This window comes from Mesorhizobium sp. M7A.F.Ca.MR.176.00.0.0 (assembly GCF_004023165.1).
Classification (GTDB): domain Bacteria; phylum Pseudomonadota; class Alphaproteobacteria; order Rhizobiales; family Rhizobiaceae; genus Mesorhizobium.
Genome location: NZ_RZTC01000052.1, coordinates 1 through 41,874 on the forward strand (window position 1 = coordinate 1; position 41,874 = coordinate 41,874).

Sequence of the window (41,874 nt, forward strand, 5' to 3'; positions counted from 1 at the left end):
ACGTCGACCAGTTCGAGACTGCCGCCGCCCAGATCGCCGGCGATGCCATCGGCCGGATGGAAGCCGGAAATGACGCCGAGCGCCGAATAATACGCTTCCTGACGGCCGCTGATGACACGGATCTCAGTCTTCAGCACCTCCTCGGCGCGGTGAATGAAATCAGGGCCATTGACCGCCTCGCGGGCCGCGGCGGTGGCCAGCACATACATCTGCTCGGCGCCGGCCTGGTCGGAAAGCGCGCGAAAGCGACGGAACTCTTCCATCGAGCGCGTCACCGCCTCGGGGTCGAGCTTGCCGGTCGAAACGATGCCCCGGCCGAGACCGGCCAGCATCTTTTCGTTGAACAGCATGGTCGGCGAGCGCGCCAGCCCCTCATAGACGACGAGGCGGATCGAGTTCGATCCGATGTCGATGATGGACAGCGGTCGGCGGTCCTGCAGCCGGCCTTGGGAATCAGACAGCATCAGCCGGACGCTGCGGCGTTCTTCTTGCGGCGCTTGAACTGCGCAATGCGCTTGGGCGCATGCGACTTCAGCGCGTCACCCCGTCCCGACAGGCTCGGATTGGTCATGAAATATTCCTGCGCGTTGAACGGTTCCTCGCCCTCCTCCAGCACGACGCGCCGGGAGGTTCCATCAGCCAATACGTCGAAACTTTGCTGATTGTCCATGATGTTGCCCAGCATGATCTGGCCAAGGATCTGTTCGTGCACAGTTGGATTCGTGATCGGCACCATGGTTTCGACGCGGCGGTCGAGATTGCGCGGCATCAGATCGGCCGAGGAGATGTAGACGATTGCTTCGTCCGACGGCAGGCCGTGACCGTTGCCGAAACAATAGATGCGGCTGTGCTCGAGAAAACGGCCGACGATTGATTTTACGCGGATGTTTTCCGACAGGCCGGGAACCTGCGGCCGCAGGCAGCAGATGCCGCGCACGACAAGGTCGATCTCGACGCCGGCGCGGCTGGCATCGTAGAGCGCGTCGATGATGATCGGATCGACGAGTGCGTTCATCTTCATCCAGATGCGCGCCGGTTTCCCCTGCACCGCGTAGGCAATCTCGTCGGCAATGTGCTTGAGGATGCGGCTTCTCAGCGTGAACGGCGAGATCGCCAGCCGCATTTCGTCCGTCGGCTCGGCATAGCCGGTAATGAAATTGAAGAGCTGGGCGACATCGCGGGCAATCGTCGGATCGGTGGTGAAGAAGGACAGGTCGGTGTAGATGCGCGCCGTTACCGGATGGTAGTTGCCGGTGCCGAGGTGCACGTAGTTGCGCAGCTTGCCGTCCTCGCGCCGAACCACCAGCGACATTTTCGAATGGGTTTTCAGCTCGAGAAAGCCGAACACGACCTGCACGCCGGCACGCTCCAGATCGCGCGCCCAGCGAATGTTGGCTTCTTCGTCGAAACGCGCCTTGAGCTCGACCAGCGCGGTGACCGACTTGCCGGCCTCGGCCGCGTCGACCAGCGCACGCACGATCGGGCTGTCATTGGAGGTGCGGTAAAGCGTCTGCTTGATCGCCACCACTTCCGGATCGGCCATCGCCTGGCGCAGGAACTGCACCACGACGTCAAACGATTCGTAAGGGTGATGGACGACGATGTCCTTCTCGCGGATGGCGGCGATTGTTTCGCCGCCATGCTCGCGGATACGCTCGGGAAAACGCGGATTGTAGGGCATGAATTTCAGGTCGTCGCGAGGGACGGCGACGATCTCGGAAATCTGGCTGAGCGCCAGCGGCCCGGTGAGCACGCTGATGCGGCTCGACGACACGCCAAGCTCGCCTGCCACGAAGTCGCGCAATTCGCCAGGCATCAGCCTGTCGAATTCGATGCGGATCACCGAACCGCGCCGCCGCCGCTTCAGCGCCGTTTCGAACAGGCGCACGAGGTCCTCGGACTCCTCCTCGACCTCGATATCGCTGTCGCGAATGATGCGAAACGTGCCGGAGCCCTTGACCTCATAGCCGGGGAAGAGCTTGCCGATATAGAGGCCGACCGCCTCTTCCAGCGGGATGAAGCGGACATGATGCTTGCGGTCCGGCAGGCGGATGAAGCGCTTCAGCGCCACCGGCAGGCGCAGCAGCGCGCGCATCTCCTCACCATTCTTGCGATGGCGCAATTGCAGCGCCATCGAGAAGCCGAGATTGGGAATGAACGGGAACGGGTGCGCCGGATCGATCGACAGCGGGGTGAGCACCGGGAAAACCTGTTCCTGGAAATGGTCTTCCAGCCAGATTTTCTCGTCCTTGGTCAGCGCATCGCGGGTGATGCTCTCGATGCCTTCCTTGTTGAGCAGCACGGTAAGCGCCGAAAGGCTCTTCTGCTGGTCTTCCTGCAGCCGCTCGACCTCACGCAGCAGCTGTTCGAGCTGCTGTTCGGGGGTGCGGCCGTCAGGGCTCTTCAGCGTAATGCCTTCTCGTACCTGGCCGGCAAGACCGGCAACACGGACCATGAAGAACTCGTCGAGATTGGCGGCCGAGATCGACAGGAAGCGGACGCGCTCCAGCAGCGGATGATTGAGGTTCAGCGACTCCTCGAGGACGCGCCGGTTGAACTGCAGCCAGGAAAACTCGCGGTTGACAAACCGGTCCGGATTGCCGCCCTCCGGGCGAGCCACCTCGACATCCACGAATTCGTTCTGCACCGGCTTCAGTTCGTTCATGATTCCCGCTCTTCCACACCGTCAGCCAGCTAAAGCGCCGCACGTCATTCAGGAGGCGCAAAGGACGCTCTGCCACTCCAAGGCGACGCATGGTCCTTGCCGAAAACCGGTGTCGGTCTTCGGGGCCATGCGTTAACCGGCTTAACTTATCCTCTGACAGGCTTTTGCGACAGTTTCATTTCATCGAACTTGCAAAGAGCCCTGATATGATCCAGATGCAGACGAGACTGCGTTAAGGAGACGACGATGGCAGGCGGTTCCATTCCCCATTTTCAGAACGATGCGGGCTATCAGGCAATCGACATCGGCGTGAAGGAATTCATGTGCACGGGCGCCAATCCGCCTTTCGACCACCCGCATGTGTTTCTGGACATGGGCGACGACAACGAAAAAGTCTGCCCCTATTGCTCGACGCTCTACCGCTATTCTCCGAAGCTGAAGGCAACGGAAACGCTGCCGGCCGGCTGCATCTACATAGAACAGGCCGCCTGAGTCTTTCGCGGCCAGCCCGATGAACGACACGCGCTCCCGGCAAGTCGTCATCGCCGGGGCGGGAGTCGCCGGGCTAACCGCAGCGCTGGCTTTCGCCGAACGCGGCTACCCTGTGAAAGTGTTCGAACAGGTGCAGCGCCTGGAAGCGGCAGGCGCCGGCATCCAGCTTTCTCCCAACGCGACACGCATCCTTCGCCAGCTTGGTGTGCTCGACAAGCTGCTGCCGGCAACGGTGCGGCCGGAAGCGGTGGTCCTGAAGGACGCCGCGACGTTGCGCGAACTGGCGCGGGTGCCGTTGGGGCAAGCCGCCGAAACGCGCTGGCAGGCGCCCTATCTCGTCGCTCACAGGGCTGATCTGCAGAGCGCGCTGATGGCACGGGTTTCCGAGATACCGGATATCCATCTTACCACCGGCGCCCGCGTCAGCAGCGCTGCCACCGGCCCCCATGGCATCACCGCGACGGCCGAGATCGACGGCAAAACCATCAAGGCTGAGGGCTTCCTGCTGATCGGAGCCGATGGTGTCTGGTCGTCGGTGCGCGCACTTGTCGATTCGGCCAAAAAGGCGGCCTTGCCGACAAGCCATTTTTCCGGCGAGCTGGCCTGGCGCGCGACCATTGCCGCCGAAAGCGCTGCCGGACAAGCCTTTGCCGCGATCGGTGTAACCAATTGCGTCACCACCTTCCTGCATCCCGGCTTCCATATGGTGGCCTATCCCGTCAGCAAGGGTGCGGCCTTCAATCTCGCGGCCTTCACCAGGGGCGACCGCATTGCCGAGGGCTGGTCCGGCAACGCCGACGCCGGGATCCTGACCCGAGCCCTGCGCGGCACCGCGGCAGAACTTGCCCGTCTGGTCGAGCAGGCCGGCCCGTGGACCGCATGGCCGATCCACACTGTTGACCCGCAACAGCCCTGGACAACACCGAACGGCATTGCGCTGATCGGCGACGCCGCGCATGCGATGACCCCATTCGCTGCGCAAGGTGCGGCGATGGCGATCGAGGATGCGGCGACGCTTGCCGACATCATCGCCGACTTCCCTGCCGACCCCCTGGCCGCACTTGCCGTCTGGGAGCAGTCTCGGCGGCCGCGTGTCGCGCAGGTCGCCCGACGCGGCGCTGTCAACCGGCTGGCCTGGCATGCCTCGGGTCCAGTGGCGATTGCGCGCAATGTGTTCCTGAAGGTGCGCTCGTCGGAAAAACTCGCGGCGGATCTGGACTGGCTCTACGGCTGGCGGGCTCATTAGAATGCTTACATCGATAGAATGCTTACATCGGTCGACCTTGACGTAATGGCAATTTGTAGTTACATTTTTGTAGTCAACGAGGCGCAAATTGCGATTTGAATGGGACGCCGAAAAGGCGAAATCCAATTTCCGCAAGCATGGCGTAAGCTTCGACACCGCCGTTCGTGTTTTCGCCGATCCTTTCGCGCTATTGGAGCATGATCGAATTGAAGGGGGCGAATATCGTTGGCAGACAACCGGCTTGGTTGACACCGCATTGATATTGCTGGTTGCACACGCAGATCGAGAGGAAGACGGGATCGAGGTGATCCGCATCATTTCAGCGCGGCGAGCTACGTCCAAAGAGAAAAGGCATTATGCGCAAAATCGTTCGATATGAATTCGACCCGGCCAATCCGCCTCCTCTGACAGAAGCACAGAAAGCGGAGATCGCGGCTTTGAAGGCGCGACCAGAGGATGATGTCGACACGAGCGACATTCCCGAATTGACCGAGGAATTCTGGCAGAACGCCGTCCGAAATCCTTATTTCAAGCCGGTCAAGCAACAACTGACCCTGCGTCTCGATTCTGACCTCGTCGCCTGGTTCAAAAGGCGCGCACCGGATGGTCGCGGCTACCAGGGTGCAATCAACAGAGCGCTTCGAGAATATGTGTCCAAACAGGATCGCAAGGCCGGCTGATCACCGGAATGGCCTTCAATTATACAGCCGCATCGACAGGCCAAGCGATACAGGCAGCGGGTTCCACCAGCCGGTGCGCAGGCCGGCGATGCGCAAGGCCGCCGCCGTCCAGGTGTTGCAGCCGACCAGTGCGTTGAAATGGCCATTGGCTTCGTAGAAGCCGTCGAACCTGGAATAGGCTGCGTCCGGAACGAGGGTCGGGCCTTTCGGTCCCCGCTGGAAACTTGCATCGATGAAATCGAGCAACGCCGTGAACCGATCCTCGGTGATGTCGAATCCCGCGATATCGGGGCGCGGTTCGAGGATGTCACCGGCGACATCGACATGCATGACCGACGCGTCGAGTGTCAGTGCCTTCATCACCGGCACCGCCTTCAGCTCGGACCATGTCGGCGTCTCCAGGTAGAAGGCGCGGCCGCCCCAGCCGAAGACGATGTAGCGGACCTCCGGCCTGTCGGCCGGTATGCCCGCGTCGACCAGGAAATGGAAACGCCGGCGCACGGCGTCATCGACCGGGATGGCGATATCGGTGTGGATCGGATTGTTCAGCACCAGGATGTGACGCGTCGCGGCTGGCACGGCGGCGGCGGCCGGCCACAGCGGCCGTGGCACGAAGGTGCCCGTCGTCAGGGCGAGTGCGACGAGAACCAACAGAAGACCCAGAAAACGTCCCAGTCTTTTCATGAAAGGCGGCCCTGCAAACGCGCTCCGGCGCGACACGAACGCCCGCCTGTTATCCATACGCAAAAGAGCCCGGCAGTGTTTCAGCCGGGCTCTTCGTGGCCGTCGAGGCCTAGTGCAGGATCTGCGACAGGAACAGCTTCGTGCGCTCGTGGCGCGGGTGGTCGAAGAACTCGGCCGGCGTGTTCTGCTCGACGATCTGGCCCTGGTCCATGAAGATTACACGGTTGGCGACCTTGCGGGCGAAGCCCATCTCGTGGGTGACACACAGCATGGTCATGCCTTCCTCGGCAAGGCCAACCATGGTCTCCAGCACTTCCTTGATCATCTCCGGATCGAGCGCCGAGGTCGGCTCGTCGAACAGCATGATGCGCGGGTTCATGCACAGCGAACGGGCAATCGCCACACGCTGCTGCTGGCCGCCGGACAATTGGCCGGGATATTTGTGGGCCTGTTCCGGAATCTTGACGCGCTTGAGGAAATGCATGGCGATTTCCTCGGCCTGTTTCTTCGGCGTCTTGCGCACCCAGATCGGCGCCAGCGTGCAGTTCTCCAGGATGGTCAGATGCGGGAACAGGTTGAAGTGCTGGAACACCATGCCGACCTCGCGGCGCACCTCGTCGATCTTCTTGAGATCGTTGGTCAGTTCCTTGCCATCGACGATGATCTTGCCCTTCTGGTGCTCCTCCAGACGGTTGATGCAGCGGATCATGGTCGATTTGCCGGAGCCGGAGGGGCCGCAGATGACGATACGCTCGCCGCGCATCACTTTCAGGTTGATGTCCTTCAGCACATGGAACTCGCCGTACCATTTGTGCATGGCGATGATGTCGATGGCGACATCGGTCGTCGAAATCTGCATCTTGGCGGCGTTGACCTTGATCTCTTCGGCGCTGACGGCATTTTCGGTGGCCATGACAGGGATCCCCTTGTTCTTTTGTCGTTGGTAGTGATGCATGTCGTTATCCCAAAACCGCTATACACTTTTGGGCGACATGCATTCAGCGTTTGTGGCCGGTGTCGAGCCGGCGTTCGGTGTACATTGAATAGCGCGACATGCCGAAGCAGAACAGCCAGAAGACGAAGGCCGCGAAGATCAGGCCTGACCTCGCCGTCTGCGCGGTTGCCCAGTTTGCATCGGAGAAATTCTGTTTGACGATGCCGAGCAGGTCGAACATCGAGATGATGATGACCAGGCTGGTGTCCTTGAACATGCCGATGAAGGTGTTGACGATGCCTGGAATAACCAGTTTCAGCGCCTGCGGCATGACGATGAAATACATTTTCTGCCAATAGCCGAGACCGAGCGAATCGGCACCTTCATACTGGCCCTTGGGGATCGCCTGCAGGCCGCCGCGCACCACTTCGGCCATATAGGCCGCGGCAAACAGCGACACCCCGATCAGCGCGCGCAGGAACTTGTCGAACGACACACCCTCCGGCAGGAACAGCGGCAGCATGACGCTGGCGAAGAACAGCACGGTGATCAGCGGGATGCCGCGCACCGTCTCGATGAAGACAACGCACAGCGTCTTGATGATCGGCATCTTGGAACGGCGGCCGAGCGCCAGCACGATGCCGAGCGGCAGCGACACGGCAATGCCGACGAAAGACAGGCTGAGCGTCACCAAGAGCCCACCCCAAAGCGAGGTCTCGACATGCGGCAGGCCGAACATGCCGCCGACCAGCAGGACGAAGGCGACGATCGGCAGCACGAAGAACAGCAGAACCGCATTCAGCCCTTTGCGCGGCACCTTCGGGATCAGCATCGGCACCAGCAGCGCCACGAACAGGATAGCGACCAGGATCGGCCGCCAGCGCTCCTCGATGGGATAGCGCCCGAGCATGAACTGGCCGAATTTGGCATTGACGAAAGCCCAGCAGGCGCCGGTCCAGCCATCCGGCTGGATGCCGCCTTGCGCCACCGTGGCGCATACGGTTCGGTCCGGTCCCGTCCACACGGCGTTGATGAACGCCCAATTGATGATTTGCGGCAGGATCATCGCCACCAGGGCGATGCCGACGATCGTCAAGATGGTGTCGCCGGCAGAAGCGATCAGGTTCTTGCGCACCCAAGCGCCGAGGCCGGTGACGCTGGCGGGCGCCGGCTGCGCCAGCACCATTTCGGTGCGCACCCAGGACATATCATGTTCTTGCATGTCCTTACCTCACCTCTCCACCAGCGCCATCTTGGCGTTGAACCAGTTCATCACAAGCGAGGTCAGGAGGCTGATGGCGAGGTAGATCACCATCATGATCACCACGCCTTCGACGGCCTGGCCGGTCTGGTTCAGCACCGTCCCGGCGGTCGCCGTCAGGTCCGGATAGCCGATGGCGATGGCCAGCGACGAGTTCTTGGTCAGGTTGAGATACTGGCTGGTCAGCGGCGGAATGACGATGCGCATGGCCTGCGGCACGACGACCAGCCGCAGGATCGATCCGGACCGCAAGCCCAACGCACCGGCAGCTTCCGTCTGGCCCGCGCTGACACCCCTGATGCCGGCGCGCACGATCTCGGCGATGAAGGCGGCGGTATAGCAGGACAGCGCCAGATAAAGCGACAGGAACTCCGGCCGGACCTGGAAGCCGCCGGTCAGGTTGAAAGTCGACTGCTTCGGGTAGTCGAAGCTCAGGGGAAAGCCGCTCAGCGCATAGGCGAGCAGCGGCAGCCCGACGATCAGCGCCGCGGACGTCCAAAACACTGGAAATTGCTGGCCGGTCGCCATCTGCCGTTGCCGCGCCTTGCGCGCGACGAACCACGCCATGGCGATGCCGACAAGCAGGGCGACGAAGATCAGCCATGAGCCGTCGCCCCACACGGCGCGTGGAAAATAGAAACCGCGCTGGTTGAGGAAGGAGCCGAACGGCAGGTTGTAGCTGTCGCGTGGTGCCGGCAGCACGGCCAGCACGCCGGAATACCAGAAGAAGATGACCAGCAGCGGCGGGATGTTGCGGAAGACCTCGACATAGACGGTGCAGATCTTCCGGATCAGCCAGTTCTGCGAGAGCCGGCCGATGCCGATGACGAAGCCGATGATTGTCGCGGTGATGATGCCGACGATGGCGACGATGAGCGTGTTGAGGAGGCCGACCAGAATGGCGCGGCCATAGGTCGAATCCGACGAATAGGCGATCGCGCTCTCGCTGATGTCGAAGCCGGCGCGGCCCTTGAGGAAGCCGAAGCCTGAAGCGATGCGCAGCCGCGTCAGGTTGTCGATGACGTTGTGGGCAATCCACCAGACGCCCGCCACCAGCAGCACGACGACCAGCACCTGGAAGAATATGCCCCGGATTTTCGGATCGTTGATGAAGGAGCCGCGGCTGGGCTCCTCGCGAAGTACGTCCTGCGATGCCATTCGACCGTCCCCTGGAAAGAGAAACCGGGAGGCAGATGATCTGCCTCCCGGATCACATTTCGATCAGCGGATCGGCGGCGCGTATTGCAGGCCGCCCTTGGTCCACAGCGCGTTGATGCCGCGCGCGATCTTCAGCGGGCTGCCCGAGCCGACATTGCGCTCGAACATTTCGCCATAATTGCCGACGGCCTTGACGATGTTGACCACCCAGTCATTGGAGACGCCGAGATCGGTGCCGATCTTGGTATCGGCTTCCTGGCCGAGCACGCGCTTGATCTCGGGGCTTGCCGAGTTCTTCATCTCCTCGACATTGGCCTTGGTGATGCCGAGCTCTTCAGCCTGCAGCAGCGCGAAATAGGTCCACTTGACGATGTGATACCACTGGTCGTCGCCCTGGCGAACGGCCGGTCCGAGCGGCTCCTTGGAGATGATCTCGGGCAGCACGACGTGGTCGGCCGGCGCTCCCAGCGTCAGGCGGATGCCGTAGAGGCCCGACTGATCGGTGGTGTAGACGTCGCAGCGGCCGGCATCATAGGCGGCGTTGACCTCTTCCAGCTTCTCGAAGACGACGGGATTGTACTCCATCTTGTTGGCCTTGAAGTAGTCGGCGAGGTTCAGCTCGGTGGTGGTGCCGCTCTGCACGCAGACGGCTGCGCCCGAAAGCTGCAGGGCCGAATTGACGCCCGGCAGCTTCTTGGCGTTGATCATGAAACCCTGGCCGTCATAGTAGGTGACGCCGATGAAGTTCAGGCCAAGCGCCGTATCGCGGTTGATGGTCCAGGTGGTGTTGCGCGACAGGATGTCGATCTCGCCCGACTGCAGCGCGGTGAACCGCTCCTTGGCGCTGAGCGGCGTGAACTTGACCTTGGAGCCGTCACCAAAGACGGCGGCCGCGACAGCGCGGCAGAAATCCGCATCGATGCCTTGCCAGTCACCCTTGTCGTCCGGCGCCGAAAAGCCGGCAAGGCCGGTGGAGACGCCGCACTGGATGAAGCCCTTCGCCTTGACGGTGTCGAGCGTGGCCGCCGACGCGGCGGACGCCATCAATCCAAGCGTGGCGGCGCCTAGAATGCCGATAGCAATGTGTTTCATGACCCACAGACCCTTTTCTCTGTTTTCAGGAGTAAATCCTGATTTTTTTCTCCCGTGTGAACGCGGCTTCATCCCGGCCCATTCCCGAAACCCCGCATCGTAACCGACGCGCCGCCTCCCATTCACAAATGTCATCGAAGGCGATAATTCCTGTGAGGTCAAGGGAAATGACCGAAACCCAAAGAGTTTGAAAACCGATTGCCGCAAATGCCCGATTTACAGACAAACACGCCCGCGATTTAGCCAGCAGGGCTAATAAAGGCGGCAAATCTCATGCAACGCCAACGCGGGGCCAATACGGGCCGCGGCAGCGAAATCCATCCCGGGCAATAGCTCGTCGTTGTTGACCTCCGCGTGCGACGAACTACCAGGTCCCAAGATTGTCATCTGACAATTTACTGACGGCTGCATACCAATACAGACCGCCGACGAAGACTGTTCTCAAAGGGCTTGAAAGACGATCCAGATCCCGATGGCGGCCATCAACGCGCCTGAAACGCGCGGAATCAGCTGCCCGGTCGGCACCGTCTTCTCCAGCAGAACAAGGATGGCGATGCCGGCGATCCACAGCACGTTCATGACGCCACCGACGAACAACAGAGCCATCAGCGCCCAGCAGCACCCCAGGCAATAAGCGCCGTGATCGATGCCGAGCCGAAGCGCGCCGAGCGGAGCGGAGCGGAATCCGCCACGGCCGGCCAGGAACGCGATCGGCGCCTGACATTCGCGCAGGCAGACGCCCTTCATCGGCGTCCATTGATAGAGACCGGCGGCGATCAGAACGAGGCCGCCGAGGATCGCGCTGCCGGTTGCCATCGAGGGATCGAGCAAGGCAAGACGGGCGAGAAGCCATTGCGCACCGGTCGCCAGGAGGCTGAAGACGACCCAGACGGCGAGATAGCCGGCAAAAAACCATCCCGTCGAAGCGATGGGCCGGCCATCCGCCCGCGCCTTGCGGCCGACACCGGCATAGAGCAGCAACATCGGCGCGACCGACGGCGTCATCATGCCGACCATCATCACCGCCCACATCGTGAAGGTGAAGGCGAAATCGCCCAATGCCCAGGGCCGGAAGCCGGGCGCCATGGCGGCGCCCATATCCATGCCGGCCATATCCATGCCGGCCATGTCGCCGCCTCCGCCGTCCGGCAAGGGGAAGCCGGGCATGACCATGGTGGCGGCGAGCCACAGCACATAGGCCCAGGCGAGCACGGCAATCACCACGAGCGCGGCCATCACGACCGCGCGATCGCGCCTCAGCACCGCCTCGAGGGCCGTATCGCCCATTGGATCAGGTCAATGCACGATGCCGCTCTGCGTAAGATGCAGATTGGCGAAATGGCTGTGCGTATCGGCCAGTTCGAACTTGATCGGGCCCGTCGCCTTGGTCCAGCCGCGCCCGACCTCGGCGATCGCGTATTCGAAGCCGTGCGGCAAGTCGATGCGCGCCTGGTGCGCGGCGCCGGTGACCGGATTCCGGATCGGCTCGCCGCGACCGTCGGTTATACCCTCGACATGCAGCTGACTGGTTCGCGCGTCGACGTCGATCTTGAATTCGATCGGCGCGAAGATCGGATCGTGGAATTTCTCCAGCGTGGTCGAAAAGACCTGAAATATCGTTGCACCTGGCTCGGTGTCCAGACCGCCCAATATGCGAAGCAGCGCGCCACGTTGGGCTTCCGTCGCCCTCTCGTCGATGACCACCGCGGCTTCACCCCCGCCCTGGTGTATGGCGCCGGGCCATCTGAAAATCCCGACGAACCGCAACCCGTCGAGCTTGGTGTCGCCGTGATGGCCGCTCTCGATTTCCATGCCGGCGACCGCCTGGCAGAATCCGTATGTCGGCATGGCGTTGAACTGGCACGGGCAGCCATAGGCGCAGTTGCAGTTGATGAATTCGCTCGCCTTCATGGCCCATTTGACGTCCGGCATGTCATTCCTCCCTTGCCGCACTCACGCTTCATGAGCGCGATCCGGATCGTGGAGGACCAGAAGTCAACCGGCAGCAACCATCCGGCAGCATCTGATCGAAGCAATCCGGCGATTAATATTAGCAGGAAATCATATACCTTCCGCAGCCGCCCACAATAGGCCGATCGGCTGAGATTAGGGCTCCGAACGCAGGTCAATAAAAGGCCGCCTTTCGCGATAGGAATTTTTTCTTGACACCCTGCCCTCAGCTATGGTACATATTCGTCCATGGTGCTGATTTGCGCCGATAACCCGCCGCACAGGCGGGTTTTTCGTTTAATACCCTGCCCCAGCATCGCTGTTTTTGCCGCGACGAACTGGCATATCGAAGTCCGCCTCCTGGCGGGCGGTGGCTGTTGCACGGTCCATAGCGCCGCACTATGGCTAGCGGCTTGTCAAACGAGGCGACGCAGAATGGCGAAAGACGGCGAGCACTTTAGCGGCGGGATGGGCGTCAACACGCGGCTTGCCCATTCGGGCAACAATCCGCACGACTATTTCGGCTTCGTCAATCCGCCGGTGGTGCATGCTTCGACCGTGCTGTTTCGCGACGCGGCTTCGATGGCGGCACGCACCCAGAAATACACTTACGGCACGCGCGGCACACCGACGACCGATGCGCTTGCCCATGCCATAGACGCGCTGGAAGGCTCGACAGGCACGATCGTAGTGCCGTCGGGCCTTGCGGCGGTGACGGTACCGCTGCTCGCCTTCGTCTCGGCCGGCGACCATCTGCTGATCGTCGATACCGTCTATCATCCGACCCGCAATTTCGCCGACACGATGCTGAAGCGGCTGGGCGTCGAGGTCGAGTATTACGCCCCCGATGTCGGCGCCGGCATCGCGGCGTTGATCAAGCCCAACACCAAGGTGGTGTTCACGGAATCGCCGGCCTCCAACACGTTCGAGGTGCAGGACATCCCGGCTATCGCCAAGGCGGCGCACGCCGCGGGCGCCATCGTCATGATGGACAATACGTGGGCGACGCCACTCTATTTCCGTCCGCTCGACCACGGTGTCGACATCTCGATCCATGCGGCGACCAAATACCCGGCCGGCCATTCCGACGTGCTGCTCGGCACGGTGTCGGCCAATGAGAGCTGCTGGACGCATCTTTACGAGAGCTTCTGCACGCTTGGCTGTTGCGCCGGGCCCGACGACGTCTACCAGGTGCTGCGTGGCCTGCGCAGCATGGGCGTGCGCCTCGAACACCATCAGCGCAGTACGCTTGCCATCGCCTCCTGGCTCGAGGGCCAGAAGGGCGTGGCGCGCGTGCTCCACCCGGCCCTGCCCAGCCATCCGGACCACGCTCTGTGGAAGCGGGATTTCTCCGGCTCCAGCGGCATCTTTTCCATCGTTCTTGCCGGTGGCGGCCAGAAGCAGCAGCACGCCTTTCTCGACGCGCTGCGGATCTTCGGCCTCGGCTATTCCTGGGGCGGCTATGAGAGCCTTGCCGTACCGGTCTGGCTCGGCGACCGCGTCGTTGCAAAAGCGCCCTATGAGGGTCCGTTGATCCGCCTGCAGATCGGCCTCGAGGACGTCGAAGACCTGAAGGCCGACATCTCGCGCGGCCTGACCGCCGCGGCGGCTGCGTAGCGGAATTCTATTCCCTAAAATTGCGGTTTGCCGGATCAGTTTGGCTTTCAAATTCAACGATGCCGCGTCATTGCGGTGCGATCAGCACATTTTCGACTTCCCCTGGAATACCGGCAGAGTTTTCGACCCATGGCTTTCCGCCTTTTTGTTCCCATTCTTGCCGGCGCGACGCTGCGCGAGCGTCTCGTCGCCTGTATCGGCGCGACGATCGGCATTGCGCTCACTGGTGTGATCGCCAGCCTTGTACTCGGCAACGGCCCGCATGTGCCGCTGCTGGTGGCGCCGATGGGGGCGTCGGCGGTGCTGCTGTTCGCCGTGCCCGCCAGTCCGCTGGCACAGCCATGGTCGATCATCGGCGGCAACACGATATCGGCGCTGGTCGGCGTGATCGTGGCGCATTTCATCCACGAAACCGCCCTTGCCAGCGGCATCGCGGTAGCACTGGCCATCGCCGCCATGTCGTTCACGCGCTGCCTGCATCCGCCGGGAGGAGCGGCCGCGCTGACCGCGGTGCTGGGAGGGCCTGCCGTCATCAGCGCCGGGTTCCTGTTTCCATTCGTGCCGGTGGCGCTGAACTCGATCCTGCTGGTGGCGCTCGGCTACGGCTTCCACAGGCTGGCCCGGCGCAATTATCCGCATGTGCCGGTTGCAGTGCCGGCGAACAGCCACGGCACCGGCGATCCGCCGGCGCAACTGCGCGTCGGCTTCCGCTCCGAAGACATCGATGCCGCGCTTGGCGCACTCGACGAGACGTTCGATATCGATCGCAACGATCTCGACCGGCTGCTGCGGCAGGTCGAATTGCAGGCGATGGTGCGCGCGCACAAGACCCTTCTGTGCGAGGACATCATGTCGCGCGATGTCATATCGGTCGATGCTCACACCTCGACCGAGGCGGCGCGCCAATTGCTGCTTGACCACAACATCCGTACCTTGCCGGTCGTCAATGCGGAGGCCAGGTTGGCAGGCACCGTGGGGTTGCGCGAACTCACCCAGGCCTCCGGGACGGTCGGATCCGTTATATCGCCCGCGGCAACAGCCGCCGCCGGCTTCGCCGCCATGGGTCTGCTGCCCGTGCTCACCGACGGCCGCAGCCACGCGGTCATCATCGTCGACGACGACAAGCGGATTCTCGGGCTGATCACCCAGACCGATCTGTTGGCGGCCACAGCGCGCCTGCAGGCTGCCTGACAAGCCTTCACTCGCACTGTAGGGTAGCGGCCGCCGGGCCCGGCAGAAAATCTTCGGGAACCTTTTGCCGGCGACAGCGTCCAATCTCCCGATCGAGATCTTGGTTCGGAGATTGGGTTGAGGAAACTGGCCATGCCTGCTGTGTTGACGGCCGTGCTTTCCGCTGCGCCAGGCGAGATGCAGCTTGTGCACCGCGCGCTGGCGCGCGACGGCGATGCCTTCCGCACCATCATCAAGACACACAATCAGCGGCTCTACCGGATCGCGCGCGGCGTCGTGCGCAATGACAGCGAGGCCGAGGACATCGTCCAGGAGGCCTACCTCAAGGCTTTCGCCCATCTCGATGCGTTTCGCGGCGACTCCTCGCTCGCCACATGGCTGTCGCGCATCGTCATCAACGAGGCGCTCGGCCGCCTGCGCAAAAGGCGCAGAACGGTGGCAATGCCGGAAAATCCGCAAGCCGAGATCATCCGGTTCCCCCTCCACCCCAGCGACGATCCGGAACGGACGATGGCGCAAAGGCAGATCCTCCAACTGGTCGAACAGGCCACAGACAGCCTTCCCGACGTCTACCGGACGGTGTTCGTGGCGCGGGTGATCGAGGGGCTGAGCATCGAGGAGACCGCCGATCTCCTCGGCGTGCGGCCGCAAACCGTCAAGACAAGGCTGCACCGCGCCCGCGCCCTCGTGCGCAAGGCGCTGGACGATCAGATCGGGCCGGTGCTGCTCGATGCCTTCCCCTTCGCCGGCCGGCCTTGCGAACGACTGACCAGCGCGGTCATGCGGCGGCTCGGGCTGGAAAGCTGAGCCTCACCGGATTCAATTGATTTTGGCGGGAACGTTTGCCGCTGGCCAGCATCCAATGACCGTCAACCGAAAACACAGTCCGGCGAGATTTTCAGCGTCCGGCGAAGGAGATGCCATGTCCATCCGACACACTGCCGCGCTCGCCGCCCTGCTGCTGCTCGGCACCGCCCCGTTCGCACAAGCCGCCGACAAGCCAACCGATCCGCAGATCGCCCACATCGCCTATACGGCCGGGGTCATCGACGTTGAAGCGGCCAAGCTGGCCATCGAAAAATCGAAGACCAAGGAGGTCGTGGATTTCGCCAACGACATGGTGCGCGACCACGAAGCCGTGAACGTGCAGGCGCTCGATCTGGTGAAGAAGCTCAAGGTCACGCCGGAAGACAACGCCACCAGCCAGGCGCTGACCAAAGCTGCGGGGGAGGAGCGGGCCAAGCTCGCCAAACTCGACGGCGCTGCCTTCGACAAGGCCTATGTCGATAACGAGGTCGCCTACCACAAGCAGGTCAACGGCGCGCTCGAAACCCTTTTGATCCCGTCGGCGCAGAATGCCGACCTGAAGAGCCTGCTGGAAACCGGCCTGAAGATTTTCCAGGGCCATGAGCAGCACGCCGAGCACGTCGCCGGCATGCTCAAGTAAGGACCGGGAGCATGCCGAAACGCCATCTGTGGATTGCGTTGACGCTGGCCGTCGGTACCGTTCCGGCGCGAGCAGAAACCATCCAGGTCATCATCGACAGGCTGGTGTTCTCGCCAGCCAGCGTCGAGGCCAAGGTCGGCGACACGATCGAGTGGGTGAACAAGGATGTGTTCGCCCACACGGCCACCGTGAAAGGCGGCTGGGAAGTGATGATCCCGCCGAAGAAATCCGCAAGCCTGACATTGAAGGCCGCGGGACCGGTCGACTATTTCTGCCGCTTTCACCCCAACATGAAAGGCCGTTTGGTGGTGGCGCCCTGATCCAACGCCAACGAGGCTCGCCTGGCCTCGTCGGGACGCGCGATATGCGTCCACGAGCCGTCATAGCCCGGCTCGCGGCGTGCCATCCAGGCATTCAGCCCTTCGCGCAGATCAGCGGTCGGGGCCATGCGGGCGAACTGCTCGGCCTCGACCAGCAAACCTTCGGCGATGCTCTGGTTGAGGCCGCGGGCCACTGCCGTGAGGATGCCGGCAATCGCCAGATCGGAGTGTCGCAGGATACGCCTGGCCAGGCCGATCGCGGCCGGCATCAATTCGGCATGCGGCACAACCTCGTTGACGAGACCCAACTCAAGCGCCCGCGGCGGCGCAAACCAGTCACCGGTCAACAGCAACTCCAGCGCCCGCTTGCGCCCGGCGATCCTTGGCAGGCGTTGGGTTCCACCGAAGGTCGGCGGCATTGCGAGGTTGATTTCCGGCTTGGCGAACAAAGCGCGGTCACTGGCGATGGCGAGCGGCACCGCCTCGGTGATTTCGCAACCGCCACCAAAGGCAATGCCGTTGACGGCAGCGATGACGGGTTTGCGAAACGCTTCCAGCCTCGCCGTCAGCCGTTGCCCGCGCATGACGAAATCACGCATCGCGACATCCACGCCGAGCGCCACGCTGGCCGAGAACTCATGAATGTCGCCGCCGGCCGAAAACGCCCGCTCCCCTGCACCGGTCAGAATGACCGCACGAACGCTGTCATCGACTTCAATGTCGTCAAGGATCGCAAGCAGGCGATCGATCAGGGCATAGTTCAAGGCGTTGAGCTTCTCCGGCCGATTGAGGGTGAGGATGGCAATCCCATCCCGGGGTTCCTTGAGGACAAGATCGGTCATTGGCTCTTCCTTCTTCATCATGCTGATGACCGGAAGACTATGCCCCTTTCCGCTTGTGTATATTCACTAGTCGGTATACCTAAGCTCATGCCTGACACGCAAAGTCCTACACGCAAACGTATTGTCGATGCCGCGACCAGGCTCTTCTATGCCGAAGGAATCGGTCGCGTCAGCGTCGATGCCGTCGCCGAGGAAGCGGGTCTCACCAAACGCACGCTCTACTACCATTTCAAGAGCAAGGACGACCTCATCGCCGCCTATCTCGATGGCCGCGACCAACCCAATCTGAAGCGGATGGCCGGCTGGTTCGATGCCGCCGAAGGCGGCGCGGATCGCAAGGTCGAGGCGATCTTCACCAATCTGGCGAGGTCCGCTCGTCACCCGAAATGGAAAGGATGCGGCTTCCTGCGCACGGCCGCCGAACTCGCCTCGATGCCCGGACATCCGGCGGTCAAGGTCGGCGCGCGGCACAAGCTGAATTTCGAAACATGGCTGGCCGGCGCCTTGTCGGACCATGGCGTCGGCGAGCCGCCTGCCTTGGCACGCGAGATCGTGCTTTTGATCGACGGCTGCTTTTCGATCATGCTGATCCACCGCAACCCCGATTACATCGAGGCCGCCGGCCGCGCCGCGGCGACGCTGGTGCGGGCGCGGATTTCAGGCAGCCAGGTCTAAAGCGCGACGCGCTTTAAGCCTTTGGTTTTATGCATGTCGTTGCGCCAAAACCGGGGCCACTTTTGGGCGACATGCATTAGAAACCAAACGCCAGCCATGCGGTGCCGGCGGCCAGCGTTATCAGCGTCAGCGGCAAGCCGACCTTGAAAAAAGCGCCGAACGACAGCGTCGTGCCGGCGGCTCGGCCCTGTTCGGCGACGATCAGGTTGGCGACCGAACCCAGCAGCGTGAAATTGCCGGCCAGTGTCGAGCTCATGGCGACGACCAGCCAGGCGCGCTCGGGGTTTTCCAGGCCGGGTATGAAAGGCCGCAGCGCCAGCACGGCCGGGACATTGCTCATGATGTTGGAAAGCACCGCGGTGAATCCGGACAGACGCCAGACATCGTCCAGCCCGAGGTTCTTTGCCGAGGCGATCATGTCTGGCGAAAGAAGCGTCTTTTCGGCGCCGGCGACGACCACGAACAGACCGGCGAACATGAACAGCAGCGGACCGTCGATCTCGCGGTAGATGCGTTCCGGCTTGATCGCCCGGGTAAGCAAGAGGATGGCGCCGCCGATGAGCGCGGCCTTGGCGACAGGCACACCGGCGAAGAAGGCGATTGCCAGTCCGATGCAAACTACCACCGCCTTCAGCACCTGCCCCTTGTGCATGCGGCCACGCGAGACCTCGGGCGTCAGTTGGACCGTTCGGGCGAATTCGGCCCGGTAGACGATACGAATGATGACAACGACCGCGACGAGGCCGAAAAGGGCGACCGGAGCCAGCGCTGCCGAAAAGGCCGGATAGGAAATGCCCGACAGCGCGCCGATGACCATGTTTTGCGGATTGCCCGTGATGGTAGCGACGCTGCCGCAATTCGACGCGGTGGCGGTGGCGATCAGATAGGGGATCGGGTTGCGCTTGATCACACGGGTGACATGGACGACGATCGGCGCCATGACGAGGCAGATGGCGTCGTTGACCAGGAAGGCGGACAGTACGCCGGTCAGCAGCGTCACCATCACCAAAAGCATGAAGGGCGCGTGCGCGTGTTCGATGGCGATGGCACCAAGGCCGCGAAAGGCGCCTGACACTTTCAGATGCGCCACCACGATCATCATGCCGAGCAGAAGCGTGATGGTGTCGAAATTGATCGCCCGGTAGGCATCCTCCATGCTGAGCGCGCCGATGGCGATCATCGCGGCCCCGCCGAGCAGCGCGATCCCTGCCCGGTCGAGGCGCAGACCGGGGATGCGGCCAATGGCGACACCGGCGTAAGTCAGGATCAGGATCAGCAGTGCCGCCGCGCCCATCAATGTCATCGATAGAAGTCCTGCCCAGTCTGTTTCCGCGCCGAAGCCTGCCACCCATCCGGAGGCCATTCGGGTGCTCACCCTTTAACGCGATGTCGAGCTGGATGCCAAACCGGCCGGGTAGACGGTTTCAGACGCCGGGCTAACGCAAATAGAAGTCCAGCCTCTGTCGCACAGCTTGGGAAGAATAGATCTGCTCGAAGGACTCCCTCGCCCTTTTTCCCACTGTCGCCCGCAATGTCGGATCGGCTTTGAGATCGGCAAGGATGCGCAACGCCTGTTCAGTCGTCTCGAACAAGAAACCGTTTTCGCCATGCCTTATGTGGTCGACGTAGCCGCCATGGGAATGGCAGACCACAGGCAGACCGCAGGCCATCGCCTCCAACACGACGCGACCGAAGGTTTCCACGTGCCAACCGGTGCGATAATAAAACACGTCGAGCGTCTGCAGAAACTCTTCGGCGGAAAATTGGCCGGGTGGGAACAGTTCGAGTTGCGGATGCGGCATGAGGCTGTCCTTGAGCCCTGCCCCGCCCTGAATCCGCAAGGCTGTGCCTTCGGCCAGCAATGTCTCGTAGAGGGGTATGTCATCGGCATGATGTTTGCCCGGCCCGTCGCGACTCAAGCGTCCGACGGTGAACGGACGATCCGAAGCCAGACGCCGGGGTGAAAAACGTTCGACATCGATCAGCGATGGATGCACGACGCCATCGACCCGCAGCATCCGTCTCTGAAAATCGGAAATCAGCACCAGTTCGGCGTCTGGCCAGTTCAGCATGCGGGGCATGCGAGTGGTCAGCGCGATGATTTTCGGGTGAAAGGTATTGAAGACATAGATCAGCCGGCGCGGCCGCGGGATCAGGTAAGGCCACATCTTGTTGCGCCAATGCGAGCCGAGAAAGACGTAGGTGCCGCCATTCGGTACATCCCACTTCGACAGCGAGACGCGGCGAATCGGGAAATTCCGCATCAACTCGCCGGACACGCTGGAGGAGGTTGCCCACAGATGCACCTCGGAATCGGCACTCAACAGCCGGTACAGTTCCAGAGCTTCAAGGTCACTGCCGCCGAAGGGGTCCTGAAAGCCGTTGAACAAATGGATCATGGTCGCTGCGCTTTGTTAGCTTGGCCGGCTGTTTGCCGATAGTGAAAATCTGGCCGTTGCCGTGCTGCCCACATGGCGATCGGTGGCCTTACTTGTGGCCGAGCAGAGCTAACGCAGCTGCTGAAAAATCGCTGTGAACAGAGATATCTACCTTCAGCTGGTATTTAGCTGCCCGAGATATCGGTCGCCCATTACGCAGGTTGCGTCAATACGGGGGCATTCGGTGAGTGCTAAGTCGTCCATCTATTGCTCAAAAACATCACTGGCAGCCTAAGCTGCGTCGCCTACCCCTTGCAGAGTCTCGCTATTTAGTTAAGCAAGTTATTTCAAGGTCAAGGCAGTAATTATCGACCGATAGCCTGTGGGGGGCATCAATGAAATGTATGGTTATTAACCTCGATCGGTCTCCCGATCGACTTGCCCATGTCACGGCTGAATTCGCGAAGGTTGGTGTTTCGTTCGACCGGGTTCCTGCCGTAGACGCGTTGCATCGACCGGAATTTGCTGCGACTTCACCAAGTTTAACTCCCACGGAAGCGGCTTGCCTTATGAGCCACAAGGTTTGCTGGACCATCATCGCAGATGGTGAGGATGCCTTTGGTGCGATCTTCGAGGATGATGTCCTGTTGTCCGAAGCAGCTGGCCCAATGCTTTCCGATGATGGATGGATTCCGGCCAACGCCGATATCGTCAAGCTGGAAACCTACCTAAAGAAAACCGTTATCGCGATGAAGCGCACCTGCGTCAGTCGGGTGTTTTCGGTTGTTAGGCTATATGGGTTCCACATCGGAGCGGCCGGGTACATCATTTCGAAGCAAGCAGCGCGCGATCTGATCGCCCGAAGTCTCGATGCGCCCGCCGATCACGTTATCTTCGATCCGTCGCTTCCGACATCGTCAAGCAAAGCGATCTACCAACTGTTGCCCGCACTGTGTGTGCAAAATGACCTTATTCGTGAGAAGGCCTTCGGGTTGACCAGCCTTCTTAGTGAGGAGCGGCTCGTGAGAGCCAGCGCAAATTCCGCTCCAAAGCGGAGTCCCGCGGAAAAGCTCCTGGTCGAAGCAAGGCGTATAAGTCGACAGATTTTCGATATCTGGCGCTTCAGGCGTGAGAAAACTATCTCTTTAGCTTGATGTCGGCAGCCAAAGCACTGCTGCGCGACGGTCCCGAGTCACCCATCAATGCACGGTGGCAACCCCGGGCGGAGGCGCCGGAGACGTTCCGGCCGGATCGAAGCTGACTTGATCGCGTCCGTTCGACTTGGCCGTGTAAAGCCTTTTGTCGGCAGCGGAGAAGATTTCCTCATAGGTGATCGGGCCGGTAAAGCTTGTGCCGCCGATGCTGACGGAAAGCGGACAAGGCCTGCCGCCGGGTGAGAATTCCATCTCCCTGATACGCCGGCGGATGCTTTCGGCGACCACCCAGGATTGCGAGGGGTCCACGCCGGGCAGAAACACGCCGAATTCTTCGCCTCCGATGCGGCCGACGATATCGCCGCCACGCAGTTGCCCTTTGATCGCCTGCGCTATCAGTTTGAGCGCCTGGTCGCCGCAATCGTGACCCAGGCGGTCATTGATCGACTTGAAGTGGTCGGCGTCGATGATCAGCAGCGCCCCCGAACGGGTCTGCTCCTGCTTTCGGGTCTGCTCGAGATAGGCTTCGACCAGCATAGAGAAGGCGCCACGGTTCAGCACCGCCGTCAGGCTGTCTGTCGCGGCGATGACGCTGAGATCGCGCTGCGCGATGGCCAGCTGGCGAATCTTCCACATCAGGAAAAACAGAAACGAGCCGCCCAGCACCAGGGGCAGCAACAAGTCGGTCATCTGCGCCCGCCACACGGCCTCGGGCGAAAGATAGGGGAAATTGAAGGAATCGACGAAGAACGCCACGGCAATGAAGAATGCCGTACCGACTACCGTGACAGCGATCACCCTGCCCCAGCTCGTCGGCGACAGATCGAGCTTCATCCCGTTCAACTCCGTTAGCCGCCGCTACTATGACGCACCAACCCAAACAAATTGATAAGACTTTCCCTCCAATTTCTGTCGGGCGGCGGAATCAAATCCACCCGCCAGCCCCGGTCGGTGACTTGCGACAGAGGCTTGCGCAAACGTGCCACAAGACGGCCGCTGGAAGCAGCCATCCTGTTTCGGAGCTTGAAGGCGTGGGCCAATTGCCGGCCGGGCAAAGGCAAAACGGCGCGCGAACCAGGCCGCCCGTCGTCAGTTGAGCGTTGGCTCACTCAGCGCATCGACGACAAAGGATGCCGCGATCAGGTCGTCGGCATCGAGGCGCAGGGAGCCTCCGTCGCCTCCCATGGCTGAAGCCACTTTTTGAAAGGTTTTCATTTCGTATTCCGTGATCCGGGCGTCCTGCATCTTGGCCTTGAGATCGGCGATACGCCGATCCAGAGCCGAAGATATGCCTATTTCTCGTTTCGACATGGCAACACTCCTCCCCACCCTTGTTTGCCTCCCGCCTGTCCACTTTTATATGAGGGTCCTCGAATACAGCGGGCCGAACGCGCCGTGCGCAGGAAGGTTCCGAAAAGGCGGAGTCACGAAATAATACGCTGGCGCCGGGCGGCTGCCCGAGCCACGCCAACGCCTCATCACCGAACAGGGTTGGACGGCTTGCGGTATTTGCCGCTGTCGGGGGCGACCCTGCATGGAGAAAGCTGATTCCGCGATTTTGCTATATCAGGCCTAGCTAATCCTTGACGCCGGCAGATGACGCCCCAGAATCAGTGGCATGGCAATAAAGGTCGGCGACGAAGTGGCGGTCATGGCGACGGTGCTGAAGCGCGTCACGGAAGACCGCGTCAGCGTGTCGATCCCCGGTTACAATTTTCCGCATTCGGTCATTGATCCGGCGACCAGGCTGACCAAGGGCCAGCAGATGGAATTATCCGGCGGCGTTACGCGGATCGACGGCGACAAGGTCACGGTATCGCTCGGGACAATGGTCACGGTGGATATGGACAAGGTGCGCCTGGTGCAAAGCCACGTCCCGCCGAAGCGAAGGGATCTGAGGATGTGAACAAGCGAAGTTCCACCGTCTCAGGGATCCAGCCCCTTACATCCCAGCAGTGCAGAGCCGCACGAGCGATGCTGAAATGGTCGCAGGTGCGACTCGCCGCGAAGTGCGGCCTCAGCGAAGGAACGATTGGCAGTTTCGAGAGCGGACGAAGGATTCCGAGTTCGGCCAAGCTGGCTGCCATCCGGCGAGGGTTGGAGGCAGCGGGCGTGGTTTTCATCAATCAGAAGGCCGCAGTGACCAAGAGCGGTCCGCCTCGTCAAACTATCGGTGGAACATAATTTAGATATCGCTGTTAGAGCGCAAACGGGAGGCGAGCGATGTTCAAACGTGAAATCGGCATTGTTTCGGACTGGTCGAAATTGGTGGCGGACGATCCTCTGATCGCCGCCGATATAGCCCGGCGTTTTTCTGTGCGCGCTTGCAATGACAACGCCGCCGACGACGACGACGTCCCGTGGCCCGGCACCGAAACCCGAAATCCCGACTTTGCCGGCCTCGCGACACCCGCCGAGTATCCTCGGCCCATCGTGCTTCTAGCGACGATCTATGCGTCGACGGTCCTGGGGGTAACGCTGCTTCTGGCGGCGGCGGTTTGAGCGCACGAGGCCCGATCCGGCTCTCTGAAAGCCCATGTCTCCGGTATAAACCGTAACCTATGTGTCCGGAACGGACCCGAAAGGCTTTGGCGATCCCGACGGCCCGCTGCCGAGAGGTGGCGGGCTCCCTCCTATTTCGCAAGCGAGTCGCCGGACAGCTCAAAAACTATCGGCTCGCCTCTGAAATCGGAATAGCGAATCCATTGGGGCGAAATCGTAAAGAGTTGTGCCCCTTGCTTTAGAAACTCCGCTTCAAGCGGACAGTTGGCAACGTGAGCATCTCTCAATCGCTGCAATTCGTTAGCCTTGGCAGGTCGGGCCAGGCCTTCAATTTGAACCGTCACGTTTTCGTCCCAGCCGATCACCATGGCGATCCGACTGTCTCGTTTAATATTTTCCAGCTTCCGACTGCCGGGAAAGCTGTCGAACACGATGTTGAGGTCGTCGCCCAACGTCGCCTGTATGACGGCTGCCTCTGGAGACCCGTCCGGATGCACGGTGCTGATAGCCCCGAGCTTATGCCTAGCCAGAAAATCCCGAACAAGTTGCCGTCGCTCCTCCCCGCGCATTGACGTGTCCTCCCCACGATGCCGCGACTTTACCACTGGCACCCAATCCGTTCTAGCTGGACGCCCGCTACCTCTCGGCAGCGGGTTTCAAATTTTCTGCTGACACCGTGCTGACACGATGGATGGTGCCTTTGCCGCTGGCAGTCGGTTGTATGAACTATAGCAGCAAAAACAAGGAGATACTGGCGATCCCGACAGGATTCGAACCTGTGACCATCGGCTTAGAAGGCCGGTGCTCTATCCAGCTGAGCTACGGGACCGCTGGCCGGCCTTTGGGCCGGCTGGATATTTTTGGCACTGACCGCCGTTCAATGCGTCCAGGGCGTCCTGCGGTCATAGCGGAAATTCTCCGCATAGGAAATCTGGCGGCGCTTGGTCTCTTTCGGCTCTTCGACGCGGAAAGCGAGCCCTTGCTTTTCGGCGTAGGCTACCGCCTCTTCCCGCGTGTCGAAGCTAAGCCTGATCTGGCTTCTCATGTCTGCCGACGTCGTATAGCCCATCAGCGGGTCGATCTTCTTGCGCGTCTCGGGATCGAATTCCAGCACCCAGTGGCCGGTCTTGGCCTTGCCGGACTGCATCGCGGTTTTGGCTGGGCTGAAAATGCGCGCGGACATGGCCACCTCGTTCTTGTGCAAGGCAGCATCGCCACCCTTCGCCCGTCATTACTGCGCAATGCGCACGGCGGCAAGGTTTTTGCTCTCGCAGGTTTTTGCACTTGCCATGCACCACCGAAATGAATAGGCAACAGACCGTTCGGAGTGTAGCGCAGCCTGGTAGCGCATCTGGTTTGGGACCAGAGGGTCGGGAGTTCGAATCTCTCCACTCCGACCATCCCCTCATAGCCCAATGCCCGGCGCAGCCATATGGTCACTTGCTCCGGCTCCGGTCGTGCATCCGTGACCGGTTCGGCACAGGGGGTTCAGATGCTTGGAATGGATGCCTGGGTGTCGCTTTTCGGACCGGCCTACTTTGCCTATGCCGGCATCACCGTTCCGTTCATGGTGACGTGGGCAATTGCCTGCGCCGCGCTGGCGATGTGGAACAACCGTGAAAGCCGCAGACAGGCGAGGCAGGCCCCAGGCGCCGTCGTCTCCCGCTCCTGGCGTATCAGTATCGGAATGTTTGTGCTGGTCGCCGCCGGCTATATCGCCGCTCACTCTGCCGTCTACCTCGCGGTCCGTCATTTCGCCGTAATGTGGCTCTGAGACTGACCTCTCAGCTAAATCTCGAATTCGCCCTGCCCTTCATCCATGGCGTTGACGGTTTCGGCTGCCAGCGCCCTGGTGATCGGCGTCTTGCGTTCGAGCGCGGTCCGGTCGAGCCGCTCCACCACGCGCATCGCTGTCGCTAGCGAGCGCTCGATGCGGCGGACCAGATACTGCACGACATGCGGTTCGACCTCGATCTGACGGTCGGCGAAGAGTTTCGTGATGACCCCGGCGAGCAGGAGATCGTCGGGCTCATGAATTTCCACTGTCGCCGCCGCTTTCAGCCGTGAGGCGAGATCAGGCAGCGTGACGCGCCAGGCGGACGGGAAGCGGCGCGCCGTCAGGAGCAGCGTCGACCCCGCACCACGCACCGTATTGATCAGATGGAACAGGCCCTGTTCATCGACCGCGCCGGTATCGACATCGTCGATCAGTGCCGGCCGCGCGCCGAGATTGGCAATGCTGTCGCCGATGCGCCTGGCGTCGACCGCCACCGCATTGGCACGCGCGCGCCAGATCGAGGCCAGATGCGTCTTGCCCGAACCCGCGGGACCGGCCAGCACCACCACCGGCGATGGCCAGTCCGGCCAGCGGTCGACCAGCGCCACCGCCTGGTTGTTGGTGCCGGAGACGACGAGTTCGTCGCGCGAATAGCCGGTGCCATGGCCGAGATCGAGCGGCAACTGGCGTGGCGGGTCGGTTGGCTGGGCGGTCACTTCAGCTACGCGGTTGCGTGCGGTGGCCGCCGCCGCGATCGGCCGGGAGCTGCGGCACAGGTGCCGCGCCGCGGCCCTTGTAGAGCGGCGATTCGAGATAGCGGGCTATGGCGAACCGCACCAGCACGGCTACAGCAGCCGAAGCCGGCACCGCGATCAACAAGCCGACGAAGCCGAACAGCGCACCGAAGGCAAAAAGCGAAAACATCAGCCATACCGGGTGCAGGCCGACGCTCTTGCCGACCAGCCGCGGCTGCAGGATGTTGCCCTCGATGAACTGGCCGATGAAGAACACGACCGCGACCGCGACGATCATCGTCCAGTCCGGCCAGAACTGGACGAAGGCGACGCCGACAGCCAGCACCAGCCCGGTCAGCGAGCCGACATAGGGGATGAAGGAAATCAGCCCGGCGAACAGGCCGATGAGGATGCCGAAATTCAGTCCGGTCAGCGTCAGCCCGGTGGCATACATGGCGCCCAGCACCAGGCACAGCGTGCCCTGGCCGCGCACGAAGCCGGCTGTTGCGGTGTTGATGTCACGTGCGATGGCGCGCACGGTCTGGACGTTGTCGCGCGGCACCCAACCGTCGATGACCGCCACCATGCGGTCCCAGTCGAGCAGCATGTAGAAGGCGACCACCGGCGTCACCACGAACAGGCTGACCACCGAGACCAGCGCCATGCCGGAGCTCCACAGCGAGGTGAAGACGGTGGTGACCAGGCCGAAGCCCGAGGTCAGCAGCGAATTCAGCCCGTCGCGCAAGCTGTTGGCGTTGACGCCGAACTTCTGTTCCAGCCATTTCGGATCGAACGAGGTGATCAGGCTTTGCAGCCGGGTCAGATATTCCGGCAATTTGCCGGCGAAATCGGCCATCTGCGTGGCCAGAACCGGAATGAGGATGACAAAGGCCAGCACCAGCACGATGAGGAAGGTGATGAGGATGACCACCGTCGCCATGAAACGGGACAGGCCGAGCCGCTGCAGCCGGTCGGCAACGGGATCGAGGAAATAGGCCAGCACCATGCCGGCGACGAAGGGCAGCAGGATGGCGCTGAAAACATAGAGGAAAAGCGCCAGCAGCGCGGCACCGGCCAGCCAGAAGAAGATCTGCCGGCGAAAGGTCGCGGACGCGGCGATGTCGGCGGCCGCGGCCTCGATCGCTGCCGCTTCTGTCTCAGATGTCCGGAGTGGAGCCTTCGCCATAGCCGCTCATGTGCCTCAGCCAAGTCACGAGATAGGCTGCGGCCGAAGCCACGGTCAAGACCCCGGACAGCAATATGAGGGCTGACCTCAGCGGGTCGAGGTGAACGGCAAGGGCAAGTTCTCCCAGCACAAGCGCGGCCAGCACGATCTGGATCGCGGTGTTGGCCTTCGACACGAACAACGGTTTCATCTCGACCGGATGGGTCATGACGGCGGACAACACCACCGCGCAGACGATCAATGCGTCGCGCGACACCATGATGACGACAAGCCACAGCGGCAATTGCCCGATGAAGCTCATGACCACGAACACCGAAACCAGCAGCAGCTTGTCGGCCACCGGGTCGAGATACGCGCCGAGCGTGGACTGCTGGTTGAAACGGCGGGCGATGAACCCGTCTACGCCGTCGGAAATGCCGGCGACGAGGAACCCGGCAAAAGCCCAGTCCCAGCGCGCCTGCAGCATCGCCAGCACCACCGCCGGCACCAGGATAAGGCGCAGGATGGTGATCAGGTTTGGGATGGTCAAATGCTTGGCACCTCCTCTTGGTCGGAGATAGATGATGAAGATAGCGGGTGGCAACAAGAGAGAAGCTGCCGATCTCCCGCACGGGAGAGCGGCTTTCAGCTTGGCTTTCGCCAATCACGAGCGCCTATATGCGCGCCCTGTCCACGGTTTTATGGGCCGAAATGGCCGTTATCCTTGCGGACAGAAACCGTTCATGCGAAGAGCCCGCGACAAGGAAAATTGTTGAACGGGCACCCGAAATGAGCAAGCGCGACGTGAACAAGCGCAAGAACGGGCTCACCTATGCCGAGGCCGGTGTCGATATCGACGCGGGCAATCTCATGGTCGAGAAGATCAAGCCGCTGGTGCGTGCGACGCGCCGGCCGGGCGCCGACGGCGAGATCGGCGGTTTCGGAGGCCTGTTCGACCTCAAGGCCGCGGGCTTTACCGACCCGGTGCTGGTGGCGGCCAATGACGGCGTCGGCACCAAGCTCAAGATCGCCATCGATGCCGGCAAGCACGACACGATTGGCATCGACCTCGTCGCCATGTGCGTCAACGACATCGTCGTGCAAGGTGCCGAACCGCTGTTCTTCCTCGACTATTTCGCCACCGGCAAGCTCGATCCCGACCAGGGTGCCGCGATCGTCGGCGGCATTGCCGAGGGCTGCCGCCAGGCCGGCTGCGCGCTGATCGGCGGCGAGACGGCCGAGATGCCCGGCATGTATCATGGCAATGACTACGACCTCGCCGGCTTTGCGGTGGGCGCCGCCGAACGCGGCCAATTGCTGCCCACCGACGATATTGTCGAAGGCGACGTGCTGCTGGGCCTGGCTTCCTCCGGCTTGCACTCGAACGGATATTCGCTGGTGCGCCGCATCGTCGCCGTCAGCGGTCTGTCGTGGAGCGATCCGGCGCCGTTCAACGACGAGGCCACTCTGGCCGAGGCGCTGCTCGAGCCGACCCGCATCTACGTGAAGTCGATTCTCAAGGCGATCCGCAACACGCGTGGGATCAAGGCGCTCGCCCACATCACCGGCGGCGGGTTCCCGGAAAACATCCCGCGCGTGCTGCCCAAGGATTTTTCGGCCGAACTCGACCTCGAAGCGATCGACGTTCCTGCCGTGTTTTCGTGGCTGGCCAAGACCGGCGGCGTGGCGCCGGAAGAGATGATGCGCACCTTCAATTGCGGCATCGGCATGATTCTGGCAGTCGCATCCGGTCAGGCAGCACAGGTCGCCGCCGTGCTGCAGGAGGCCGGCGAGACGGTGACGCCGATCGGCCGCATCGTGCCGCGCCGCGACGCCGGCGTCATCTATCGGGGCTCGATCGGCCTATGAACGCGCAGAGGAAACGCACCGTCGTCCTGATCTCGGGGCGCGGCTCCAACATGACCGCGCTGATTGCCGCGGCCAGCGACCCGGCGTTCCCGGCCGAGATCGTCGGTGTCATTTCCGACAAGGCGGACGCCGCCGGGCTCGGCATCGCCACGCAGGTCGTCTCGCGTGCCGACCATGGCAGCAAGCAGGCGCATGACGCCGCAATAGACGCGGCGCTCGCGGCCTTCAACGCCGAGATCGTGGCGCTGGCCGGCTATATGCGCATCCTCACCCCCGGCTTCGTCCAGAGATGGCAGGGCCGCATGATCAACATCCACCCTGCCCTGCTGCCGGCGTTCAAGGGGCTCGACACCCATGTGCGCGCACTGGCCGCCGGCATCCGCATCCATGGCTGCACCGTGCACTTCGTCACCTCCGAGATGGATGACGGCCCCATCATCGCACAGGCGGCCGTGCCGGTGATGGTCGGCGACACCGCCGATACATTGGCGGCCCGCGTGCTGAAGGCCGAGCACCGGCTCTATCCGCTTGCATTGGGACTGGTTGCCGAAGGCAAGGCGCGCATGGAGGCCGGCCGCACCGTGCTTGCCCACTTTGCCGACGATGCCGACAACGGCACTTCGGTGGTGATGGCCCCCGACCCGCTGCGCGAGGAAACCGACCTCGAGCATCTGGCGCGCATCACGCCGTGAGGCGAGAGCGTGACGATGAAACAGCTTCTCCTGCTTCGTCACGCCAAATCCAGCTGGGACGACCCTGGCCTTGATGATTTCGACCGGCCTTTGGCCGAACGCGGAGTGAAGGCGGCGCGCTCGATCGGGCGCGAGCTTGCGGCGCGTGGCTGGCTGCCGGACCTGGCGCTGGTGTCGGCGGCGCTGCGCACCCGTGAGACCTGGCGGCTGGCAGCGGCGGAGTTGCCCGTCCAGCCCCGGATCGCATTCGCCAAGGCGCTTTACGATGCTTCAGCGGCGGATATTCTGAGCCAGATTGGTCAGACCGACGCTTCAAGCGGCAGCTTGCTGGTAATTGGCCACAATCCGGGCCTGGAACAGTTGGCCAGACAGCTTGCCGGGCCGGGGTCGGAGGCCAAGGCACTCGCGAGACTTGAGGAAAAATTCCCGACGGCAGCCCTTGCCCGCTTCGCTTTCGAAGGTGACTGGTCCGGCCTGTCGAGCGCCCCGCTGACGCATTGTGTGCACCCGAAGGATTTGGGCTAGAATTCAGGCGCGGCGGGCAAGCTGCCACCCGGCAGACTTCGAACCAACGGTTCATGCCGACTGCGCAAAATCGGCTGCTCAAACGATGCCCCGATTGTTGCTGGTTCCATAAAAAACAAGAGCGGCGGGCAAAGCCCACCGCTCTTTGTGGTCGCAGACTTCAGAAAATTAACGACCCCAGATGCCCTGGCCCGACTGAGCCGGCACCTTGGCATTGGCATCACCCTGCGTCTTTACGGACTTCGGGATCGAGCCGGTGTGCGTGGTGTCGATGTTGGACACGGACTGGTTCGCAACCGGCTGGTTGGCATTGTAGGAGCCATAATTGTCGCTGCCGGCAAAAGCAGTCCCCGTGGCAACGAGGATGGCGGCGGCGGTGAGAGCGATCTTGGTCATTTTATTACTCCAGTATTTCTTTGTTCTGTCCGTCTGGTGGCGTGCCCTTGGGAGGAATTTCGCGTCGCTCGGACCACCCCGAGATGGGTTTGCCCTGCCGCGGATTCCAATCACGAAGATGTTCCTTTGCGGCTCGAATCTGGGCCTTGAAATTTGGCACAGGGCCTCGGCGGTCATAATTTTATTGTTCGAAATCAAATGGTTAGTGAGATTCTTCTCCCACGCTACGAGGCCGACAACCAAGCCAGCGTTCACCACCTGCTATACAGTCCGTCAACAGAAATCGAACCGAACGGTTCGGTTTGAAGAGACCTGACCCCTCCAGCGTTCTTTTTTCGGTGCGGAGGTGGACGAGATATGGGTGCGTACGTCCAAGGACGACAAACCGGCCGCTATAGGCCGGTCATGCCCAGCACGTCGCGCATGTCATATTCGCCTGGCGGGCGTCCCTCGAGCCAGAGCGCGGCGGCGATGGCGCCGCGGGCGAACATGACGCGGTCGCCGGCCGCATGCGACAAGGTCACAATCTCGCCGTCGGCACAGAAGCTCACGCTGTGTTCGCCGATGATGCTGCCGCCACGCAGCACCGCAAAGCCGATCTCACCGGGAGGCCGCGCGCCAATGGTGCCGTCGCGTGCAAGCCTTGCGACCGTGTCCAGGTCGATGCCGCGTCCGCCGGCTACGGCATGCCCCAGCATCAACGCCGTCCCCGATGGCGCATCGACCTTGTGGCGATGGTGTGCCTCGACAATCTCGGCATCCCAGTCCCGGGATCGAGTGCCCGCGCCGCCTGCTCGACCAGCCCGATCAACATGTTGAGCCCGAGCGAAAAGCTGCCGGAGCGCACGATGGCAATTGTTTTCGCGGCATCAGCGATAGCAGCCGATTCATCAGCATCGAAGCCCGTTGAGCCGATGACCAGGGCCGGCCCGCCGCGCTCGGCGCAAATGCTGGCCAGATCAGCCGAGGCAGCCGGCGTGGTGAAGTCGATGACCACGTCGGCCACGGCAAGCGCCTCGTCGCGGCTCACCAGCCCTTCGCCGATACTGCCCGGCCCGTGGAAGCGGGCGGCGAGCGCCAGCCGCGCGTCGCCGTGCACGGCGGACGCCATCTCGCGGCCCATGCGGCCCAGCGCACCCGCTATGGCGACCCTGACCGGTGGTTTCAACATGGGGCGCTATCCCGCAGCTATTTCCACATGCCGCGCATGCGCGCGCCGATGTCGACGCGCACCTCCGGCCGAGCCGCCCTGCCCTGTGCCACCTGTGCGCTCGGCCAGGACACCTGCTGGAACGCAGCCAGGATCGAAGCCGGGATGAAGCGGGTGCGCGAGGCATAGAGATGGCGGTCGCCGCGCGCCGCCTGGCCGTGCGGAAAGAAGCGTTGCGGCATGACCAGGTTGAGATTGTCCTTGGCCCGCGTCATCGCCACGTAAAGCAGCCGGCGCTCCTCCTCGATGTCTTCCTTGGTGCCGACGCCGAGATCGGCCGGGATACAGCCGTCGACCGTGTTGAGCACGAAGACGTTCTTCCATTCCTGGCCCTTGGCCGAATGGATGGTCGACAGGATCAGATAGTCCTCGTCGCGATGCGGCGGCCCGGCCTGGTCACTGGTGGCGTCTGGCGGATCGAGCGTCAATTCTGTCAGGAAGCGTTCGCGCGAAGCATAGCCCGAACCGATCTGCTCAAGTTGCAAGAGATCGGCGCGCCGCGTCGTCGCATCCTCGTGGATGCGCTCCAGATGCGGCTCATACCACAGCCTGATCTGTTCGAGGTCGGCAGGCCATTTGGCGCCGGCGCGCAGGCCGGAATAGAGCGAGACGAAGCCCGGCCAGTCATCCGCGGCGCGTTGCGGCGGACGCCAGCCGGCCAGCCCCATGGCCTCGTCCAGCGCCGTCGTCATGGTCTCGACGATCTGCGCGGCAGCCGAAGGGCCGATGCCCGGCATCAGTTGCAGCACGCGGAAGCCGGCGACCCGGTCGCGCGGGTTTTCGGCAAAGCGCAGCACCGCCAGCACGTCCTTGACATGGGCTGCATCGAGGAATTTCAGCCCGCCGAACTTGACGAAGGGAATGTTGCGCCGCGTCAATTCGATCTCAAGCGGGCCGCTGTGGTGCGAGGCGCGAAACAGCACCGCCTGCGATTTCAGTGCCGTGCCGGCCTCGCGCTCGGCCAGGATGGTATCGCAGATGAAATTGGCCTGCTCGACCTCGTCGCGCACGCTCACCAGTTTTGGCCTGTCGGTCGACTTGCGCTCCGACCACAGGTTCTTGGTGAAGCGCTCCGAGGCTTCGCCGATCACCGCATTGGCGGCCGCCAGGATGGTTTCGGTCGAGCGGTAATTGCGCTCCAGCATCACGACGTCGGCGGCTTGCGCGAACTGGTTGGGGAAGTCGAGGATGTTGCGCACCTCGGCGGCGCGGAACGAATAGATCGACTGCGCATCGTCGCCCACCACCGTCAGCCCGGCGCCGTCGGGTTTCAGTGCCATGAGGATCGAAGCCTGCAGGCGATTTGTGTCCTGGTATTCGTCGACCAGCACATGGTCGAAACGCCCGCCCAGATGCGCTGCTATCTCGGGCTCCGCCGCCATCTGCGCCCAGTAGAGCAGCAAATCGTCGTAATCGAGCACGTTTTGCGCCTGCTTGGCCTCGACATAACCGGCAAACAATTGTTTCAGCTGCTCCGCCCAGCCGGCGCACCAGGGAAAGGCGGAACCCAACACCTCGTTGAGCGGCGCCTGTGCGTTGACAGCGCGCGAATAGATGGCAAGGCAGGTGCCCTTGGTGGGGAAACGCGCTTCCGTCTTCGAGAAGCCGAGTTCGTGGCGGACCAGATTCATCAGGTCGGCGGAGTCCTCGCGGTCATGGATGGTGAAGGCCGGGTCGAGGCCGATCTCCAGCGCATAGTCGCGAAGCAGCCGCGCGCCGATGCCGTGAAAGGTTCCCGCCCAGGTCAGCGCATCGGTGATGACAGCTGCATCGCGGCCGAGCACTTCGCCGGCGATACGCTCGACGCGCCTGGCCATTTCGGACGCAGCGCGGCGCGAGAACGTCATCAGCAAGATGCGGCGCGGGTCGGCCCCCTTGACGACCAGATGGGCGACGCGGTGCGCCAGCGTGTTGGTCTTGCCCGAACCCGCGCCGGCAATGACCAGCAGCGGACCGGCTATCTGGCCGTCGCCGTGCTCGACTGCCTGGCGCTGGGCATCGTTGAGCCGGGCGAGATAGGCAGGCTGGACGGTCGGGTCCCGAAAGGTCGAATCAGCAGTGGCGAGGTTCATCGCCCATCAAGCATCGTTTCTGCTTTGTTCGCAATATCGATGCGGGGCTGGCCTCGTGCTAGACAGGCCGAAGCGCGTCGTCCGTGTCTTTAGCGTTGCGGATCGACACCCATGTCGGCCGACTGCCGCCGCAAGATCTCGCGATCATGCTTCGACGGCGGCAATAGCAGCGGGTCGACCGTATCGGGCACGGTTTCGACCATCTTCCTGGCGATACGATAAGTGACATAGGCGAAGGCGCCGGCGACGAGCAGACGGAACATAGTGCAACACTCCTTTGGAGCAGAACCAACCGGGGAAACCGCCTTTGGTTCCCTGCCAATCGTCCACGCGCGCAGTCGAAGATGGAGGGCGGTTTCGCCAGCGCTCCCCGATGCATTCTCGAGGCAACCGGAAGCGGAACCTGGCCTTTGCGAGGTTCGCGTCCTGCCGCAACCCGCTGTGGCGTCCCGGACGGACTTTTGGGGAAGAAGGCCGGCGCCGCTTGGGAGGAGTGAAGCGCCGGCCAAGCGGATAATTAGGTCCGCCGCACAGCTAAGGCTAGCTGAGTCTTTCCCCTGCGTCATCGGGGGATTATCTTTGTTAAAAGCGTACCGAGGCGCACTGCCCTATCGGTCGCCGGTCCGTCACAAGCTTGTCCTGGCCAGCATCCCGGCAATCTCCTTCATCTTCCCGCCTCGCCGCCCAGTCGTTGCCTGACCAGGGCGACATGGAAATTCGTGCCGAACAACAGCCCGTCATCGTTGAAGTCGTAGCTGGAATTGTGCAGCGGCGCCGAGCCCTCGCCATTGCCGAGGAAGACGAAGCAGCCCGGCACATGGTCGAGGAAGCGGGCGAAATCCTCGGAGGCGGTCATCGGCTCGCGAGCGACGGCGATGTTGCCGGGTTCGAAGACGTGCCTTGCGGCGGCAAATGCGGCATCGACCAGTTCGGCATCGTTGCGCAGCGGCACGAACTCCCTGCTGTAATTGACCTCGGCCGCGACATTGTAGGCGGCAGCGGTGCCCTGCGTAATGATGCGCATCTGCCGCTCGATCTCGGCGCTGACCTCGGGGCGGAAGCTGCGCGCATCGCCGAGGATGCGGGCAAGGCCGGGCAGAGCGTTGCGGGTGCCGTCGGTGATCAGCTCGGTCACCGAAACCACCGACATGTCGGCCGGGCTCAGCCGGCGCGAGACGATGGTCTGCAGATTGGTGACCAGCGCGCAGGCTGCGACCAGCGTCTCATTGCCCGCATGCGGCCGCGCGGCATGGCCGCCGAGCCCTTTGAGCACGATCTCGAAGATATCCTCGGCCGACATTATGGGGCCGGCACGGGTCTCGAAATGCCCGATCGGCAAGCCGGGCATGTTGTGCAGGCCGAAGATCTCGTCGAAGGGAAAGCGCTGCATCAGCCCATCGTCGAGCATGGCGAGTGCGCCCCTGCCCCATTCCTCGGCCGGCTGAAAGACGAAGCGCACGGTGCCGTCGAAACCGCCCTCACCTGCCAGCAGCTTTGCCGCGCCGAGCAGCATGGTGGTGTGGCCGTCATGGCCGCAGGCATGCATGATGCCAGGATTGCCGGATCGGTAGGATGCGTCCGATTGCTCTGATATGCGCAGTGCATCCATGTCGGCCCTGAGCGCAATCGCCCGGTTGCCGCTGCCACGCTTCAGCGTGCCGACGACGCCGGTGCCGCCGACGCCTTCGGTGACATCATCGAGGCCGAACTCACGCAATTTAGCGGCGACGAAGGCTGCGGTACGCTTCTCCTCGAAACCGAATTCGGGATGCGCGTGCAGATCGCGCCGCCAGAAAATCATTTCCTGCTTCAGCGCATCGCGATCGAGTTCAGACATTTTCCGCCCCTTCTGACCTAGTTTGCCAGTTGCGCGGCCACATCAAGCAGGATGTTGGCGCCGGCAACAAGCTCGGCGTCACCTGGTGTGTTCGCGCGGACTGTGGCTGATGCCGCCAACGCTCGGCACGAAGATCATGGCCGCCGGTGCGATGCGCGCCAGCATCTGTGCATCGTGGCCGGCGCCGGACGTCATGCGCCGGACGCCGAGGCCACGGTTCTTCGCGGCGGCCTCGATCAGCTCGACGATGCGAAGGTCGAAGATCACCGGCTCGAAGCGGGCCAGTTGCTCGACCGAAACCGTCAGGTTTTCGGTGGTGGCAAGCTGCTCGAGATAGGCGGCAAGCGCCGCCTCCTCCGCCTGGAGGCGCTGTTCGTCGGGGTCGCGCAGATCGATGGTGAAGACGGCGCGCGAGGGAATGACGTTGATGGCATTCGGCTCGAAGCGGATCGTGCCGACGGTGGCGACGGTCGGCGCGTTCGAGACTTTGGCCCGGTCGAGCAGGAAGGTGATGGTCCGGGCGGCGGCGTGGCCGGCATCGTTGCGCATCAACATCGGCGTGGTGCCGGCATGATTGGCGACGCCGTCTATGGTGATGCGCTGCCAGGAGATGCCCTGCAGATTCTCCACCGCGCCGATCGGCAAACCTTCGCGTTCCAGCACCGGCCCCTGTTCGATGTGCAGTTCGAGATAGGCGTGCGGCTTGAGGAAGCCGGGCTCCCGGTCGCCGGCATAGCCGATGCGGGCGAGTTCCTGCCCCAGCACGCTGCCGTCCGTGCCGACGGCCGCCAGCACCGTTTCGGCATCGATGCCGCCGGCGTGGACCAGCGAGCCCATCATGTCGGGCGTGTAGCGTACGCCCTCCTCATTGGTGAAAGCGGCGACCACGATCGGGCGCGACGGCGAAAAGCCTGTCGCCTTGAGCGTCTCGATCACTTCCAGCCCGGCAAGCACCCCGTAGCAGCCGTCATAGATGCCGGCATCTATGACGGTGTCGATATGCGAGCCGATGAGCAGCGGCGCCTGCTCCCTGTTGTCCGGGCTTTGCCAGATGCCGAATATGTTGCCGACCCGGTCGATGGCGACATCGAGCCCGGCCTGCCGCAGCCAGCCGACGAAGAGATCGCGGCCCTGCCTGTCGGTGTCTGAGGCGGCCAGCCGGATCAGCCTGTCCTCGCCGTCGCGACCGACGGCACCGAGTTCGCGGATACGGCCAAGCAGGCGCTGTGCATCGATGGCGATCATGCCGTTGCCTCGGCTTTCATCTTGCCTTCCAGCACATCGGCCGGGCTCATGCCGACCAGCTCGGCATAGCGATGCGGGTCGGTGGCACCTTCGGTGTTGATCACCAGCACCCGCGATTTGCCGTCCAGTCCAAGCTCGGTCGGGTTGTCAGCCATCGCCCGGATCAGCCCGGCAAGACCAACACCGCCGCTTTCGCCGGCGACGATCACCGGATCCCCGCCGGCCGGCCGGGCCAACCGCCGCATCACCGTGATGGCGTCGGTCTCATCCACCGTCATGAAGGCATCGGCGGCGCGCGCCAGCACCCGCCAGGCTACCGGGGAGGCCTCGTAGCATTCAAGCATGGCCATCACCGTCGGCCGGCCATGCGCGACCTTGACCGGGTGCCCGGCCTGGGCGGCTGCAAAAACACAGGCTGCACGCGCCGGCTCGACCACGATGAAGGTCGGCCTGGCGTCACCGAGCACGATGGCGAGATGACCGGCCAGCGCGGCGGCAATGCCACCGACACCAGCCTGCACAAAGACGTGGGTTGGTGTCCGAGGGAGCTGACGCAGCGCTTCGCGCACGATCGCCGTGTAGCCCTGCATGACCAGGCCAGGAATCCGTTCATAGCCCGACCATGAGGTGTCGGACACGACGGTCCAGCCCTTCTCGGCCGAAACCTGGGCGGCCTGCCTGACCGAATCATCATAGTTGCCGTCGACGCGGATCATCTCGGCACCATAGCGGGCGATCGCCGCTATGCGCTCCTCGCTGACGCCGGCGTGGACGAAGATCGCCGCCCGCGCGCCGACGAGTTGCGCGCCTTGCGCAACGGAGCGGCCATGATTGCCGTCGGTCGCACAGGCAAATGTCATCGCCGCGGCGACGGCACACACGTCGGGCCGATCGAGATCGGCAACATCGACGGGCCGGCCAAGCCGGTTGCCTGCCTCCTCCAGCACCAGGCGGAAGACGGCATAAGCGCCGCCCAGAGCCTTGAAGCTGCCGAGGCCGAGGCGAAAGCCTTCATCCTTGATATGGATAGCGCTAATTCCGAGTTCGCTGGCAAACGCCGGAAGCGCATGCAGCGGCGTTTTCAGGTGATTGTCGCGACGGGAAAGAAAACGCTCGACCGTGTCAGCGCCGGCCACGCCGAGGATTTCGGCATCGGCCGGATCGAGTGGCAGGCGATGCAGACTATTGCGGTTGAGCAGGAACACTGGCGGGCCTCCTTGGCGTTCGGCGAGAATATATTGCAGGACCGGTGCAAAGGGCGCTGTAATATGGCCTCCCAAATGCAAGTTTGTTTCGCCGAGGACCTCTCCATTGCCTGTATCGCCACCCATTCTCGACAGTTTCGATCTCGCCATCCTTGCTATCCTGCAGCGCGACAACACGACGCCGCAGCGGCTGATCGGCGAGGCGGTGAACCTGTCGGCACCGGCGGTGCAGCGCCGCATCAAGCGCATGGAGCAGACCGGCGTCATCGCCGGCAATGTCGCGGTCGTCGAGCCGGCAGCGGTCGGCCAGCCGATCACCATCTTCGTCGAGGTGGAACTCGAGAGCGAACGTGCCGAACTGATCGACGCGGCCAAGCGGCAATTCTCGGCAACCCCCGAGGTTCAGCAATGCTACTATGTCACCGGCGAGGCCGATTTCATCCTGGTCATCACCGTGGCCGACATGGCCGCCTATGAGGCGCTGACGCGAAAACTGTTCTTCGACAGCAACAATGTCCGCAAGTTCCGAACTTTTGTTGCGATGGACCGGGTCAAGGTCGGGTTGACGGTGCCATTGCCCGGCTAGCGTCAGGCGGCCGAAAAATCCTGCACGGTCTGATCTGGCGCGAGACGAGCGGAGTTCTCGCCGACCTCAGCCTGCCGCGCGCAGCCAGACCTTGTTGTCGTGGAAGGCAGCACCGCCATAGGGCGCCGGCGCATCGGCGCCGGTCAGAACGTTGATGCCTTCGCCGCGCTCATGGGCGCTGTTTGGCCAGATGCCTTCGGCGATGACGACGCCGCGCTTGATCCCGTCAAACAGCTTTGCATGCAGCACGACTTCGCCGCGCGTGTTGCCGACCTCGACGCGATCGCCGTCGGCCAACCCAAGGGCTGCGGCATCGTCGGGATGCAGAAGCAGTTCCGGGCGGCCCTCCCTGGCCTTCGACACCGGCGTTTCCGAAAAGGTCGAGTTGAGAAAATTGCGCGCCGGCGACGTCGTCAGCCGGAACGGATGCGCTTCGTCGGCGACCTCGATCAAGTCGACATGGTCGGGAAATTCCGGCAGAAGCGCCACCGGGCCGAACAGGCCCATGCTTTTCGGCGGCCGGTTGGGCGCCGCCTGCCCGGTCCAGTCGGCGCGGAAGCGGAATTTTCCATCCGCGTGGCCAAATCCATTGATGAAGTGTGCTGCCTCGAAATCCGGCTGCAGGTCGATCCACTTGTCTTCCTTCAAGCTGTCGAAGCTGCCCAGCCCGCGCTTGCCCAGGATGATGTCGATATGCTGCTGCTCGGTGAGGCCGAAGCCCGGACGATCGGCGACGCCAAGGCGTTTTGCCAATTCCTCGATGACGAAATGGTTGGTGCGCGGTCCTTCCGGCGGCTCGATCAGCTTGGGGCCGAGCGTGATGTGCTGATTGCCGCCGCCCTTGTAGACGTCGTCGTGCTCGAGGAACATCGTCGCCGGCAGCACGACATCGGCAAGCTTGGCCGTGTCGGTCATGAACTGCTCATGCACGCAAGAGAACAGGTCGTCGCGCATAAAACCCTGTTTCACCAGCCGCTGTTCCGGCGCGACATTTACCGGGTTGGTGTTCTGGATCAGCATCGCCGTCACCGGCGGGCCGCCATAAAGCGCGTCGCTGGCTCCGGTCAGCACCGGGCCGATGCGCGAATGGTCGAGATGGCGGATCGAGGGATCGCGCATCCTGGTGCCTTCCAGAACTTCCTGGTTGAGCTTGAAGATGCCGGAGTTGGAATGGAAGGCGCCGCCGCCCTCATATTGCCAGCTGCCGGTGACAGCCGCGATGCAGGACGCTGCATGCATGTTGACGGCGCCATTGCGCTGGCGCGCGAAGCCGTAGCCGAGGCGGAAATAGGTCTTTTTAGTCGTGCCGACGAGGCGGGCGAAGGCCTCGGTCTCGGCGACCGTCAAGCCGGTGATCCCGGCCGCCCAGTCCGGCGTGCGCGTCTCGAGATGCGCTTCCAGCCCTTTCGGGTCGTCCGTGTACTTTTCGAGATAGGCGCGGTCGGCCATGCCTTCCCTGAACAGCACATGCATGACCGCGCAGGCCAGCGCGCCATCGGTGCCCGGCTTCAGCACCAGGCCGAGATCGGCCTGCTTCATCGTCGCATTCTCATAGACGTCGATGACGACGATCTTCGCGCCGCGCTCCTTGCGCGCCTTGATGGCGTGCGTCATGACGTTGACCTGCGTCACCACAGCATTGGTGCCCCAGATCACCACGCAATCGGATTTCGCCATCTCGCGCGGGTCCGGCCCGCGCAAGGCGCCGGCGCCCATCATCCAGCCGGTCCAGGCGAGATTGGTGCAGATCGAACCGAAAAAGCCGGAGTATTTCTTGGCGTGGCGCAGCCGGTCGATGCCGTCGCGCTGCACCAGCCCCATCGTGCCGGCATAATAATAGGGCCAGACCGTCTCCGAGCCGTATTTCTCCTCGGCCGCAATGAATTTTTCGGCGACGAGGTCGAGCGCCGCCTCCCAGCTTGCTTCTTTCCAGGCGCCGTCGCCCTTGGAACCGGCGCGGATCAGCGGCTTCAGCAAACGGTCGGGATGATGGACGCGGTCGGCATAGCGGGCAACCTTGGCGCAGACGACACCGGCCGTGTAGCTGTTGGACTTGGCGCCATGGACGCGGCCGATGCGGTTGCCGTCAAGCAACTCGACCTCGAGCGCGCAGGTCGAGGGGCAATCATGCGGACAGGCCGAATGGCCGATGCGAAGCTTGGCGTGTTGGTTCATGGGGCGAGGTTAACCGGTTCCGGACGCGGCGTGTAGGGCCAGATCTTACCCTCCCCTTGATGGGGAGGGTCGGCGTGTAACGCCGGGGTGGGGTGTGG

At 62.7% G+C, this 41,874-nt stretch carries 43 protein-coding genes, 2 tRNA genes and 3 pseudogenes; 20 read left to right on the forward strand and 28 right to left on the reverse strand.

All coding sequences use genetic code 11. The features are described from left to right. Positions 1-464: pseudogene (locus EOB59_RS18390) on the reverse strand (exopolyphosphatase); the annotation flags it as partial. Beyond that, the gene (locus EOB59_RS18395; protein WP_128288936.1) at positions 464-2,665 is read right to left on the reverse strand and encodes an RNA degradosome polyphosphate kinase; all 2,202 of its coding nucleotides are present in this window, start codon (positions 2,663-2,665) and stop codon (positions 464-466) included. The gene EOB59_RS18395 and the pseudogene EOB59_RS18390, both read right to left, overlap by 1 nt. 246 nt (positions 2,666-2,911) lie before the next feature. Between EOB59_RS18395 and EOB59_RS18400 the strand changes: the two genes are divergently transcribed. The 4 genes from EOB59_RS18400 (at position 2,912) to EOB59_RS18415 (ending at position 5,083) form a co-directional block, all read left to right on the forward strand. Then, the gene (locus tag EOB59_RS18400) at positions 2,912-3,157 is read left to right on the forward strand and encodes a zinc-finger domain-containing protein (RefSeq protein WP_027037845.1); all 246 of its coding nucleotides are present in this window, start codon (positions 2,912-2,914) and stop codon (positions 3,155-3,157) included. 19 nt (positions 3,158-3,176) lie between these two features. Next, positions 3,177-4,403: an FAD-dependent monooxygenase gene (locus EOB59_RS18405; RefSeq protein WP_127810805.1), complete on the forward strand. Its 1,227-nt coding sequence runs from the start codon at positions 3,177-3,179 to the stop codon at positions 4,401-4,403. 88 nt (positions 4,404-4,491) lie between these two features. Further along, positions 4,492-4,782, forward strand: coding sequence for a BrnT family toxin (locus tag EOB59_RS18410; RefSeq protein WP_127810806.1), 291 nt, complete (start codon positions 4,492-4,494; stop codon positions 4,780-4,782). Further along, positions 4,760-5,083, forward strand: coding sequence for a BrnA antitoxin family protein (locus EOB59_RS18415; protein ID WP_128288937.1), 324 nt, complete (start codon positions 4,760-4,762; stop codon positions 5,081-5,083). Before EOB59_RS18410 ends, EOB59_RS18415 begins: the two co-directional genes overlap by 23 nt. 15 nt (positions 5,084-5,098) lie before the next feature. Here the strand turns inward: EOB59_RS18415 and EOB59_RS18420 are convergent, their stop codons facing one another. From EOB59_RS18420 to EOB59_RS18450, 7 genes are all read right to left on the reverse strand, one after another. After that, positions 5,099-5,767, reverse strand: a complete 669-nt coding sequence (locus tag EOB59_RS18420) for a TIGR02117 family protein (RefSeq protein ID WP_127396949.1) — start codon at positions 5,765-5,767, stop codon at positions 5,099-5,101. A gap of 109 nt (positions 5,768-5,876) precedes the next feature. Further along, positions 5,877-6,680 (reverse strand): amino acid ABC transporter ATP-binding protein, encoded by an 804-nt coding sequence (locus tag EOB59_RS18425; RefSeq protein ID WP_023761950.1) that lies wholly within the window; start codon positions 6,678-6,680, stop codon positions 5,877-5,879. An 85-nt stretch (positions 6,681-6,765) separates the two neighbouring features. Further along, positions 6,766-7,923, reverse strand: coding sequence for an amino acid ABC transporter permease (locus EOB59_RS18430; protein ID WP_127321837.1), 1,158 nt, complete (start codon positions 7,921-7,923; stop codon positions 6,766-6,768). A gap of 9 nt (positions 7,924-7,932) precedes the next feature. Next, entirely contained in the window at positions 7,933-9,120 is a 1,188-nt protein-coding gene (locus EOB59_RS18435; protein WP_127810810.1) for an amino acid ABC transporter permease, read from the reverse strand. Positions 9,121-9,183: 63 nt separating this feature from the next. Then, positions 9,184-10,212 (reverse strand): amino acid ABC transporter substrate-binding protein, encoded by a 1,029-nt coding sequence (locus tag EOB59_RS18440; RefSeq protein ID WP_127268988.1) that lies wholly within the window; start codon positions 10,210-10,212, stop codon positions 9,184-9,186. Positions 10,213-10,653: 441 nt separating this feature from the next. Beyond that, positions 10,654-11,499: a DUF2182 domain-containing protein gene (locus tag EOB59_RS18445; protein ID WP_128288938.1), complete on the reverse strand. Its 846-nt coding sequence runs from the start codon at positions 11,497-11,499 to the stop codon at positions 10,654-10,656. Between the two features lie 9 nt (positions 11,500-11,508). After that, positions 11,509-12,144 (reverse strand): DUF1326 domain-containing protein, encoded by a 636-nt coding sequence (locus EOB59_RS18450; protein WP_127810813.1) that lies wholly within the window; start codon positions 12,142-12,144, stop codon positions 11,509-11,511. 453 nt (positions 12,145-12,597) lie between these two features. On the opposite strand from EOB59_RS18450, the gene EOB59_RS18455 reads away from it, so the two are divergent. From EOB59_RS18455 to EOB59_RS18475, 5 genes are all read left to right on the forward strand, one after another. Continuing rightward, on the forward strand, positions 12,598-13,779 hold the full coding sequence (locus EOB59_RS18455) for a cystathionine beta-lyase (protein WP_128288939.1): 1,182 nt from the start codon (positions 12,598-12,600) through the stop codon (positions 13,777-13,779). A gap of 129 nt (positions 13,780-13,908) precedes the next feature. After that, entirely contained in the window at positions 13,909-14,970 is a 1,062-nt protein-coding gene (locus tag EOB59_RS18460; protein ID WP_127269119.1) for an HPP family protein, read from the forward strand. 132 nt (positions 14,971-15,102) lie between these two features. After that, positions 15,103-15,777: an RNA polymerase sigma factor gene (locus tag EOB59_RS18465; RefSeq protein ID WP_128288940.1), complete on the forward strand. Its 675-nt coding sequence runs from the start codon at positions 15,103-15,105 to the stop codon at positions 15,775-15,777. 115 nt (positions 15,778-15,892) lie between these two features. Then, positions 15,893-16,417 (forward strand): DUF4142 domain-containing protein, encoded by a 525-nt coding sequence (locus EOB59_RS18470; RefSeq protein WP_128288941.1) that lies wholly within the window; start codon positions 15,893-15,895, stop codon positions 16,415-16,417. An 11-nt stretch (positions 16,418-16,428) separates the two neighbouring features. Further along, positions 16,429-16,737, forward strand: a complete 309-nt coding sequence (locus EOB59_RS18475) for a cupredoxin family copper-binding protein (RefSeq protein ID WP_127810818.1) — start codon at positions 16,429-16,431, stop codon at positions 16,735-16,737. Here EOB59_RS18475 and EOB59_RS18480 read toward each other — a convergent pair. Then, entirely contained in the window at positions 16,698-17,579 is an 882-nt protein-coding gene (locus EOB59_RS18480) for a crotonase/enoyl-CoA hydratase family protein (protein WP_127810819.1), read from the reverse strand. The genes EOB59_RS18475 and EOB59_RS18480 overlap by 40 nt on opposite strands. An 87-nt stretch (positions 17,580-17,666) precedes the next feature. Between EOB59_RS18480 and EOB59_RS18485 the strand changes: the two genes are divergently transcribed. Next, positions 17,667-18,254 (forward strand): TetR/AcrR family transcriptional regulator, encoded by a 588-nt coding sequence (locus tag EOB59_RS18485; RefSeq protein WP_164748925.1) that lies wholly within the window; start codon positions 17,667-17,669, stop codon positions 18,252-18,254. A 76-nt stretch (positions 18,255-18,330) separates the two neighbouring features. On the opposite strand, the gene EOB59_RS18495 is transcribed toward EOB59_RS18485, so the two are convergent. Both EOB59_RS18495 and EOB59_RS18500 read right to left on the reverse strand, forming a co-directional pair. Next, the gene (locus EOB59_RS18495) at positions 18,331-19,557 is read right to left on the reverse strand and encodes an anion transporter (RefSeq protein WP_128288942.1); all 1,227 of its coding nucleotides are present in this window, start codon (positions 19,555-19,557) and stop codon (positions 18,331-18,333) included. Between the two features lie 133 nt (positions 19,558-19,690). Continuing rightward, positions 19,691-20,653: a glycosyltransferase gene (locus tag EOB59_RS18500; protein WP_127810821.1), complete on the reverse strand. Its 963-nt coding sequence runs from the start codon at positions 20,651-20,653 to the stop codon at positions 19,691-19,693. Between the two features lie 374 nt (positions 20,654-21,027). Between EOB59_RS18500 and EOB59_RS18505 the strand changes: the two genes are divergently transcribed. Further along, on the forward strand, positions 21,028-21,786 hold the full coding sequence (locus EOB59_RS18505) for a glycosyltransferase family 25 protein (RefSeq protein ID WP_127270453.1): 759 nt from the start codon (positions 21,028-21,030) through the stop codon (positions 21,784-21,786). 45 nt (positions 21,787-21,831) lie between these two features. On the opposite strand, the gene EOB59_RS18510 is transcribed toward EOB59_RS18505, so the two are convergent. Together EOB59_RS18510 and EOB59_RS18515 are read right to left on the reverse strand one after the other, a co-directional pair. Beyond that, on the reverse strand, positions 21,832-22,620 hold the full coding sequence (locus EOB59_RS18510) for a GGDEF domain-containing protein (protein ID WP_128288943.1): 789 nt from the start codon (positions 22,618-22,620) through the stop codon (positions 21,832-21,834). Between the two features lie 255 nt (positions 22,621-22,875). Next, positions 22,876-23,097 carry a hypothetical protein gene (locus tag EOB59_RS18515; RefSeq protein ID WP_127319259.1) on the reverse strand — a complete coding sequence of 74 codons (222 nt, stop codon included), beginning with the start codon at positions 23,095-23,097 and terminating at the stop codon, positions 22,876-22,878. A 307-nt stretch (positions 23,098-23,404) separates the two neighbouring features. On the opposite strand from EOB59_RS18515, the gene EOB59_RS18520 reads away from it, so the two are divergent. From EOB59_RS18520 to EOB59_RS18530, 3 genes are read left to right on the forward strand one after another with little or no spacing between them, the layout of a single operon-like run. Then, positions 23,405-23,692: a hypothetical protein gene (locus EOB59_RS18520; RefSeq protein ID WP_164895683.1), complete on the forward strand. Its 288-nt coding sequence runs from the start codon at positions 23,405-23,407 to the stop codon at positions 23,690-23,692. After that, on the forward strand, positions 23,689-23,970 hold the full coding sequence (locus EOB59_RS18525; protein WP_127322157.1) for a helix-turn-helix transcriptional regulator: 282 nt from the start codon (positions 23,689-23,691) through the stop codon (positions 23,968-23,970). The genes EOB59_RS18520 and EOB59_RS18525 overlap by 4 nt, the downstream gene beginning before the upstream one ends. Positions 23,971-24,009: 39 nt before the next feature. Then, complete coding sequence (locus EOB59_RS18530; protein ID WP_127381231.1) at positions 24,010-24,288, forward strand: hypothetical protein; 279 nt, start codon at positions 24,010-24,012, stop codon at positions 24,286-24,288. Positions 24,289-24,419: 131 nt separating this feature from the next. Here the strand turns inward: EOB59_RS18530 and EOB59_RS18535 are convergent, their stop codons facing one another. From EOB59_RS18535 to EOB59_RS18545, 3 genes are all read right to left on the reverse strand, one after another. After that, on the reverse strand, positions 24,420-24,857 hold the full coding sequence (locus tag EOB59_RS18535) for a pyridoxamine 5'-phosphate oxidase family protein (RefSeq protein ID WP_128288944.1): 438 nt from the start codon (positions 24,855-24,857) through the stop codon (positions 24,420-24,422). A 183-nt stretch (positions 24,858-25,040) separates the two neighbouring features. After that, a tRNA-Arg gene (locus tag EOB59_RS18540) sits at positions 25,041-25,117 on the reverse strand. 48 nt (positions 25,118-25,165) lie between these two features. Continuing rightward, on the reverse strand, positions 25,166-25,471 hold the full coding sequence (locus EOB59_RS18545) for an ETC complex I subunit (protein ID WP_023812590.1): 306 nt from the start codon (positions 25,469-25,471) through the stop codon (positions 25,166-25,168). A 140-nt stretch (positions 25,472-25,611) separates the two neighbouring features. On the opposite strand from EOB59_RS18545, the gene EOB59_RS18550 reads away from it, so the two are divergent. Both EOB59_RS18550 and EOB59_RS18555 read left to right on the forward strand, forming a co-directional pair. After that, positions 25,612-25,688, forward strand: a tRNA-Pro gene (locus EOB59_RS18550). Between the two features lie 92 nt (positions 25,689-25,780). Beyond that, positions 25,781-26,062 carry a hypothetical protein gene (locus EOB59_RS18555; protein ID WP_127810826.1) on the forward strand — a complete coding sequence of 94 codons (282 nt, stop codon included), beginning with the start codon at positions 25,781-25,783 and terminating at the stop codon, positions 26,060-26,062. A gap of 14 nt (positions 26,063-26,076) precedes the next feature. On the opposite strand, the gene hdaA is transcribed toward EOB59_RS18555, so the two are convergent. Genes hdaA through EOB59_RS18570 form a run of 3 tightly spaced genes read right to left on the reverse strand, consistent with a single transcriptional unit; the run spans position 26,077 to position 28,514 of the window. Beyond that, positions 26,077-26,781, reverse strand: a complete 705-nt coding sequence (gene hdaA / locus EOB59_RS18560) for a DnaA regulatory inactivator HdaA (protein ID WP_127810827.1) — start codon at positions 26,779-26,781, stop codon at positions 26,077-26,079. Between the two features lies 1 nt (position 26,782). Next, positions 26,783-27,985 carry an AI-2E family transporter gene (locus EOB59_RS18565; RefSeq protein ID WP_128288945.1) on the reverse strand — a complete coding sequence of 401 codons (1,203 nt, stop codon included), beginning with the start codon at positions 27,983-27,985 and terminating at the stop codon, positions 26,783-26,785. After that, positions 27,957-28,514 (reverse strand): CDP-alcohol phosphatidyltransferase family protein, encoded by a 558-nt coding sequence (locus EOB59_RS18570; RefSeq protein WP_127398435.1) that lies wholly within the window; start codon positions 28,512-28,514, stop codon positions 27,957-27,959. Before EOB59_RS18570 ends, EOB59_RS18565 begins: the two co-directional genes overlap by 29 nt. A 239-nt stretch (positions 28,515-28,753) precedes the next feature. On the opposite strand from EOB59_RS18570, the gene purM reads away from it, so the two are divergent. The 3 genes from purM to EOB59_RS18585 are packed head-to-tail and all read left to right on the forward strand — an operon-like array spanning position 28,754 to position 31,050. Continuing rightward, positions 28,754-29,833, forward strand: a complete 1,080-nt coding sequence (gene purM / locus EOB59_RS18575; protein WP_128288946.1) for a phosphoribosylformylglycinamidine cyclo-ligase — start codon at positions 28,754-28,756, stop codon at positions 29,831-29,833. Next, a complete protein-coding gene (purN, locus tag EOB59_RS18580; RefSeq protein ID WP_128288947.1) occupies positions 29,830-30,525 on the forward strand; it encodes a phosphoribosylglycinamide formyltransferase in 696 nt (231 codons plus the stop codon). The genes purM and purN overlap by 4 nt, the downstream gene beginning before the upstream one ends. Before the next feature lie 15 nt (positions 30,526-30,540). Beyond that, positions 30,541-31,050, forward strand: coding sequence for a histidine phosphatase family protein (locus EOB59_RS18585; protein ID WP_128288948.1), 510 nt, complete (start codon positions 30,541-30,543; stop codon positions 31,048-31,050). A 168-nt stretch (positions 31,051-31,218) separates the two neighbouring features. On the opposite strand, the gene EOB59_RS18590 is transcribed toward EOB59_RS18585, so the two are convergent. From EOB59_RS18590 to EOB59_RS18620, 7 genes and pseudogenes are all read right to left on the reverse strand, one after another. Then, the gene (locus EOB59_RS18590; RefSeq protein ID WP_127270735.1) at positions 31,219-31,446 is read right to left on the reverse strand and encodes a DUF680 domain-containing protein; all 228 of its coding nucleotides are present in this window, start codon (positions 31,444-31,446) and stop codon (positions 31,219-31,221) included. Positions 31,447-31,838: 392 nt separating this feature from the next. Continuing rightward, positions 31,839-32,617: pseudogene (dapB, locus tag EOB59_RS18595) on the reverse strand (4-hydroxy-tetrahydrodipicolinate reductase). A 17-nt stretch (positions 32,618-32,634) separates the two neighbouring features. After that, positions 32,635-34,728, reverse strand: coding sequence for an ATP-dependent helicase (locus tag EOB59_RS18600; protein ID WP_128288949.1), 2,094 nt, complete (start codon positions 34,726-34,728; stop codon positions 32,635-32,637). A gap of 89 nt (positions 34,729-34,817) precedes the next feature. After that, positions 34,818-34,991, reverse strand: a complete 174-nt coding sequence (locus EOB59_RS18605; protein ID WP_128288950.1) for a hypothetical protein — start codon at positions 34,989-34,991, stop codon at positions 34,818-34,820. A 401-nt stretch (positions 34,992-35,392) separates the two neighbouring features. Then, a complete protein-coding gene (locus EOB59_RS18610; protein ID WP_128288951.1) occupies positions 35,393-36,565 on the reverse strand; it encodes a M20 aminoacylase family protein in 1,173 nt (390 codons plus the stop codon). 17 nt (positions 36,566-36,582) lie between these two features. Beyond that, positions 36,583-37,810: pseudogene (locus tag EOB59_RS18615) on the reverse strand (Zn-dependent hydrolase). Further along, positions 37,807-39,015, reverse strand: coding sequence for a diaminopropionate ammonia-lyase (locus EOB59_RS18620; RefSeq protein ID WP_127810833.1), 1,209 nt, complete (start codon positions 39,013-39,015; stop codon positions 37,807-37,809). The pseudogene EOB59_RS18615 and the gene EOB59_RS18620 overlap by 4 nt, the downstream one beginning before the upstream one ends. A gap of 106 nt (positions 39,016-39,121) precedes the next feature. Between EOB59_RS18620 and EOB59_RS18625 the strand changes: the two genes are divergently transcribed. Beyond that, the gene (locus EOB59_RS18625; RefSeq protein WP_127397344.1) at positions 39,122-39,601 is read left to right on the forward strand and encodes an Lrp/AsnC family transcriptional regulator; all 480 of its coding nucleotides are present in this window, start codon (positions 39,122-39,124) and stop codon (positions 39,599-39,601) included. Positions 39,602-39,667: 66 nt separating this feature from the next. On the opposite strand, the gene EOB59_RS18630 is transcribed toward EOB59_RS18625, so the two are convergent. Continuing rightward, positions 39,668-41,776 carry a molybdopterin oxidoreductase family protein gene (locus tag EOB59_RS18630; protein ID WP_128288952.1) on the reverse strand — a complete coding sequence of 703 codons (2,109 nt, stop codon included), beginning with the start codon at positions 41,774-41,776 and terminating at the stop codon, positions 39,668-39,670. Positions 41,777-41,874 lie beyond the last annotated feature (98 nt).

Excerpts from the sequence above, each read along its gene's own strand:
- purN (WP_128288947.1), top strand. The coding sequence starts at position 29,830 with ATGAACGCGCAGAGGAAACGCACCGTCGTCCTGATCTCGGGGCGCGGC.
- EOB59_RS18395 (WP_128288936.1), bottom strand. The coding sequence starts at position 2,665 with ATGAACGAACTGAAGCCGGTGCAGAACGAATTCGTGGATGTCGAGGTG.
- EOB59_RS18440 (WP_127268988.1), bottom strand. The coding sequence starts at position 10,212 with ATGAAACACATTGCTATCGGCATTCTAGGCGCCGCCACGCTTGGATTG.
- EOB59_RS18415 (WP_128288937.1), top strand. The coding sequence starts at position 4,760 with ATGCGCAAAATCGTTCGATATGAATTCGACCCGGCCAATCCGCCTCCT.
- EOB59_RS18480 (WP_127810819.1), bottom strand. The coding sequence starts at position 17,579 with ATGACCGATCTTGTCCTCAAGGAACCCCGGGATGGGATTGCCATCCTC.
- EOB59_RS18585 (WP_128288948.1), top strand. The coding sequence starts at position 30,541 with ATGAAACAGCTTCTCCTGCTTCGTCACGCCAAATCCAGCTGGGACGAC.
- EOB59_RS18605 (WP_128288950.1), bottom strand. The coding sequence starts at position 34,991 with ATGTTCCGTCTGCTCGTCGCCGGCGCCTTCGCCTATGTCACTTATCGT.
- EOB59_RS18630 (WP_128288952.1), bottom strand. The coding sequence starts at position 41,776 with ATGAACCAACACGCCAAGCTTCGCATCGGCCATTCGGCCTGTCCGCAT.
- EOB59_RS18420 (WP_127396949.1), bottom strand. The coding sequence starts at position 5,767 with ATGAAAAGACTGGGACGTTTTCTGGGTCTTCTGTTGGTTCTCGTCGCA.
- EOB59_RS18405 (WP_127810805.1), top strand. The coding sequence starts at position 3,177 with ATGAACGACACGCGCTCCCGGCAAGTCGTCATCGCCGGGGCGGGAGTC.
- EOB59_RS18610 (WP_128288951.1), bottom strand. The coding sequence starts at position 36,565 with ATGTCTGAACTCGATCGCGATGCGCTGAAGCAGGAAATGATTTTCTGG.
- EOB59_RS18475 (WP_127810818.1), top strand. The coding sequence starts at position 16,429 with ATGCCGAAACGCCATCTGTGGATTGCGTTGACGCTGGCCGTCGGTACC.
- EOB59_RS18485 (WP_164748925.1), top strand. The coding sequence starts at position 17,667 with ATGCCTGACACGCAAAGTCCTACACGCAAACGTATTGTCGATGCCGCG.
- EOB59_RS18435 (WP_127810810.1), bottom strand. The coding sequence starts at position 9,120 with ATGGCATCGCAGGACGTACTTCGCGAGGAGCCCAGCCGCGGCTCCTTC.
- purM (WP_128288946.1), top strand. The coding sequence starts at position 28,754 with ATGAGCAAGCGCGACGTGAACAAGCGCAAGAACGGGCTCACCTATGCC.
- EOB59_RS18400 (WP_027037845.1), top strand. The coding sequence starts at position 2,912 with ATGGCAGGCGGTTCCATTCCCCATTTTCAGAACGATGCGGGCTATCAG.
- EOB59_RS18590 (WP_127270735.1), bottom strand. The coding sequence starts at position 31,446 with ATGACCAAGATCGCTCTCACCGCCGCCGCCATCCTCGTTGCCACGGGG.
- EOB59_RS18515 (WP_127319259.1), bottom strand. The coding sequence starts at position 23,097 with ATGTCGAAACGAGAAATAGGCATATCTTCGGCTCTGGATCGGCGTATC.
- EOB59_RS18565 (WP_128288945.1), bottom strand. The coding sequence starts at position 27,985 with ATGGCGAAGGCTCCACTCCGGACATCTGAGACAGAAGCGGCAGCGATC.
- EOB59_RS18495 (WP_128288942.1), bottom strand. The coding sequence starts at position 19,557 with ATGACATTGATGGGCGCGGCGGCACTGCTGATCCTGATCCTGACTTAC.
- EOB59_RS18535 (WP_128288944.1), bottom strand. The coding sequence starts at position 24,857 with ATGCGCGGGGAGGAGCGACGGCAACTTGTTCGGGATTTTCTGGCTAGG.
- EOB59_RS18520 (WP_164895683.1), top strand. The coding sequence starts at position 23,405 with ATGGCAATAAAGGTCGGCGACGAAGTGGCGGTCATGGCGACGGTGCTG.
- EOB59_RS18425 (WP_023761950.1), bottom strand. The coding sequence starts at position 6,680 with ATGGCCACCGAAAATGCCGTCAGCGCCGAAGAGATCAAGGTCAACGCC.
- EOB59_RS18470 (WP_128288941.1), top strand. The coding sequence starts at position 15,893 with ATGTCCATCCGACACACTGCCGCGCTCGCCGCCCTGCTGCTGCTCGGC.
- EOB59_RS18500 (WP_127810821.1), bottom strand. The coding sequence starts at position 20,653 with ATGATCCATTTGTTCAACGGCTTTCAGGACCCCTTCGGCGGCAGTGAC.
- EOB59_RS18530 (WP_127381231.1), top strand. The coding sequence starts at position 24,010 with ATGTTCAAACGTGAAATCGGCATTGTTTCGGACTGGTCGAAATTGGTG.
- EOB59_RS18455 (WP_128288939.1), top strand. The coding sequence starts at position 12,598 with ATGGCGAAAGACGGCGAGCACTTTAGCGGCGGGATGGGCGTCAACACG.
- EOB59_RS18465 (WP_128288940.1), top strand. The coding sequence starts at position 15,103 with ATGCCTGCTGTGTTGACGGCCGTGCTTTCCGCTGCGCCAGGCGAGATG.
- EOB59_RS18600 (WP_128288949.1), bottom strand. The coding sequence starts at position 34,728 with ATGAACCTCGCCACTGCTGATTCGACCTTTCGGGACCCGACCGTCCAG.
- EOB59_RS18555 (WP_127810826.1), top strand. The coding sequence starts at position 25,781 with ATGCTTGGAATGGATGCCTGGGTGTCGCTTTTCGGACCGGCCTACTTT.
- EOB59_RS18510 (WP_128288943.1), bottom strand. The coding sequence starts at position 22,620 with ATGAAGCTCGATCTGTCGCCGACGAGCTGGGGCAGGGTGATCGCTGTC.
- EOB59_RS18445 (WP_128288938.1), bottom strand. The coding sequence starts at position 11,499 with ATGGGCGATACGGCCCTCGAGGCGGTGCTGAGGCGCGATCGCGCGGTC.
- EOB59_RS18430 (WP_127321837.1), bottom strand. The coding sequence starts at position 7,923 with ATGCAAGAACATGATATGTCCTGGGTGCGCACCGAAATGGTGCTGGCG.
- EOB59_RS18460 (WP_127269119.1), top strand. The coding sequence starts at position 13,909 with ATGGCTTTCCGCCTTTTTGTTCCCATTCTTGCCGGCGCGACGCTGCGC.
- EOB59_RS18450 (WP_127810813.1), bottom strand. The coding sequence starts at position 12,144 with ATGCCGGACGTCAAATGGGCCATGAAGGCGAGCGAATTCATCAACTGC.
- EOB59_RS18505 (WP_127270453.1), top strand. The coding sequence starts at position 21,028 with ATGAAATGTATGGTTATTAACCTCGATCGGTCTCCCGATCGACTTGCC.
- EOB59_RS18545 (WP_023812590.1), bottom strand. The coding sequence starts at position 25,471 with ATGTCCGCGCGCATTTTCAGCCCAGCCAAAACCGCGATGCAGTCCGGC.